Genomic DNA, 43,401 nt, shown 5'->3' with positions numbered 1-43,401 from the left:
CCGCAGACTTGCGCCCGCGACCAGCCCGAGTATCCCCACCCAACCGCACGCCAGAGCCTCCGACCAGGCATGTTCGAAGATGGCGATGACTCAAGGAAGCATTCCGTTCTGCATTCAGCCAGGGGTGCAGAAGGGAAAGGCGTATGACGGCATGGCGACGCGACCCCTCCCCGTGAGCGACGGCGTTCCCCCGGTCGCTGACTGATGTGCGCCTACGGAGTGGTCAGGCTCCGCCGATGCGCGGCATCACTGTAGACATACACAGAAGTGTTCGTACAGGTGATTCTTTGTGGTTTCTGTGTGCGGACGGCTGACCGGCTTCCGCCCCGGTGCGGCCAGCTCGCACCAGATCGTCTTGCGGTCCCTTCCCTGGTCAACGCCCCAACACCGGGCGAGTATGTCGACCAGGGCCAGGCCGCGGCCCGACTCGGCCGTGCCGGTGGCGGACAGGAGGACGGGCAGGGCGCGCGGGTCGGGGTCGGTGACCTCGATGCGGGTGTGGCCGCCGGGTGTGCCGGTGACGCGGGTCGTCACCGGGGTGCCCTCGCCGAGGTGGTCGATCACGTTCGTCAGCAACTCCGTTGCGCACAGGCGGACTTCGAAGTCGTGGGTACGGAGGTGGTGGCGCAACTCCGGTACGGCCTTCGGGGTGGCGAGCAGGCTGAGTTCGAACGTCACTGCTCGGCTGCCGTCTTCCGGAGAGCGGTGGCCAGCGCCTGGGCCGTTGCGGTGTTGCAGTTCCCGAGTGCGATGAGGCCGGCGGGCGGTGTGTGCGTACCGGCGAAGCTCGGGAGGTCAACGCGCAGGGAGGGCAACGTGATGCCGTGCAGGGCGAGTGCGGCGCGGAGTTCCTCCACGCAGAGGGTCACGTCGTAGGCCGAGGCCGTGGGGGAGTGGTCGGGCATGGGGGGCCTTCCTCTTCCTGTGCGTTGTGTGACGAACTCCTCACAGGTTGTCGTTGGGATCGCTACCGTGAAAGGGGTTTCGCGTTCGCGAGCGGGACGGCGGAAGGTGAACGATGGCACGGCGCAAGGACATTGACGGCTCGATGAGCGTCCCGACGTTCTACGGGAAGGAATTGAGGTGGAAGAGGGAGGCGGCGGGGCTGTCGTTGGAGGCGCTGCTGGAGGGCAGCTTCTACGGCAAGACGTTCCTCAGCGACATTGAGCGCGGGGAGCGGAGGATGCCGATCGATCTGGCCCGGCATGCGGATCGGGTGCTGGGAACTGACGGGTTTTTCGAGCGGCATTGCGAGGATGTGCGGAAGGCGCGGAGAGGGCCGCATGCCGCGTACTTCGAGAAGGTCCTGGAGGCGGAGAAGTACGCGGAGTTCATCGAGGAGTGGTGCCCCATCACCTTCCCCGGGCTGCTCCAGACCGCGCCGTACGCCCGGACGCTGGTCCGGTCGGCCCACCCGGCAGCCTCCGATGACTGGGTCGAGGAGAAGGTGACGGCCCGACTCGCCCGCGCCCGCCTCTTCGAGGAGGACCACTCCACCCCGGAGTACTGGGCGGTCCTGCACGAGTCGCTGATCGCGGACCCGATCCTTCCGCCGCTGGAGATGGCCGAACAGCTCGACCGGATCGTGGGGTTGGCCGAGCGGCGCCGGATCACTCCGCAGATCGTTCCGCGGACGTGCGGGGCGTATCCCTTGATGGCCGCCTCCATCAAGGTCATGACCTTCCCGGACGCGCCGCCGCTGATCTACACCGAGGCGTCGTACAGCGGTGACACCATCGACGATCCGGCCCTCGTGAAGCAATACCGCAAGGCATACGATCGGCTCAGGGCCGTCGCGCTGTCACCAGACACGTCCCTCGCCATGATCAAGGCAGCGGCAGAGGATTACCGAAATGGCAAGCAACCGGATCGACTTGAGTGACGCTCTCTGGTTCAAGAGCAGCTACAGCAACGGTGACGGCGGGGATTGCGTCGAAGTGGCAAGCGACTTCCCCGGCGCCGCCCTCTGGCGCAAGTCGAGCTACAGCAACGGCGACGGCGGCAACTGCGTCGAAGTCGCCGACAACATCCCCGGCCTCGTCCCCGTCCGGGACTCCAAGGCCCCCCAAGGCCCCGCCCTCATCCTCACCGCCGCAGCCTGGGCGCCCTTCGTCGCCTCACTCAAGGGGTGAACTGGGCCCGGTCGGCAACACACAGCCCGTCCGGCGTTTGAGGACGAGGCCCCTCGGGCCGATGGGGGTCTGGGGGCGCAGCCCCCAGGGCCGCGTACCCCCACCCACCCGCACCGGGATACCACCCGCACCGGGATACCACCCGCACCGGACTAGTCGAACCGCGAAAGATCCCGCAGCCAAACCGTCGCCGAACTGTCCGACGGCGCCCGCCAGTCACCCCGCGGCGACAGCGAACCCCCCGCCGAAACCTTCGGCCCATTGGGCATCGCCGAGCGCTTGAACTGCGCGAACGCGAAGAACCGCCGACAGAAGACCTCCAGCCAGCGCCGGATCTCCGGCAGGTCGTACGCCACCCGCTTGGCGTCGGGGAAGCCCGGTGGCCAGCCGCCCGCGTCCGAGTCGTGCCAGGCGTGCCACGCCAGGAAGGCGATCTTCGACGGCCGGAAGCCGTACCGCAGCACATGGAAGAGTGTGAAGTCGTGCAGCGCGTACGGCCCGATCTTCGACTCCGTCGACTGCATCTCCTCACCCGGCACCAGCTCCGGGCTGATCTCGGTGTCGAGGATCGCGGCGAGGATCTTCCCCGTCTCCTCGTCGAACTGCCGGCTGCTGATGACCCAGCGGATGAGGTGCTGGATCAGGGTTTTCGGCACTCCACCGTTGACGTTGTAGTGGCTCATCTGGTCGCCCACGCCGTACGTGGACCAGCCGAGCGCCAGCTCCGACAGGTCACCGGTGCCGAGCACGATCCCGCCCCGCTGGTTGGCCAGCCGGAAGAGATAGTCCGTGCGCAGGCCCGCCTGCACGTTCTCGAAGGTGACGTCGTACACCGGCTCACCCGAGGCGAACGGATGCCCCATCTCCTGCAGCATCAGCCGCGCCGTCGGAGTGATGTCCAACTCCGCCGCAGTGACACCCAGAGACCGCATCAACGCGTGCGCGTTGTCCTTGGTGTGGTCGCTGGTGGCGAAGCCGGGCAGCGTCCACGCGAGGATGTCGCTGCGCGGCCGCCCCGCACGGTCCATGGCCCGCGCGGCGACGATCAGTGCATGCGTGGAGTCCAGGCCGCCGGACACCCCGATGACCACCTTCGGGCCACCGATCGAGGCGAGGCGCTGCTGGAGCCCCGCCACCTGGATGTTGTACGCCTCGTAGCAGTCCTGCGCGAGCCGCTCGGCGTCGGCCGGCACGAACGGGAAGCGCTCCAGGCGGCGGCGCAGCCCGAGATCGGTCAGCGGCGGATCGAGCTCGAAGGCGACCGTCCGGAAGTCGGCGGTCCGCGCCCGGTGCGTACGGCGGTTGTCGTCGAACGTGCCCATCCGCTGCCGCTCCTGCCGCAGCAGGTCGAGGTCGACGTCGGCGATCGCGTACTCGTCGCCCAGCGGGAAGCGTTCGGTCTCGGCCAGCAACGCGCCGTTCTCGTAGACCATGGCCTGGCCGTCCCAGGACAGGTCGGTGGTCGACTCGCCGAGCCCGGCGGCCGCGTAGACGTACGCGGCGAGGCAGCGGGAGGACGCCGAGCGGCACAGCAGCTTGCGGTCCTCGGCCCGCCCGACCGTGATCGGGCTGCCCGACAGATTCACCAAAAGAGTCGCGCCTGCCAGCGCCGCCTCCGCGCTCGGCGGCACCGGCACCCACATGTCCTCGCAGATCTCCGCGTGCAGCACCAGACCGGGGACGTCTTCGGCGGCGAACAGCAGGTCCACGCCGAACGGTACGTCCGAGCCGCCGACGCGGATCGAGCCACCCCGCTCGTCCGCGCCGTCGCCGATCTGCCGGCGCTCGTAGAACTCCCGGTAGTTCGGCGGATACGACTTCGGTACCACACCCAGCACCCGGCCGCGGTGCACGATCACCGCGCAGTTGTAGACCCGGTTGCGGTGGCGCAGCGGGGCCCCGAGGACCAGGACCGGCAGCAGGCCCGCCGAGCCGGCCACCACCTCCCCGAGGGCCTGCTCGACCTGGTCGAGCAGTGCGTCCTGCAGCAGCAGGTCCTCGATGGAGTAGCCGCACAGCACCATCTCGGGGAAGACGGCGACGGCCACCCCCTCCTCGGCGCACCGGCGCGCGTGACGCAGAACCGCTTCGGCGTTGGCATGCGGCTCGGCGATGACGGTGTGGCCCGTACACGCCGCGACGCGGGCGAAGCCGTGCTGATAGATCGACCAGAAGTTCAATTCAGGCACGGGCCCAGTGTAATCGTCAGAGCGACGCGATCGCTGGGCGAGGGGTGTGCGTCGCCCCACGCACGCCGAAGGGGCGCGGGATGAACAACATCCCGCGCCCCTCAGGTGCCGTTACCGGCGGTGCGCTGCCTCAGTGGCCCTTGTACGACTCCACGTAGCCGTTCGCGGGCGAGCCCACGCCGGTGACGTCGTCGTAGCCCTTGACCGCGGACAGCGAGCTGTCCTTGCCGAGGCTGCGGACCGAGGTGACGAGACCGCCGGTGGCGTCGTAGCCGTTGGCGAAGTCCACGCGGGCCTCAGCCAGGTCGGAGCCCGTCGGGTTGTCGGTCACGTCGTGGAACACGCCCTTGCCGTACCGGGCGTAGATCTCCGGGTTGGCGAAGCCGATGACCTTGCCCCGTGCCTCCTGGGCCAGCGCCTGGACGGCCGCGATGACCGGAGCGGCGAGCGAGGTGCCGCCGATGCGGTACTCGTCGTACGCCTGGGTCTTCCCGTCCGGCAGGGTCTGGGTCTGGCCGACCAGGAAGCCGGTGTTCGGGTCGGCGATCGCCGCGATGTCCGGGACGACACGGTTGCCGTCGGCGCTGTTGGCCGTGGCGAGCGCGTCGGGGACGATGCCCTTCTGGTAGTACGGCTCGGCGACCGTCTTGCTGGTGCCGCCGCCCGCACCCGAGGTGAACGCGCCGGGGAAGTTGGTCCAGCTCTTGCCGTCCGCGGACAGCAGGGCCTTCTTGGTGCCCCAGCCGGTTTCCCACTGGTAGTTGTTGCTCTTGCCGACCGCCAGCGAGGTACCGCCGACCGCCGTCACCCAGGCCGAGTTGGCGGGGGTGTCGACCTGCTTCGTACCGGTGTTGGCGACCTCGTCGCCGTTGTCACCGGAGGAGAAGTAGAAGCCGATGCCCTCGACCGCGCCGAACTGGAACACCTGGTCGTAGGCGGCCGCGAGGTCCGGCGTCTGGTTGGCCTCGATGTCGCCCCACGAGTTGGAGACGATGTCGGCGAGGTGGTTGTCGACCACCTTGCTCAGCGAGTCCAGCAGGTCGTTGTCCAGGCAGGAGGCCGAGCCGACGTAGGTGACGTCCGCGGCCGGCGCGACCGCGTGCACGGCCTCGACGTCCAGGGTCTCCTCGCCGTACCAGCCGGCCGCCTTGCAGTCCTTGGTGTTCGTGTACTTCTTCGGCAGGACCTGGTGCAGCTGCCCGGTCGTCCACTTGGCGTCACCGTGCTTGCCCGCGTACGTCTGCGCGTCGAAGGCGATGTACGGCGAGGCGTACGCGTCCGTGATGGCGACCTTGACGCCCTTGCCCGTGTAGCTGCCCGCACCGTAGGCGGCGCGCAGCTGCTTGCCGGTGTAGCCCTGGATCGCGTACGGGATCTTCGAGCCGTACGCGTCCGGCAGCGTGCTCGCGATGTTCGAGCCGAAGTACGAGGAGAACGGCCCGGAGTTGCGGAACACGGTCTCCGGCTGCGGCAGCTGGTCGTCGTGGGTCGCCTTGTGCGGCGCGTTGTCCAGGCCGGTGACGGTCAGGACGGCGCCCTTGAGACTGTCCGGGACGGTGGCGGCCTTGGCCGGCGCCCGGTAGGTCTTCGAACCCTTGGTGTAGTCGTGCAGCGAGGTGCCGAACGCCTTCTCGGCGGCGGCCACGTCACCGGTGACGGAGACGTAGTGCTGCGTGACGCCCGTGACCTTCAGGCCCGCGGACTTCAGCCACGACTTGACCGCGGCCACCTGGGCCTTGGTCGCGCCGAAGTGGGCCTGCGCCTGCTTGGCGCTCAGGTACTTGCCGTACGAGGCCGAGCTCGGGTCGGACACGGCCTTCGCGTAGCGCGCGAGGCCGGCGGCGTCCTTGCCTGCGAAATACACCCGGGCGGAGACCTGGGCGCTGTCCGAGGTGGCGCCCTTGTCCGCCTTGGCCGTCGCCCACGCGGGCTTGGTGCCCGCGAGTGCGTCCCGGCCGGGATTGTCCGCGGCGTGCGCCGCGGGTATGCCGAGCGCCAGCGCACCGGCGATCATGGGCAGAGTTGCTGCCATGCTCACGGTGCGCAGACTGGCGCGGTTGGATCTCATAGAACCCCCTGCGATGCGGTTCTTCGCATGTGTGGTCGGTCGTCGTCGTGATCCGCGTAGACAACCCGCTCCGCGGCGGAGGCGCGGGCAGTGGATCAAGCGATGGGGGCCACTCTTTCGATGAACCGTTCATGCCAGGGGAATGCGTAAGCCAAGAGAACCCCAAGGAACCGTCATCCGGGGCGATTTGAGGCTTTCGTTCCCGCTGGAGGGTTATGAACGCGCTTTCGCCCCACGCTCCTTGAGCATGCCCGCCATCAGCTCGATCTCCGACTGCTGAGCGTCGACCATGCCCTGCGCGAGACTCTTCTCCACCCCGACCCTGCACTTGGCGACACAGCCCTCGGCCATGTGGATACCGCCCTTGTGATGGTCCGTCATGAGCTGCAGATAGAAGACCTCGGCCTGCTTGCCGTTGAGCTGGCCGAGCTTCTTCATCTCCGTGTCCGTCGCCATGCCGGGCATCAGCGAGCCGTCGCCGCGCTCGGGCATGTCGCCCATGCCCATCCACGACATCGGCGGCTTCGCCGACACCTTCGGCAGCCCCCACAGATCCAGCCAGCCCAGCAGCATGCCGCGCTGGTTGGCCTGGGTCTGCGCGATGTCGTAGGCGAGCCGCCGCACCTCCGCGTTCTGCGTACGGTCGCGCACGATGTACGACATCTCGACGGCCTGCTGGTGATGCACCGCCATGTCCCGCGCGAACCCCGCGTCCGCGGAGTCGGCGGTGGGCGTGCTCGCGGCCGTGTCCGGCCCGCCGTCCTCGGCGACCGCGTAGGTGATCGCGCCCGCGGCGACCAGCGCGGCCGCCGCCGCCCCCGCGATCCAGCCGATGTGCTTCTTCATCTCACATCGTCCCGCCGGTGCAGGAGGCACCCGGCTCGGGGGTCTGCTTGCCCTGCACATACGTCTCGAAGAACTTGGCGACCTTCGGGTCGTCGGCGCTGGTCACGCTCAGCTGGTGCCCCCACGCCGACAGCTCGATCGGGGAGCTCTGGTTCGTGTACGGGCTCATCAGCGAGTACGGCGTCTGCTTCACCTTCGCCGCCAGCTTGTCCACGTCGGACTTCGTCGCCTTGTCGGTGTACGTCACCCAGACCGCGCCGTGCTCCAGGGCGTGCACCGCGTTCTCGTCGTGCACGGGCTTGGTGTAGACGTCGCCGTTGCAGTTGAGCCACACCTGGTTGTGGTTGCCGCCGACCGGCGGGTGCATCGGGTAGTTGACGGTCCCGGCGACATGGGTGCGGGCCAGCTTGCCCGTCCAGGTCCGCACCCCGTCCGCGCCGGTGACGAAGTGCCCCTTGCCGTCGCCCGAGGACGTCGTATCGCTCGCCGTGTCGTTCTTCTTGCCGTCCTGCGACTTCACGATGAGGACACCGCCGACCACCAGAGCGGCGACGACCAGCACGCTCGCGCCGATCGTCAGGATCCGGTTGCGCCGCTCGCGGGCCTGCTCGGCACGCCGCATCTCCTCTATTCGCGCCTTGCGTGCCGCGCTGCTGCTCTTCTTGGCGGTGGCCATCGCAGTGTCCTTCTGGGGGAATCGGGTGGGGAGTGCAAAAAAATGTCGGTCGGGTCGCCTGATCGTAGTGGGAGACCGGTGATGTTTTGCAGACGGGGCAAGGGAAAGCCGGGTCCTGCAGAGGCGCTCGTTACCTTCTGCCGGGCCTCCCATTACGGATGTCGGTCCGAGCAGGCAAGATGGGCGGTGAGCAGTACACCCGCCGTTGGTGAGGCGTTCAGTCCGCGGCCAGCCGGCCGATCATGGTCGGCAACGCGCACGAAATGCTGTTGTGGTGTGATGCTCAGGTGCCCGACCGCCTCCTGCGGGACAGGGAGACAGGCGGCCTGACCAGCAAGGATGGGGAAGCGGAAGATGGACAAGCAGCAGGAGTTCGTGCTCCGGACACTGGAGGAGCGCGACATCCGGTTCGTACGGCTGTGGTTCACGGACGTGCTGGGCTTCCTCAAGTCCGTCGCCGTGGCCCCGGCCGAGCTGGAACAGGCCTTCGACGAGGGCATCGGCTTCGACGGGTCGGCCATCGAGGGCTTCGCCCGGGTCTACGAGTCCGACATGATCGCCAAGCCGGACCCGTCGACCTTCCAGATCCTGCCCTGGCGCGCCGAGGCCCCCGGCACCGCCCGTATGTTCTGCGACATCCTCATGCCGGACGGCTCCCCGTCCTTCGCCGACCCGCGCTACGTCCTCAAGCGCGCCCTCACGCGCGGCTCCGACCTGGGCTTCACCTTCTACACCCACCCGGAGATCGAGTTCTTCCTGCTGAAGGACCGCCCGCTGGACGGCACGCGCCCGACGCCCGCCGACAACTCCGGCTACTTCGACCACACCCCGCAGAACATCGGCATGGACTTCCGCCGCCAGGCGATCACCATGCTGGAGTCGATGGGCATCTCGGTCGAGTTCTCCCACCACGAGGGCGCCCCCGGCCAGCAGGAGATCGACCTCCGCTACGCCGACGCGCTCTCCACGGCGGACAACATCATGACGTTCCGCCTGGTCATGAAGCAGGTGGCGCTGGAGCAGGGCGTCCAGGCGACCTTCATGCCCAAGCCGTTCTCGGAGCACCCGGGCTCCGGCATGCACACGCACCTGTCCCTGTTCGAGGGCGACCGCAACGCGTTCTACGAGTCGGGTTCGGAGTACCAGCTCTCCAAGGTCGGCCGTTCCTTCATCGCGGGCCTGCTCAAGCACGCGGCGGAGATCTCCGCGGTCACCAACCAGTGGGTGAACTCGTACAAGCGCATCTGGGGCGGCTCGGAGCGCACCGCCGGCGCAGGCGGCGAGGCCCCCTCCTACATCTGCTGGGGTCACAACAACCGCTCGGCCCTGGTCCGCGTCCCGATGTACAAGCCCGGCAAGACGGGCTCCGCGCGCGTGGAGGTCCGCTCCCTCGACTCCGGTGCCAACCCGTACCTGGCGTACGCGGTCCTCCTGGCGGCCGGCCTGAAGGGCATCGAGGAGGGCTACGAGCTCCCGCCGGGCGCCGAGGACGACGTCTGGGCCCTCTCGGACGCCGAGCGCCGCGCGATGGGCATCGAACCGCTGCCCCAGAACCTGGGCGAGGCCCTGACCCTCATGGAGCGCAGCGACCTGGTCGCCGAGACCCTGGGCGAGCACGTCTTCGACTTCTTCCTGCGCAACAAGCGGCAGGAGTGGGAGGAGTACCGCTCGGAGGTCACCGCGTTCGAGCTGCGGAAGAACCTGCCGGTGCTGTAGGCGCAGATCGGAGCGGGTCTCCCGCTGATTCGGCGAGTGGGGCCGACGGTCACGGACCGTCGGCCCCATCCGTCGATCAGCGGCCTGCGTCTCAGGAGGCCCAGATCCCCGTGATGTCCGACGCGGAGGCCGCGTTGCCCGCGTGGCTCGTCAGGCCCTGCGAGTCCTCCAGGGTGCGGAGCAGGTCGTAGTGGTTGTACTTGGTGGAGCTGGTGGAGCCCGCCGTGACCGGCTGGCCGTACAGGACCGTCGGGATGCGGTTGCCGGACAGTCGGTTGTCCTCGTCGAAGGTGATCACGAGGAGGCTGTTGTGGGTGGACGCCCAGGTGGCGTAGGCGCCGAGGTTGTCCTTGATCCAGGTGTCACCGGTCGACACCGAGCAGTCGTGCATGTCGCTGCACAGGTTCGGGGTGACGAAGGAGACGGCGGGGAGGGTCGAGTAGTCGCTCGGGAAGTCGTCGAAGGTCTTCGCGGACGACGTCGGTACGTTGCTGAAGCCGAACCACGGGTTGTGCTTCTGGGCGTAGTCGCCGTCGCTGCAGGTGGTGTCGCCCTCGCTGGGCAGCGACTCGTTGTAGCTGGCCCAGGTCCGGCCGGCGTCGATCAGCTCGGAGGCGAGGTTGCCGGCCGAGGAGAAGCCCGGGGTGACACAGCTGTCGTCGGTGACGCCCTGGGTGGAGCCCGAGAACAGCGCGTAGTAGTTGGGCTGGCTCGGGTGGGTCTCGGCGTAGGACTGGGTGAGGCTCGCGCCGCCGGACCTGAGCGAGTTGATGTACGGGGCGCTCGACGAGCCGATCACCTGGCTGTACGCGTGGTTCTCCATGACCACGACGACCACGTGGTCCGGGGACGGCACGCCCGACGCGGCGGACGAGGAGCCGCCGAGGCCGGTCCAGAGACCGACGGCCGCGGCCGTGAAGGCGAGCGCGGACGCCAAGGCCGTACCGCTGCGGCGAAACGGCGAAGGGACGGAACGAACGGCGCGGGCGGAACTGCTGCCGGGCACATCAACCTCCGGTGGGGGAAGGACGGGGGCGGCGGTGCGAATAGAGCATGCTCACGTCAAAATGCCCGCGTCCCACCGTGCCCAACCCGGAGGATGAAGATCGGGTGAACTACTGCCCGGCGGCCAGGTCGGCGAGCACCTTGTGCAGCGGCTCCGTGGCCCGGCGCCGGTACTCCTGGATCGCCCAGCCGTTTCCGTCCGGGTCCTTGAAGTACATGAAGGTGGCGCCGTCCTGCGGTGCGAACTGCTGCGGCTCGGTGACTTCCAGTCCGCGTGCGGTCAGCTCCTCGTAGGCCGCCTTCGCGTCCGTCACGCACAGCTGCATCCCGTGGTAGGTCCCCGGCTGTGGCGTCCCCGTGGGCACCTGCAGGCCGTCGATCAGCGCGATCGAACACCCCGATCCGGGCGGGGTGAGCTGCACGATCCGCACCCCCTCCATCACCTCGCCGTCCAGGTCCACGTGAAAGCCGACCTTGTCGCGGTAGAACTCCTTGGCCCGGTCCACGTCCGAGACCGGCAGCAGGATCACTTCGAGGCTCATGTCCATGGAACGACTCCTTTGTCGTACGTCAGCCATGTTCGTCATACGTCGGTCGTGCGTCAGCCCTGGCTCAGTCATACGGCACGAGGACGTCGCAGGGCCACGGCTTCGGGAGAACGGACCGGAGTTTCTGTCGGTGTCTCCGGTTAGGCTCGGCCGAGTACGACCTTGATCCGACAGGAGGACGGGGATGACGGTGCCCGGGCGCAGGAGCAGTACCTTCACGCGGCTGCTGCGGCACGGGTTCACCGATCCCTCCGCCGCCGAGCGGCTGCTGGACAGCGTGGAGCTCATGCCCGTGCGGGACGACCCGGTGCTGCTCGACGCGCTGGGTGCCACCGCCGACCCGGACCTGGCGCTGCTCGGTCTCGTACGGCTCCTGGAGGCCCAGCCGGGCCCCACCGCGCGCCGCGAGCTGCTCGACACGCTGATAGCGGCCAAGCCGCTGCGCGACCGGCTGCTCGGCGTGCTCGGGGCCTCCGCCGCGCTCGCCGACCATCTGGCCCGGCACCCGCGCGACTGGGAGGCGCTGGTCACCTACGAGCCGCGGGACCTGCACCCGGGGGTGGAGGAGTTCGAGCGGGGCCTCGCGGAGGCCACCGACCCCGTCTCCCTGCGCGTCGCCTACCGCCGCTGCCTGCTGTCCATCGCCGCCCGCGACGTGTGCGGCACCACCGACCTCGCCGAGACCGCCGCCGAACTCGCCGACCTCGCCACCGCCACCCTGCGTGCCGCCCTCGCCATCGCCCGCGCCGCAGCCCCCGAGGACGCCGCCCTGTGCCGGCTCGCGGTCATCGCGATGGGCAAGTGCGGCGGCCATGAGCTCAACTACGTCTCCGACGTCGACGTGATCTTCGTGGGCGAGGCCGTGGACGGGGCCGACGAGGGCAAGGCCCTGCGCTCCGCCACCAAGCTCGCCTCGCACATGATGCGGATCTGCTCGGAGACGACCGTGGAAGGGTCGATCTGGCCCGTCGACGCCAATCTGCGGCCCGAGGGCCGGAACGGCCCGCTGGTCCGCACCCTCTCCAGCCACCTCGCCTACTACCAGCGCTGGGCCAAGACCTGGGAGTTCCAGGCCCTGCTCAAGGCCCGCCCGGTGGCCGGCGACATCGAGCTCGGCGAGGAGTACGTCGCCGCCCTCGAACCCCTGGTCTGGCAGGCCGCCGAGCGGGAGAACTTCGTCGTCGACGTCCAGAAGATGCGCCGCCGGGTCGTCGAGAACATCCCCGCCGCCGAGATCGACCGCGAGCTGAAGCTCGGCCCCGGAGGCCTGAGGGACGTCGAATTCGCCGTACAGCTGCTGCAGTTGGTGCACGGCCGGGCGGACGCGGCGCTGCGCAGCGGCACCACCCTGGACGCGCTGCAGGCGCTGGCGGCGGGCGGGTACGTGGGGCGCGCCGACGCCGTGCAGCTCGATGAGGCCTATCGGTTCCTGCGATCCATGGAGCACCGGATCCAGCTGTACCGGCTGCGACGCACCCACCTCGTCCCCGAGGACGAGGCCGACCAGCGGCGCATCGGGCGCTCGCTCGGCCTGCGCGTCGACCCGGTCGCCGAGCTCAACCGTGAATGGCGGCGGCACGCGGCCGTCGTACGCAGGCTGCACGAGAAGCTCTTCTACCGCCCACTGCTCGACGCGGTCGCCCAACTCGCCCCCGGGGAAGCCAGGTTGAGCCCGGAGGCGGCCCGGGAGCGGCTGGTCGCGCTCGGGTACGGCGACCCGGCCGCCGCCCTGCGCCACCTGGAGGCGCTGGCCTCCGGGGTGACCAGAAAGGCCGCCATCCAGCGGACCCTGCTGCCCGTGCTCCTCGGCTGGTTCGCGGACTCCGCCGATCCGGACGCGGGTCTGCTCAACTTCCGCAAGGTCTCCGACGCGCTCGGCAAGACCCCCTGGTATCTCCGGCTGCTGCGGGACGAGGGCGCGGCGGCCGAGAACCTCGCACGCGTACTGTCCGCCGGGCGCCTCGCTCCCGACCTGCTGATGCGCGCCCCGGAGGCGGTGGCCCTGCTCGGCGACGGCGACGGCGGGGGACTGGAGCCGCGCGAGCGGGCCCACCTGGAGCCGGAGGTCCTCGCCGCCGTCGGCCGCGCGGAGAACGCGCAGCAGGCGGTCACCGCGGCCCGTGGCGTCCGCCGCCGCGAGCTGTTCCGTACGGCCGCCGCCGACATCGTCGGCTCCTACGGCACCGAGACCCAGCCGGCCGAGGCCGACCAGGGCGCGCTGGTGGACCTGGTCGGCGGCGCGGTGTCCGACCTGACGGCGGCGACGCTCGCCGGGACCCTGCGTGCGGTGGTGCGTGACAGCTGGGGCGACACCCTGCCCACCCGGTTCGCCGTGATCGGCATGGGCCGCTTCGGGGGCCACGAGCTGGGCTACGGCTCCGACGCGGACGTGATCTTCGTACACGAGCCGTGCGAGGGCGTGCCCGAGCAGGAGGCCTCGCAGGCTGCCAACCGGGTCGTCTCGGAGATGCGGCGACTGCTGCAGATCCCGAGCGCGGACCCGCCGCTGCTGATCGACGCGGACCTGCGGCCCGAGGGCAAGTCCGGCCCGCTGGTACGGACACTGAAGTCCTACGAGGCCTACTACCGCCGCTGGTCCCTGGTCTGGGAGTCGCAGGCGCTGCTGCGGGCCGAGCCGGTCGCCGGGGACGAGGAGCTGGGGCGGTCCTTCATCGAGCTGATCGATCCGCTGCGGTATCCGGCGGAAGGGCTCGGGGACGACGCCATACGGGAGATCCGCCGCCTGAAGGCCCGCATGGAGTCCGAGCGGCTGCCCCGCGGCGCCGACCCCAAACTGCACACCAAGCTGGGGCCCGGCGGCCTGTCCGACGTCGAATGGACCGTACAGCTGCTGCAGCTGCAGCACGGCTGGAGCGAGCCGGGCCTGCGCACCACCCGTACCCGTGAGGCGCTGGCGGCGGCGGCCGCGGCCGAGCTGATCTCCGCGGAGGACGCGTCGATACTGGACGAGGCATGGGTCCTGGCCACCCGCGTCCGCAACGCCGTGATGCTGGTGCGCGGGCGTGCGGGGGACACCTTCCCTTCGGACGGGCGTGAACTTGCTGCCGTGGGGCGGTACTTGGGGTACGGGGACGGGCATGTGGGGGACATGCTGGACGCGTATCGCCGCACGGCGCGGCGGGCTCGGGCCGTGGTGGAGGTGCTGTTCTACGGGGCGTAGGGACGGTTTTTCGGCTGCGGGTGCGCCGTGGTTGCTCGCGCGGTTCCCCGCCCCCCTTCAGAGCGCGGGGCCGCGTCCGACATGCGGCCACCGCCGCGCTGCAGACGATTGAGTCGCGGGCCCGGCACTTCCGGCAAGGCATACGGCAGCGCTCCGTACCAGACCCGAGCCACCGCGAACCCGAACGCCAGGCACAGCAGACCGCCCACCGCATCCAGCCAGAAGTGATTGGCGGTAGCCACGATCACCGTCAGCGTCATCACCGGATACAAAAGACCAAGAACCCGCACCCACGGCACCCTGGCCAGCGCGAAGATCGTCAACCCGCACCACATCGACCACCCGATGTGCATGGACGGCATCGCCGCGTACTGGTTCGACATGTGCTTCAGGTCCCCGGAGGCCATCGACCCCCAGGTCTGATGGACCATGACCGTGTCGATGAAGGTGCTGCCGTTCATGAGCCGCGGCGGCGCCAGCGGATACAGGTAGTAACCGACCAGCGCCACACCCGTCGTCGCGAACAGCACCAGACGGGTCGCGGCGTATCGGCCCGGGTGACTACGGTAGAGCCACACCAGCACACTCAGAGTCACCACGAAGTGCAGCGTCGCGTAATAGTAGTTCATGCCGACGATCAGCCAAGTCACCGAGTTCACGGCGTGGTTGACCGACTTCTCGACGGCGATGCCGAGATGGTGCTCCATCCCCCACACCCAGTCGGCATTGCGCAGCGCCTGGCCGCGCTGTTCCGGAACCGCATTACGGATCAGTGAGTACGTCCAGTAACTCACCGCGATCAGAACGATCTCGAACCAGAGGCGGGGGTGGCGCGGGGCGCGCAGCCGGCGCAGGAATCCCCGGCCGTTCGCGGCCGTGAGGGAATCGGGAGCGGCCGTCAGTTCACGGTCGTTCAGACTGGTCACGGTCGAGTCACCCATGGGCACAAAGTCTGCCAGAAACGCCTTCTGCGACCGATCATCCCGCGGTCGGGTTCAGGCCGCATGTTCTACAACGGACGGACGTGCGCGCCTACTCCCGACGCACTGCACGAACTCGAAGACTCTCCGCCTTAGGGACGAGTCCGGTCCCCAGGCGCCGAAGCAGTCGAACCACGCACCACCAGTTCCGGCATGAACACGAACTCACTGTGGGGTGCAGGCGTCCCGCCGATCTCCTCCAGCAACGTACGCACCGCCGCCTGCCCCATGGCCGGGACCGGCTTGCGGATCGTGGTCAGCGGTGGGTCCGTGAAGGCGATCAAAGGGGAGTCGTCGAAGCCCACCACCGAGACGCCCCGCGGGACTTCGAGGCCGAGCTGCCGCGCCGCCCGTATCGCGCCGAGCGCCATCATGTCGCTCGCGCACACCACCGCCGTGCAGTCACGGCCGATCAGCGCGGTGGCGGCGGCCTGACCGCCCTCCAGCGTGTACAGCGAGTGCTGGACGAGCTCCGTCTCGATCGTCTGCGCGCTCAGACCGGTCTGGTCCTGCATCGAACGCACAAAGCCCTCGATCTTGCGCTGCACCGGCACGAAGCGCTTGGGGCCGAGGGCGAGACCGATCCGCACATGTCCCAGCGACACCAGGTGCGTGACCGCCAGGGTCATCGCCGCGCGGTCGTCGGGAGAGATGAACGGCGCCTGCACCTTTGGCGAGAACCCGTCCACCAGCACATACGGCACGCCCTGCGCTCGCAGCCGCTCGTAGCGCTCCATGTCGGCGGTGGTGTCGGCGTGCAGTCCGGAGACGTAGATGATGCCGGCGACCCCGCGGTCGACGAGCATCTCCGTCAGCTCGTCCTCGGTGGATCCGCCGGGGGTCTGGGTGGCGAGCACCGGGGTGTAGCCCTGCCGGGTCAGGGCCTGGCCGATCACCTGGGCCAGCGCCGGGAAGATCGGGTTCTCCAGCTCCGGGGTTATCAGGCCCACCAGGCCCTCGCTGCGCTGCCGCAGCCGCACCGGGCGCTCGTAGCCGAGCACGTCGAGTGCGGCGAGCACGGACTGGCGGGTGGTGGCGGCGACGCCCGGCTTGCCGTTGAGGACGCGGCTGACGGTCGCTTCGCTCACCCCCGCCTGAGCAGCGATGTCGGCAAGCCGTGTGGTCACAGGGGTGGACTGTACCGGCCGACCGTCACTTTGCACACCAATCGGACGCCGGGCGCGAGCTGTTGCACGGCCCCGAGCGGGTTGCTGCGTCATCGCGGTCCCTCGTGTTCTGGTGGGCGCCTGGTTCGGCAAGGGCTTGCAGAGTCTTGCACAACACTCCCACGGGCCGCTCAACGGCTTCAATACCCGGTTGCGCGGGGGTCGAGAAGAGGTCACGGGCCGGTAACCTTCGCACCTCCTTGCAATTTTTTGCTGCAAGACCTTTCGCGCAGCTTTCAACGCTGTTACGTTCACGTCGCCCGGCGGCGGCAACGGCGCAGTCGGCACGACAGCAGGAACGGCAGACGGGGCCGCACCTGCATCACACGGGCTTTCACCCTCAAGGAGAACTCATGCGGCGTGGCATAGCGGCCACCGCGCTGGTGGCGTCCCTCGCCCTGGCGGCGACGGCGTGCGGCGGAAGTGGCAGCGGCAGCGACAAGAGCAGCGGCCCGGTCACCATCACCTGGTGGGACACCTCCAACGCCACCAATGAGGCGCCGACGTACAAGGCCCTGGTCAGCCAGTTCGAGGCCGCCAACAAGGACATCAAGGTCAACTACGTCAACGTCCCCTTCGACCAGGCGCAGAACAAGTTCGACACCGCCGCCGGCTCCAAGGGCGCCCCGGACGTGCTGCGATCCGAGGTCGGCTGGACCCCCGCCTTCGCCAAGAAGGGCTACTTCCTGCCGCTGGACGGCACCGAGGCCCTGACGGACCAGAGCAAGTTCCGCTCGAACCTGATCGAGCAGGCCAAGTACGACGGCAAGGTCTACGGCGTCCCGCTGGTCACCGACACCCTCGCCCTCGTCTACAACAAGGCCCTGTTCAAGAAGGCCGGCATCACCGAGGCCCCCAAGACCTGGGACGAGCTGAAGGCCGACGCCGCGAAGGTCGACTCCAAGGCCAAGGTCTACGGCTACTGGGGCTCCACCCAGTCCTACTACGCGCAGACCTTCCTCTACGGCGAGGGCACCGACACCGTCGACGCCGGCGCCAAGAAGATCACCGTGAACTCGGCCCCCGCGAAGAAGGCGTACGGCACCTGGCTGAGCCTCTTCAAGGGACAGGGCCTGCACAAGGCCGACACCACCGCCGACGCCTACGCCCACATCCAGGACGCGTTCGTCAACGGCAAGGTCGCCTCGATCATCCAGGGCCCCTGGGAGATCACGAACTTCTACAAGGGCTCCGCCTTCAAGGACAAGTCCAACCTCGGCATCGCCACCGTCCCGGCCGGTTCCACCGGCAAGGCGGGCGCCCCGACCGGCGGCCACAACCTGTCCGTCTACGCCGGCTCGGACTCCGCCCACCAGAAGGCCGCACTGAAGTTCGTCAACTTCATGACCTCCGCGAAGTCCCAGACGGAGATCGCCCTGAAGAACTCCACGCTGCCGACCCGCGACGACGCCTACACCGCCGAGGTCAAGGCCGACCCGGGCATCGCCGGCTTCCAGACGGTCCTGCCCGCCGCCCAGCCGCGCCCCGCGCTGCCCGAGTACAGCTCCCTGTGGACCCCGCTGGACACCGAGCTGACCGCGATCGCCGGCGGCAAGGAGTCCCTCGACAAGGGCCTGAGCAATGCCGAGCTCGCCATGGCCAAGCTGGTGCCGGACTTCAGCAAGTGAGCCCCGAGTGACCGTCGGGTCCGCCATTCCCAGGGGGGACGGACCCGGCGGTCACCGGCCTGCGCCCAGCGCGCCCGCCGCTTTGACTGCCGTAGAACTTCCCAGGCCGTAGAACTCCCCAGAAGGTGTCGAACATGACAGTCGCCATCGACCGCGCCACCGGCAAACGCCACGGTGACCGCGCGCCGCGGCCCGGGTTGGGCGGGCGCCTCAAGCGCAGCTACCAGAAGTACTGGTACGCGTACGCGATGATCGCCCCGGTGATCGTCGTGCTCGGTGCCCTCGTTCTGTACCCGCTGGTGTACGGCCTGTATCTGACGCTCACGGACGCCAACAGCCTCAACACGGCGCGCACGATCGGCGTCAACCACATCGACGCCACCTACAAGTTCATCGGGCTCGACAACTACAAGGACATCCTGTTCGGCCCGACGGCCTACGACCGCTTCTGGTCGCACTTCATCTGGACGATCGTCTGGACGGCGCTCTGTGTCGCCCTGCACTACACGATCGGTCTCGGCCTGGCGCTGCTGCTCAACCAGAAGCTGCGCGGCCGCACCTTCTACCGGCTGATCCTCATCCTGCCGTGGGCCGTGCCGACCTTCGTCACCGTCTTCGGCTGGCGCTTCATGCTTGCCGACGGCGGCATCATCAACACCGTGCTGCACGCCCTCCATCTGCCCCAGCCCTCGTGGCTGGAGGACACCTTCTGGCAGCGGTTCGCCGCGATCATGGTCAACACCTGGTGCGGTGTGCCGTTCATGATGGTCTCCCTGCTCGGCGGACTGCAGTCCATCGACGCCTCCCTGTACGAGGCCGCCGAGATGGACGGCGCCACCGCCTGGCAGCAGTTCCGCTACGTCACCCTGCCGGGCCTGCGGTCCGTCAGCTCCACCGTCGTCCTGCTCGGCATCATCTGGACCTTCAACCAGTTCGCCGTGATCTTCCTGCTGTTCGGCAACACGGCGCCCGACGCCCAGATCCTGGTCACCTGGGCGTATTACCTCGGCTTCGGACAGCAACCGCGTGACTTCGCACAGTCCGCCGCCTACGGCATGCTGCTGCTGGCCATCCTGATCGTCTTCACCTCCTTCTACCGCCGCTGGCTGAACCGCAATGAGCAGCAGCTCGCGATCTGAGGCAGGAGTCACCATGAGCACCGAAACACCCCCCGAGATCAAGACCGACCGTCCGGTGACCCCGCAGGTCCTCGCCGCCTCGCAGCTCCGCCCGGTCCACCGCCGCGGCGAACGCGGCCGCGCAGCGTCCCTCGCCTCGCACGGCATCCTGACCGTCGCGAGCCTGATCGCCTTCCTCCCGGTCGCCTGGCTGGTCTATCTGTCCCTCGGCCCGGACAAGGACGACTATCTGCACCCCGGCGGCATCTGGGCCAAGATGTCGTTCTCCAACTACTCGTTCGTGCTCCAGCACACCGAGTTCTTCGACTGGCTGAAGAGCTCGCTGATCGTCTCGCTGGGTACGACGGTCATCGGTGTCCTCATCGCGGCCACCACCGGCTACGCCGTCTCCCGCATGCGCTTCCCCGGCTACAGGAAGTTCATGTGGGTGCTCCTGGTCACCCAGATGTTCCCGGTGGCGGTCCTCATGGTGCCGATGTACCAGATCCTGTCGGACCTGCAGCTCATCGACAGCTATCTCGGTCTCATCCTCGTCTACTGCTCGACCGCGGTGCCTTACTGCGCATGGCTGCTGAAGGGCTACTTCGACACGATCCCGTTCGAGATCGACGAGGCCGGGCGCGTCGACGGGCTGACGCCCTTCGGCACGTTCGCGCGACTGATCCTGCCGCTCGCCAAGCCGGGCCTGGCGGTCGCCGCCTTCTACAGCTTCCTCACCGCCTTCGGCGAGGTCGCGTTCGCGTCGACGTTCATGCTGTCCGACACGAAGTACACCTTCGCCGTCGGTCTGCAGACCTTCGTCAGCGAGCACGACGCTCAGCGCAACCTGATGGCCGCGACGGCGGTGCTGATTGCGATACCCGTGTCCGCGTTCTTCTATCTCGTGCAGAAGAACCTGGTGACGGGACTTACCGCCGGCGGCACGAAGGGCTGACCGCCGGTTGCGCCGTGATGGGCCGTCGTTTGTCTCCGGCTTCGTCGTGGCTGGTCGCGCAGTTCCCCGCGCCCCTTCGAGGCACGGGTGGCGGCCGCGGTCTTCATCCGACCCCGCTTTGACCGCGGCCGCCTCGTCACCCGCCGCCGTATCCACCTCCGACCCGATGACTCCGTTACGTATAGGACGCCATGAGCCAGCAGCACTCCACCATCGACCCGGCACCGAACCCCGCCAAAGCCCAGCGCAGCGACTGGTGGCGGGACGCGGTGATCTACCAGGTCTATCCGCGCAGCTTCGCCGACAGCAACGGTGACGGCATGGGCGATCTGGAAGGCGTACGCTCCCGACTCCCGTATCTGCGCGACCTCGGCGTGGACGCCGTGTGGCTCAGCCCCTTCTACGCCTCCCCGCAGGCCGACGCCGGCTACGACGTCGCCGACTACCGGGCCGTGGACGCCATGTTCGGCAACCTCCTCGACGCCGACGCGCTGATCCGCGACGCCCACGAGCTGAGCCTGAGGGTCATCGTCGACCTCGTCCCCAACCACTCCTCGGACCAGCACGAGTGGTTCAAGCGGGCGCTGCGGGAGGGACCCGGATCGCCGCTCCGCGAGCGCTACCACTTCCGCCCCGGCAAGGGGAAGAACGGCGAACTCCCGCCCAACGACTGGGAGTCCATCTTCGGCGGCCCGGCCTGGACCCGCGTCACCGAGCCGGACGGCACACCGGGGGAGTGGTACCTGCACCTCTTCGCCCCCGAGCAGCCGGACTTCAACTGGGAGCACCCGGCGGTCGGCGACGAGTTCCGTTCGATCCTGCGCTTCTGGCTCGACATGGGCGTCGACGGCTTCCGCATCGACGTGGCCCACGGCCTGGTCAAGGCCGAGGGCCTGCCCGACCTCGGCTCCCACGAGCAGCTGAAGCTGCTGGGCAACGATGTCATGCCGTTCTTCGACCAGGACGGCGTGCACGAGATCTACCGCCAGTGGCGCACCATCCTCGACGAGTACTCCGGCGAGCGCATCTTCGTGGCGGAGGCCTGGACGCCGACCGTCGAGCGGACGGCGAACTACGTCCGCCCGGACGAGCTCCACCAGGCCTTCAACTTCCAGTACCTGTCGACCGATTGGGACGCCGACGAGCTCCGCAAGGTCGTCGACCGCACCCTGGAAGCGATGCGCCCGGTCGGCGCCCCCGCCACCTGGGTCCTCTCCAACCACGACGTCACCCGTCACGCCACCCGCTTCGCCAACGCGCCCGGCCTCGGCACCCAGATCCGCCTGGCCGGTGACCGCGCGCTGGGGCTCAGGCGCGCCAGGGCCGCCACCCTGCTGATGCTGGCGCTGCCCGGATCGGCGTACGTCTACCAGGGCGAGGAGCTCGGCCTCCCGGACGTCGTCGACCTCCCGGACGAGGTGCGCCAGGACCCGGCGTACTTCCGCGGCGCCGGCCAGGACGGCTTCCGCGACGGCTGCCGGGTGCCGATCCCGTGGACGCGCTCCGGATCCTCGTACGGCTTCGGTGACGGCGGCAGCTGGCTTCCGCAGCCCGAGGGCTGGGGCGAGCTGAGCGTCGAGGCGCAGACCGGCGTCCCCGGCTCGACCCTCGAGCTGTACCGCTCAGCCCTCGCCGTCCGCCGTGAACAGCCCGACCTGGGTGCGGGCGACACGGTGGAGTGGCTGCGCGCCCCCGAGGGCGTACTCGCCTTCCGGCGCGGTGAGTTCGTGTGCATCGCCAACACCAGCGGTGAATCGGTGACGACTCCGGCGTACGGGCGCGTCCTGCTCACCAGCGGCGAGGTCACCGAGGCGGACGGCGAGACGAAGGTTCCGGCGGACACGACGGTGTGGTTCACCACCGCCTGACCGATCCCGTCGACTGCACCCGGCCCGCTGCCTTTCCCGGGGAAGGCCAGCGGGCCGGGAACGGGGCCGCCCAGCCTTCCTCCTCCCGGAGGAGTCCAAGTGGACGCGCAGGGCGTCCCATGCAGGCTGCGAGAGCTGCGCCCTGTCGTGCAGCTCCTCCACCGCGTCGAGCAGTGCCGTGTGGCGCGGCTGCCACCCGAAGCCGGCCGTATCGATCTCGGTGGTGGCCCGGAGCTGCTCCAGGCTGAGTCCCGCCTGCCGGGCGAGGGTCGCGGCATGTACGCCCCATTCGTAGGAGCAGCCCGGCGCCCAGGGCGAACATGCGTGAGGCACGCCGTTGCGAGCGCATGTCCTCCAGCGTGCTCAGCACCCGGCTGGGCGAACTGACCGACGCCCGCGTCCTCGCCCAGCGTGGCGATGGGCAAAGGAAACGGCAAGCGTCCCGGCAAAGGGGCCGGAGGCCTGACTCACCCGGGAATCTCCACCGGCGGAACCGAGTTACTTGCGATCACAACCATGACAACGCGGGCCGCGGTCCAGCGCAGGGAAGGGACGGGAGCCGATGAGCCTTCGCCAGTTCGAGTACGCGCTGGCCGTCGCCGAGGAGGGCTCGGTGACGGCGGCGGCGGAGCTGCTGCACGTCGCTCAACCGTCGGTGTCCCAGCAGATCCGCGGCCTGGAGCGGGAACTCGGCGTGGAACTGTTCGCCCGCACGCCGGCCGGGCTGGTGCCCACCGTCGTAGGCCGCGCGTTTCTGCGGGAGGCGGAGGTCGCGGTGAGCGCGGCGCGGCGGGCGAGGGCGACGGCGCGGGCCGGCGCCGACGATCTGGTGGGCGAGCTGGTGGTCGCGGTGCAGATGGGCTTCGGAACGCGGCAGCTGCCGGGCGCACTGAGCGCGCTGCGCCGCCGCTTCCCGCGGCTGGAGGTCACCGTCTTCGAGGAGCCGGGCTCCGCCGAACTGGAGCGGCTGTGCCGCCGGGGCGTGCTGAACCTCGCCCTGATGGCGGCGTGCGAGCGGAGCCCCGCCGACGCCCACCACCTCGGCGACGAGGAGTTCGTCGTGGTGCTGGGCGCCGGGCACCCGCAGCTCGCCGCGGACCGGGTCGAGCTGCGGGAACTGGAGGGGGAGCCGTGGGTGAGGTTCGACCGCGACAGCGCGCTCGACGGCGTACTGCTGAACGTGCTGCGGGAGAACGAGCTGACCCCGATGACGGCCGCCCGTGTGTCCCAGACGGCGACGGCCGTGCGCTGGGCCGCCCACGGACTGGGGGTGACGCTCGTCCCGGCCTCTGCGGTGCCCCAGGGTTACGAGCACCTCGTACGTCCGGTGTCCCCGGTCGTGTCCCAGCCCGTCATCGCCGTGCTCCGGCCCGGTGGGGGCCCGGCGGAGACGGCCCTGCTCGAATTCCTGCGTCAGGAGACCTGGTCCGAGTCCGTCCGATTCTCGCCGGTTTCCTGACGGCTTGGAAGGAAGCGAGCGCCGTGGAATTCTCTTGGTGAATTCCTTCCGCCGGAAATGACGTTCCGGGATGCCGTCGGTGTCAACCCCTGGGGAATTCGCCGCCGTCCACGACGAGATTGCTCCCGGTCAGCCAGCTCGCCCGGTCGGACACGAGGAACAGCACCGCGTGGGCGATGTCGTCGGGCTGACCGTCACGGCCCAGCGGGGTGGTGTCGTCGGCGTTGGTCTGACCCGGCGCCAGGTCCAGGCGCGCCCACTGCTGCCGCGTTGCCTCGCCGCCGGGCGTGGCGGTTCTGCCGGGAGTCACGGTGTTGACCCGGATCCCGTGCGGGGCCAGTTCCAAGGACAGTCCCCGGCTGTAGTTCTCCAGTGCCGCCTTCGCAGCCGTGTAGTGCAGGAAAGGCCCTGCGGGAGTGAGGACCGCGGCCGAGGAGACGTGCACGATCACCCCCGAACCCCGGTCCTGCATCCCCGGTACCAGCAGCGAGTCCAGCCGTACCGACGCCAGGTAGTTCAGGTCCAGCGCGTCCTGCCACTCCTCGTCGGGAATGGCCGACGCGCCCTTGTACGGTTGTGCCCCACCCGCGTTGTGGACCAGGATGTCCACCCCGCCGAACACCTCCTGCGCGGCCGCGGCGAGCGCCTCCGCTCCCGCACGGGTCCGCACGTCGGCCTCCACGAAGGCGGCGCCCTCCGGCACCGTGTTCGACGCCGACCTGGCGGTGGTGAGCACTTCGGCGCCCGCGTCCAGGAGTTGGCGCACGACGGCCGCTCCGATTCCGCGTGAGCCACCCGTGACGAGGGCTCGCTTTCCCGCGAGTTCTCGCTTTTCCGATCCGTTCTCGATCGTGGTCATTCCACTGGTCCTCTCGATCGCGTAATTGTCCGCTCGACAGAAACTACGTACGGCACAGAGTGAGAGGCAAAGACGAAATGTCAGCACACGGTATAGGGAGTTCCTATGGCATCCCGGGTCCTTCCGCCGTCGTCGGCGGTCGGCCTCCGGGGCGTCGACCAGCCGGGAGAAGGGGGTGATTGTGAAGGGCATGTCAAGAGCGATGTGAAAGTTCTTGCTCCGGCTTTCAACTCTCTTGCTGTAAAGCTTTCGTTAGCGGTACGTTCACGCCGGCGCCCGGCAACGGAGCCGCGCCGCGGCGCAGGGGGGACCCGACTGAGCCGCTTTCGCAAGGAGTTCGCCTGTGACATCGACCAGTTCGGCGCCCCCGAAGCGCCACAGGAAGCGACGCCGGACCGCCCTCGCGGCCACCCTGACCGTGCTCTCCGCCGCAGCAGCCGCAGCCCTGTGGGCCCCCGGCAGCATCGCATCCGCCTCCCCGCCCGGCACCAAGGACGTCACCGCCGTCCTCTTCGAGTGGAACTTCGCCTCCGTCGCCAAGGAGTGCACCAACACCCTCGGCCCCGCCGGCTATGGATACGTCCAGGTCAGCCCGCCCGCCGAGCACATACAGGGCCCGCAGTGGTGGACCTCGTACCAGCCGGTGAGCTACAAGATCGCGGGCCGGCTCGGAGACGCCACCGCCTTCAAGAACATGATCGACACCTGTCATGCGGCAGGGGTGAAGGTCGTCGTCGACACGGTCATCAACCACATGACGGCGGGCAGCGGCACCGGCACCGGCGGCTCCTCGTACACGAAGTACAACTACCCCGGCCTGTACTCCTCGGCGGACATGGACGACTGCACCTCCACGGTCAGCGACTACACCAACCGCGCCAACGTCCAGAACTGCGAACTCGTCGGCCTCGCCGACCTGGACACCGGCGAGGAGTACGTCCGCGCCACCATCGCCGGCTACATGAACAGCCTCCTCGGCTACGGCGCCGACGGCTTCCGCATCGACGCGGCCAAGCACATCCCGGCGGCCGACCTCGCGAACATCAAGTCCCGGCTGAGCAACCCGTCGGTGTACTGGAAGCAGGAGGTCATCTACGGCGCCGGAGAGGCCGTCCAGCCCACCGAGTACACGGGCAACGGCGACGTCCAGGAGTTCCGCTACGCCTACGACCTCAAGCGGGTCTTCAACAACGAGAAGCTGGCCTACCTCACCAACTACGGCGAGGGCTGGGGTTACATGAACAGCTCGGTGGCGGGTGTCTTCGTCGACAACCACGACACCGAGCGCAACGGCTCGACCCTGAACTACAAGGACGGGGCGAACTACACCCTCGCCAACGTCTTCATGCTGGCCTATCCGTACGGCGCCCCGGACATCAACTCCGGCTACGAATGGTCCGACAAGGACGCGGGACCGCCCAACAACGGACAGGTCAACGCCTGCTGGCAGGACGGCTGGAAGTGCCAGCACGCCTGGCCGGAGATCATCCGCATGGTCGCCTTCCGCAACGCCACCCGCGGCCAGTCGGTGACCAACTGGTGGGACAACGGCAACAACGCCATCGCCTTCGGCCGCGGCAGCAAGGGCTACGTCGCCATCAACCACGAGGCCGGCAGCCTGACCCGCACCTACCAGACGTCGCTGCCCACGGGGACGTACTGCAATGTTCAGAACAACACCAGCGTGACAGTCGACTCCAACGGCCGGTTCACCGCCACCCTCGGCTCCAACACCGCCCTCGCGATCTACGCGGGCAAGGCGAGCTGCTGAGCGGAGGGAAAGCAGAGGATCCACAGCAACCAAAGGGGAACGTGGGATTGACGCTCATCGAGTGTCGTCCTACGTTCCCTGATGTCTGTGGGAGCGCTCCCAGGCGGCGTTCCCGTGAAGGGAGCATCATGCAGCGCAGGCTCAGAAAGTGGGCGTTGACGTCCTTGGCGGCTCTGCTGACGGCCGCCGCCACCACCGCGGCCGCCCTGCCGCAGTCGGCGGCCACCGCCAGGGCGACCATCGACGGCTCGACCACGTACCAGCCGATCGACGGCTTCGGATTCTCCGAGCACTTCGGACGGGCCGCCATCATGAACGGCTCGCAGGGCTTATCCGCCCAGCACCAGAAGGAGATCCTCGACCTGCTGCTCGACCGCAGCACCGGCGCGGGGTTGAGCATCCTGCGCCTGGGCATCGACTCCGGCATCCAGCCCACCGATCCGGGCGGCCCCGACGCGACCCCCGAGTACGTGTGGGACGGCGTCGACAAAGGCCAGGTGTGGCTGGCCAAGCAGGCCAGGGCATACGGCGTGAACCGCTTCTACGCCGATGCCTGGACGGCCCCGGGTATATGAAGACCAACGGCACCGACGCCGACGGCGGCACCCTGTGCGGCCTGTCCGGCGCGACGTGTGCGAGCGGCGACTGGAAGAAGGCGTACGCGAACTTCCTGGTCCAGTACGCCAGGTTCTACCGCCAGGAGGGCATCGGCATCACCGACCTCGGGTTCACCAACGAGCCCGACTGGACGGCGACGTACGACTCCATGCGCCTGACCCCCGCCCAGGCCGTCGAGTTCATCAAGACCTTCGGCCCGATCGCGCGCGCCGCCGGGTACAAGGTCGCCTGCTGCGACTCCTTCGGCTGGGACGAGGAGAAGGCCTACAGCAGCGCGATCGAGGCGGACGCGGAGGCACGCGGTTACGTCGCCACCCACACCGGCCACACCTACGCCAGCAAGGTCGACGGCCCCCTGCCGACGCACAGGCGCAGCTGGATGTCGGAGTGGTCCCCCGACGGCACCACCTGGAACGAGAACTGGGACGACGGCAGCGGCTACGACGGCTTCACCGTCGCCTCCGCGATCCACGACGCCCTCACCAAGGGCAACACCAGCGGCTACGTCTACTGGTACGGCGCCTCGCTGGGCGCCACCCGAGGCCTGATCCAGATGGACGGGGACAGCTACCACGTCTCCAAGCGACTGTGGGCGATGGCCAACTACAGCCGCTTCATCCGCCCGGGAGCCATCCGCATCGGCGCCACGTCCTCCGACTCCGACCTCGAACTGTCGGCGTTCCGCAACACCGACGGCACGGTGACCGTCGTGGCGCTGAACACCTCCACCAGCGCCACTCCGGTGACCTTCGACCTCAGGAACACGAAAACCGCCAAGGGAACGGCGACCCCGTACCTGACCGACGCCACGCACAGCACGGCACAACAGCAGACCGTGGCGGTCAGCGGAAGTTCACTGACCACCACGGTTCCGGCCCGGGCGCTGGTCACCTACACCATCAGGCGATAGAACCCGCTCAGTTCCAGGTGTCGCTCGTGGTGTATCCGGACGAACTGCCCGTCGCGTACGAGCGGTTCGTCCCGGACTCCCAGGTCACGTTCCCGGCGCTGTCCTTCTTGATGTATTTGTACGTGAAGGCCGTGCTCTTGGGGACGATGACCAGCTTGCTCCAGGTCGGGTAGGAGACCGACGACAGCGGGATGGCATCGCTCGTGTTCCAGGTGCCGAGGGAGGCGACGGAGCCGACGACGTAGACATTGGTGCCGTAGTCGGTCGTCGCGTACTCGTTGAAGGTGACGTCGGTGGCGTCGGCATCCGCCACGTTCCAGGAGTTGTCCAGGTTGATCGCCGAAGTGCTTGCGGCAGACGATCTGTCGGCGTTCGACTCCCAGGTGACATTTCCGGACGAATCCTTCTTGAGGTACTTGTAGGTGAAGGACGTGCTGGTCGGCACGCTCACCGCGCCCGACCAGATCGGGTACCCGGACGAGGAGAGCTGGATCGCCTTCGCCGTGTCCCAGCTGCCCAGTGCCGGGATGGAGCCGACGACGTACACGTTCGTGCCCCTCGTCGTCGGCGCGTACTCCTTGAAGGTCGCGGTCACCGTGGAGCCGGAGGAGCCGCCGCCCGTGTCTTCGCAGCCGACCGTGCAGGTGTAGGACGCGTTGTAGAAGGCGACCGCGCTCTTCGCCGGGATGGTGATCGAGGCGCTGCCGCCCGAGACGGTCACCGTGCTCGCGCCGCCGTCGATCACGTTCTTGTACGTGCCGTCGGCCATGCCCGTGGTGAAGGTGTACGTGGCCGGCGAGGAACCGTTGTTGAGGGCGAAGAAGCCCGCGCCCGAGCGCCCGAATCCGATCACGTTCGACGACTTGGTCTGCCAGTCGGAGACGGCGGCGGTGTCGACGGCGTTGTGCCAGGCCACCATGCCGACGACCCCGGTGTCGCGGTCCAGGCAGTACCAGGCGCCGCTGGAGCAGTCGGTGTTCGTCACGAAACCGGACGAGTTCGGCGGGGCCTGGTCGCTCTGGGTCCACTCCCAGCTGGCGTACACCGTCGGGGTCGACCACTTGTAGGCGAGCTGGAAGAGGTTGGCGAGCTTGTAGGTGTCGCCGTCCTTGTAGCTCAAGTGCAGGCCGTTGCGTTCGGTGTCGTGGTTGGTCACGAAGGACACCGAGTCGGCGGCCGGGAGGATGCCGGAGGAGGGCAGGGAGGACAGGTCGCTCACGCTGCCCTGGAACGCCGACTTCAGCTTGCTCGCGTAGGTGAAGTCCAGGACGTCGCCCGAGGCGTAGTAGTCGCTGGGCTGCGGGGTGGAGCCGGGGTAGATCTCCTGGAAGACGTACGGCGCCGTCCCGGACGTCGTGTTCGTCAGCTTGGACTCGATCGCCGCGAGGTCGGCCTCGGGGATGTGCTTGGCCGCGTCGACGCGGAATCCGTCGACGCCGAGGGCGAGCTGGGAGTTGAGGTAGTCGGCGAGGCCCGTGCGGACGTGGTCGGAGCCGGTCCTCAGGTCGGGCAGGCCGAGGAGCTCGCAGTTCTGGACCTGGGTGAGGTTCGAGTAGTCCTGGATGGTCAGGTCGGAAGTGGGGCAGTCCGAGGAGTCGTGGTAGTCCGCGCGGTCCCACTCGGGTGTGTCGTACTTGTTGGTGATCGTCGTGCCGTTGTAGCCGGTGCCGGTCTGTGCGGCGGTGTGGTTGATCACCGCGTCCGTGTAGACCTTGACGCCGGCCTTGTGGCATGCGGTGATCATCGAGGCGAACTGGGCCTTCGTGCCGAAGCGGCTGTTGAGGTCGTAGGAGTAGGGCTGGTAGACGTCCCACCAGAAGTAGTCGGTCTGCTTCAGGGATTCGGCGGGCGGCGCGACCTGGACGGCGCCGTAGCCCGCCGGGCCCAGCACGTTGGTGCACTCGGAGGCAATGGAGTCCCAGTTCCATTCCCAGAGGTTCGCGATGACGTCGCCCTTGGCGGACGTGTCCGCGTGGGCGGTGGTGGCGGGCAGGGCTATCGCGCCGGCGAGTGCCAGCGCGCCGGCGGCCGCGGCACTGGCCGTGCGCCGGAAGACACCCGGGGGTCGGTGTCTGGTCATGTGCGGCTCCCATGAAGGGTGTTTGAGGTTCAACCAGTCGTGAGAGTGGGGGAGCTGAGAAGGACACGTCAAGGTTGGCGTTGAAAGTTCTTGCTATGAGTTTCAAGACTCTTGCTGTAACGCTTGCGTCAGCGGTACGGTCACGCGGGGTCGGACCCAAGAGAGCCGCTGTCGCTAGGAGTTCACACCGGTGATACAAGTCAGACGGGTCGCGGCCGTCGCCGTGGCCGCCCTCGCCGCAGCCCTGATCCAGCCACTCGCGGCACATGCGGACTCTCCGCCCCCGCCGCCCTCCGACGCGAAGCTCGCCGCCGCTCCCGCCCGGCACGACGACACCCGCGAGCAGTTCTACTTCGTCATGCCGGACCGTTTCGCCAACGGAGATGCCGGCAATGACAGAGGAGGGCTGACCGGTTCGCGGCTCAGCACCGGCTACGACCCCACCGACAAGGGCTTCTACCAGGGCGGCGACCTCAAGGGCCTGACCGGGAAGCTCGACTACATCAAGGGCCTCGGCACCACCGCCATCTGGATGGCCCCGATCTTCAAGAACCGTCCCGTGCAGGGGACGGGCAGCAACGCCTCCGCCGGCTACCACGGCTACTGGATCACCGACTTCACGCAGGTCGACCCGCACTTCGGGACCAACAAGGACCTGGAAACCCTCATCGCCAAGGCACACGCCAAGGGCATGAAGGTCTTCTTCGACGTCATCACCAACCACACCGCCGACGTCGTCGACTACAAGGAGAAGTCCTACGACTACCTCTCCAAGGGCGCCTTCCCGTACCTGACCAAGGACGGCCGCCCCTTCGACGACGCCGACTACGCGGACGGCAGCAGGAAGTTCCCCGCCGTCGACGCCGGCTCCTTTCCGCGCACGCCCACCGTCGCCGCCGCGGACAGGAACGCCAAGGTCCCGGCCTGGCTCAACGACCCGACGATGTACCACAACCGCGGTGACTCCACCTTCGCCGGGGAGAGCGCCACGTACGGGGACTTCGGCGGCCTCGACGACCTGTGGACCGAGCGTCCCGAGGTCGTACAGGGCATGGAGAAGATCTACGAGCGCTGGGTGCGCGACTTCGACATCGACGGCTTCCGGATCGACACGGTCAAGCACGTCGACATGGACTTCTGGACCCAGTGGGCGACCGCCCTCGACGCCTACGCGGCCAGGCAGGGGCGCAAGAACTTCTTCATGTTCGGCGAGGTCTACTCCGCCGACACCTCGATCACCTCGCCGTATGTCACCCAGGGCCGCCTCGACGCCACCCTCGACTTCCCCTTCCAGGACGCGGCCCGCAGCTACGCCTCCCAGGGCGGCAGTGCACAGAAGCTCGCCTCGCTCTTCGGCGACGACTACAAGTACACGACCGACAAGGCCAACGCGTACGAGCAGGTCACCTTCCTCGGCAACCACGACATGGGCCGTATCGGGTACTTCCTGAAGCAGGACAACCCGAAGGCCACCGATGCGGAGATCCTCAAGAAGGACGAGCTCGCCAACGAGGTGATGTTCCTCAGCCGCGGCAACCCGGTCGTCTACTACGGCGACGAGCAGGGCTTCACCGGCTCCGGCGGCGACAAGGACGCCCGCCAGACGATGTTCGCCTCCAAGGTCGCCGACTACCTCGACGACGACGAGATCGGCACCGACCGCACCCATGCGAGCGACTCGTACGACACCAGCGCGCCGCTCTACAAGCAGATCGCCGCGCTCGGCAAGCTGCGCAAGGACAACCCCGCCCTCACCGACGGCGTCCAGACGCAGCGGTACGCGGCCGACGGCTCCGGTGTCTACGCGTTCTCGCGTACGGACGCCAGGACCGGCCAGGAGTACGTCGTCGCCCTCAACAACGCCGACGAGACGAAGACGGCGACCTTCGCGACCGGCTCGGCAGCCATGAAGTTCCGTGGGATATACGGGACTTCGGACGACGCCACCTCCGACGCCGACAAGAAGATCACCGTCAGCGTCCCGGCCGGCTCGGCGATCGTCCTGAAGGCGGCGGGCAAGCTCGCCAAGCCCACCACCGCACCCACCCTCACCCTCAAGGCCCCCGACGCCGGCGCCACCGGCACCGTGGAACTCTCGGCCGACGTCGACGGCGGACAGCTCAACCGCGTCGTCTTCGCCGCCCAGGTCGGCGACGGCAAGTGGCGCACGCTCGGCTCCGCCGACCACGCCCCGTACAAGGTCACGCAGACCATCGGCAGGGACGTCCCGGCCGGAACCTCCCTGCGCTACAAGGCAGTTGTCATCGACTCCGCGGGGCACACGGCGAGCGCCACCGCCGCCTCCACCACCGGCACCCCGCCCGCCACGGAGACCCCCACAGCCTCCTCACGGGACTACGCGGTCGTCCACTACAAGCGCACCGACGGCGACTACGACAAGTGGGGTCTGTACGCGTGGGGCGACCTCGCCGACGGCGAGTCGACCACCTGGCCGGCCGGGCACCCCTTCGTCGGCCGGGACGCGTACGGCGCCTTTGCCTACGTCAAGCTGAAGCCGGGCGCCTCCAGTGTCGGATTCCTGGTCGTCGACAAGGACGGCAACAAGGACGTCTCCACCGACCGCACCATCGACGTCACCAAGACCGGCGAGGTCTGGGTCGAACAGGGCAAGGAGGCCGTACAGACGACCCGTCCTGACTACCCGGCGCAGGACAGGACCAAGGCGGTCATTCACTACCACCGCGCCGACGGGAACTACGACGGCTGGGGGCTGCACGTCTGGACCGGTGCCGCGAACCCGACGGACTGGTCGAGCCCGCTGAAGCCGGTGAGGACCGACGCCTATGGCGCGGTCTTCGAGGTGCCGCTCAGCGACGGTGCCACCAGCCTCAGTTACATCATCCACAAGGGTGACGAGAAGGACCTGCCGGCCGACCAGTCGCTCGATCTCAAGTCCAACGGCTACGAGGTGTGGCTGTTGAACGGCCAGGAGAAGTACCTGCTGCCGCAGCCCGCGGGTTCCGCCGCCGCGCTCGACCTGACCACCTCCAAGGCGATCTGGATCGACCGGAACACGGTCGCCTGGAACGGCTCCGACGCCGCCGCCTCCACCCAGCTGCTCTACTCCCGCGACGGCTCGATCGCAGTCAAGGACTCCGCGCTGACCAGCGACGACGAGCGTTGGCTGCGCCTTGCGAAGACCACCCTCACCGACGCCCAGAAGGCCAGGTTCCCGTATCTGAAGGACTACACGGCCTGGTCCGTGGACCCACGCGACCGCGACCGGGTGCGCGAGGCCCTCGACGGCCAGATCGTCGCCTCCCAGCGGGCCGCCAACGGCGCCGTGCTCGCGGCGACCGGCGTCCAGATCGCCGGCGTCCTCGACGACGTGTACGCGGACGCGACCAAGGCCGAGCTGGGGCCGACGTTCCACAAGGGCCGTCCCACGCTTGCCGTGTGGGCGCCGACCGCGCAGAGCGTGGCGCTGGAGCTCGACGGCTCGCTCAAGCAGATGAAGCGCGACGACTCCACCGGCGTCTGGTCCGTCAACGGCCCGCCGTCCTGGAAGAACAAGCCCTACCGGTACGTCGTGAAGGTGTGGGCGCCCAGCGTCCGCAAGGTCGTCACCAACAAGGTCACCGACCCGTACTCGGTCGCCCTCACCGCGAACTCCGAGCGCAGCCTCGTCGTCGACCTGGACGACAGGTCCCTCGCGCCGAGCGGCTGGTCGAGCCTCGCCAAGCCCAAGGCCGTACCGCTCAAGGACGCCCAGATCCAGGAGCTGCACATCAGGGACTTCTCCGTCGCGGACAAGACCGTACCGGCGAAGGACCAGGGCACCTATCTCGCCTTCACCGACCGGAACAGCGACGGCTCCAAGCACCTGCGGCAACTCGCGAAGTCGGGTACGTCGTACGTCCATCTGCTGCCGGCCTTCGACTTCGCGACCGTCCCGGAGAAGAAGGCGGACCAGGCGACGACGGACTGCGACCTCGCCTCCTACGCCGCCGACTCCGACAAGCAGCAGGAGTGCGTCGCGAAGACCGCCGCGAAGGACGCCTACAACTGGGGCTACGACCCGTTCCACTACACGGTCCCCGAGGGCTCGTACGCGACCGACCCGGACGGGACCGGCCGTACCGTCGAGTTCCGCAAGATGGTGAAGGGGCTCAACCAGGACGGGCTGCGGGTCGTCATGGACGTCGTCTACAACCACACGGCGGCCGCCGGTGAGGCCGACACCAGCGTCCTCGACAAGGTGGTGCCCGGCTACTACCAGCGCCTCCTCGCGGACGGCTCGGTCGCCAACAGCACGTGCTGTGCGAACACGGCCACCGAGAACTCCATGATGGGCAAGCTGGTCGTCGACTCGGTCGTCACCTGGGCCAAGGAGTACAAGGTCGACGGCTTCCGCTTCGACCTCATGGGGCACCAGCCGAAGGCCAACCTCCTCGCCGTGCGCAAGGCGCTCGACGCGCTGACCCTCGCGAAGGACGGCGTCGACGGCAAGAAGATCATCATGTACGGCGAGGGCTGGAACTTCGGCGAGGTCGCCGACGACGCCCGCTTCGTGCAGGCCACCCAGAAGAACATGGCCGGAACCGGCATCGCGACCTTCTCGGACCGCGCCCGTGACGCCGTGCGCGGCGGCAGCCCCTTCGACTCCGACCCCGGCGTCCAGGGCTTCGCCTCCGGCCTGTACACCGACCCCAACTCGTCCACCGCGAACGGCACTTCGGCCGAGCAGAAGGCCCGGCTCCTGCACTACCAGGACCTGATCAAGGTCGGTCTGTCCGGCAACCTCGCCGAGTACCGCTTCACCGACACCGACGGCAAGGAGGTCACCGGCGCTGAGGTGGACTACAACGGCCGGCCGGCCGGTTACGCGGACGCGCCCGGTGACGCCGTCGCCTACGCCGACGCACACGACAACGAGTCCCTCTTCGACGCCCTCACCTACAAGCTGCCCGCCTCGACGAGCGCAGCCGACCGGGCCAGGATGCAGGTCCTCGCGATGGCGACGGCCACCCTCTCGCAGGGCCCGTCCCTCTCGCAGGCGGGCTCCGACCTGCTGCGTTCCAAGTCCCTGGACCGCAACTCGTTCGACAGCGGCGACTGGTTCAACGCCATCCACTGGAACTGCACGGACGGCAACGGCTTCGGGCGGGGGCTGCCGATGGCGGCCGACAACCAGTCCAAGTGGCCGTATGCGAAGCCGCTGCTGAACTCGGTGCGGGTCGGCTGCCCGCAGATCGAGGGAGCCTCGGCCGCCTACCAGGACCTCTTGAAGATCCGTTCGACGGACGGCGTCTTCTCGCTCGACACGGCCGCGCAGGTGCAGTCGAAGCTGTCCTTCCCGCTGTCCGGGAAGGACGAGACACCCGGCGTGATCACCATGGTCCTCGGTGACCTGGTCGTCGTCTTCAACGCGACGCCGAGCAGGCAGGAGCAGCGCGTCGACTCCCTGGCCGGAACCGGCTACCGGCTGCACCCGGTGCAGGCGGCGGGCGCCGACCCTATCGTCAAGAGCTCTTCCTATGAGCGGAAATCGGGCACGTTCGCCGTTCCGGGGCGCAGTGTCGCAATATTCTCCCGGATCTCCTGATAGGAGCCTTACCTTTGGTGGGGCAGGCCGAATCCCGGTCTGCCCCACCGGCGTTGTCCCAAGGCTGGAAGATGGACCTCAACGGCAAGCTCACAGACACGACCGTGCTGGTCGTGGACGACGTCGCGGCCAGCCGGTACGCGATGGGTACGGTGCTGCGCCGGGCCGGACACCAGGTCGTACCGGTCGCCACCGGCCAGCAGGCGCTCGTCGAACTCGACGTACGGCTGCGCAAGGGCCTCCTGCCCGACGTGGCCCTCGTCGACATCAACCTGCCGGACATGAGCGGCTTCGAACTGTGCCGGCGGCTCAAGGACCGGCCGCACATGGCGGGCCTGCCCGTCGTGCACTTCTCGGCCGCCGCCGCGGCCCCGGCCAACCGCTGCCAGGGGCTGGACGCGGGCGCCGAGATCTATCTGACGGTGCCCGCCGAGCCCGAGGAGATCGAGGCGGTGGTCCGGTCCGCGGTGCGCACCGCCCGGCTGCGGGCCGACGACCAGGCGCTGGTACGACGGCTGACACTGCTGTCCCAGGCGATCGTCACCATCCAGGCCGCACGTTCCCTCCAGGAACTCGCCGACGCCGCCGCCGACGGCACCGCGCGGCTCATCGGCGGCCCCGCCGCCGTCTTCGTCCTGGGCCCGGACGACGAGCTGTACAGCGGCCTCTCCCGGGACCGCACCTCCCTCGCCCTGCCGGACGCGGGCGCCCACCGCACCGTGGCCGGTCTGCTGCGGCGGCTGACCCGCGGACAGGCCGGGGTGCAGATCACCACCGTGCCCGCGCCGCTGTGGCCCGCCGGGTTCTTCCGGCCCGGCATGCAGCACGACGCCCGGCTGGCCCTGGTCCTCACCCAGGACGGGCAGGCCCCCGTCTGCCTGGCCACGCCCACCCGCGGGGTGCGCAGGGTGAACCCGGAGGAGGAGGCCCTGGTGGCCCAGCTGGCGCAGGCCGTCGCGCTCGCCGCCGAGCCGCTGCTCATGTACCAGGTCGAGCGGCATGTCGCCCTCACCCTCCAGCACAGCTTCCTGCCCCAGCCGCACCGGCTGCCCGAACTGCCCGGCATCGACGTCGAGGTCCGCTACGTACCCGCGTCCCGGGAGACCGAGATCGGCGGCGACTTCTACGCGGCCCTGCGCACCGACGAGGGCGTGCTCACCGCGGTCGGCGACGTCGTCGGGCACTCGCTGGAGGCGGCCACCGTGATGGTCGAGATACGGCATGCGCTGCGCGCCTACTGCGTCGAGGAGAGCGACCCGGCATTGCTCGCCGAGCGGCTCGACCGGATGCTGCAGCACTACCACCCGGACGTCACCGCCACCGTCTGCCTCGTCCTGATCGACCCCGAGACCGGGCGGACCCGGATCGCCAACGCCGGTCACATCCCACCGCTGATCCTGCGGCACGAGGCAGACGCCGAGTACGCCAAGGCCGACGGCCCGCTGCTCGGCCTCGGCCTGCCGCATCCGCCGCCCACCGAGATGTTCCTGGAGCCGGGCGACCGGCTCCTCATGGTCACCGACGGCCTGATCGAGACCCGGGGCACGGACCTGAGCCTCTCGATGGAGCAGCTCCGCTCGGCTGCCGTCGGCGCGCTGCCCGGCCTGGACGCACTGTGTGAAACCCTCCTGGCCTGCTTCGGGCACGACCGCGAGGACGACATCGCGATGCTCGCGCTCCAGCTGAGGAATTAGGCTGATCCTGTCGCTGCCGTTCTCGATCAGGAGTGCCCATGCCGCAGATCACCGTCGACCACTCGAAGGCGATCCATTTCGACCGGGAGGGCTTCGCCCACGACCTGCACACCGCGCTCGTCGAGATCGCGGCCGCCAAGCCGGAGGCCTGCAAGACGCAGTTCCGCGCGTCCGAGGTCACCGCGTACGGCTACGAGGATCCCCTGGACCAGGGGCACGCCGTGGTGCACGTCATGATCGGACTGCTCGCGGGCCGCACCGAGGAGACGAAGGAGAAGCTCACCGAGACCGTCCTCGAGCTGCTGAAGAAGCATGTGGCGGACGACGGCCCAGCGGTCCTGCACGCCTCCGCCGAGGTCCGGGACCTCGACCCGTCGTACCGGAAGTTCGAGCGTCAGACAGTCCTACGACGCCAGTGAGAGCAACCGGGCGACCAGGTCCGCGAACGGGCCGTCCGGTGGCTCGTCCTTGACCATGCGGCGCAGCAGCGCGCCCATCTCGTCGTCGTAGGCCGCGCTCACCGCCGCCAGTGCTGCGAAGTCGTGGACCAGTTGGGCTTCCAGTTCGGCGCGGGGGATGCGGCGGCCGTCCAGCCAGATCAGGGCCGTCGACTCGGCCAGGGAGATCCAGGAGCGTACGACCAGTTCCAGGCGGGCGGGCGGGTCCTGGACGTCCAGGTGCGACAGGATCTGTTCGTACGCGGCCTGGCGCACGGAGTCGATGAGGGCGTTGGTGGCCGAGGAGCCTACTGCCGGGCCGCCGCGCATCAGTGCGGAGAAACCGGGGCCGTGGTCCTCCACGAAGTCGAAGAAGCGGCGCATCGCCCGCAGCAGCCGTGCGCCCAGCGGGCCCTCCTGCGGCTCTCTGAACCGGCCCGCCAGATCCTCCGCCGCGCGCTTCAACGCGGCCTCGTACAGGCTGAGTTTGCCCGGGAAGTAGTGGTACACCAGCGGGCGTGAGATGCCCGCGGCGGCGGCTATCTCGTCGATGGAGACGTCGTCGGGAGAGCGTTGGCTGAACAGTTCGAGGGCGACGCCGATCAACTGCTGCCGCCGCTCCTCGACTCCCATTCTGCGGCGTACCCCGGTAGTCATGCGAACACCTTACCGATCGGATCCGGCCCGGAACGGTCCGGTCCGGCCACCGGTGTTCACATATCCAGCACGAGTCGCTCACTTCGTGCCCGCGAAACGCAGATCAGCATCGAGTCGGCACGCTCGGCGTCCGTCAGCAGTTCGTCCCGGTGCTCCACCTCGCCCTCCAGGACCCGCTGCCCGCAGGTTCCGCAGAAGCCCTGCTCACAGGAGTAGGCGGTGTTCGGCAGCGCGGCGCGCACGGCGGCCAGCACGGTCGAGTCGGCCGGCACGGTCAACGTCCGTCCGCTGCGCCGGAGTTCGACCTCGAAGGCGCCGTTGCCGTCGGCCGACGTACGCGGTGTGAACCGTTCGAGGCGGACCTGCGGGAACTGCTCCTCCACCGCGGCGATGAGCCCCTCCGGGCCGCAGCAGTACACGGCGGCATCCTCGGCCGTACCCGCCAACAGACCGTCGAGATCGGGCAGTCCGTCCTCGTCCTCGGCGACTACGGTCACCCGGTCACCGCCCAGCTTCTCGAGCTCCTCCAGGAACGGCATCGACGCCCGCGTCCGCCCGCCGTACACCAGCCGCCAATCCGTGCCCTCCCCGAGCGCCCGAAGCATCGGCAGCACGGGAGTGATCCCGATGCCGCCGACGACGAAGACGTACGACGGGGCCTCGACGAGCGGGAAGCGGTTCCGCGGCCCGCGCACCTCCAGCTCCATCCCCTCCGCGACCTGCTCGTGCACCTCGCGCGAGCCGCCGCGCCCGTCCTCGACGAGCCGGGTGGCGACGGTGTACGACGAGATGTCCTGCGGGTCGCCGCACAGCGAGTACTGCCGCACAAGACCCGAAGGCAGTACGAGGTCGAGATGCGCGCCGGGCTCCCAGCTCGGCAAGTCCCTTCCTTCCAGGCGTAGTTGTACGACGCCGTCGGCGACCGTCTCGCGCGAGGCGACCAGCATCTTCAGTGCCCGCGACCGCGGCCGCCCGGAGGTCGGGGTCTCCAGGGCGGGCATCGGCCACAGCGGCGAGGTCCGGATGCGGCTCCGCATCGCCCGCCTGACCAGCATCGCGGCACCCGCTACGACCACGACCGTGCGCAGCTTCGGCATCACAGGGCTCCCTTCTCCGCCGCGAGTGCCGCGACCGCCGCCGGGGAGGAGGCGAGATAGGCGACGGCCTGCTCGGTGGAGCCCTCCTGGGAGGGGTGGTAGCCGCGGCTGAGGTACCGCGGGATGGACCTGAGCATGTCGCCGGTCGCGGGCAGCATGCCCCGCCTGCCGCGCACGTAGAGGTCCTTGAAGCTCGCGCGGCCGTCGATCAGCGTCGGATCGTTCTCCATGAAGAAGCGCGCCCCGCGCTGCCACAGGAAGACCAGTGCCGTGAACGCGGTGGCCCAGGTGCGCACGCGCCGCCGGTAGCCGCCGTCGACGTGCATGAACAAGTCGAAGGCGACGGACCGGTGCTCGACCTCCTCCGCGCCGTGCCAGCGCAGCAGATCCAGCATGGTCGGGTCGGCGCCCCGCCGGTCCAGCTCCCCGGCGTTGAGGACCCAGTTGCCGAGGAACGCGGTGTAGTGCTCGATCGCCGCGATGATCGCGACCCGCTCCATCAGCCACCACCTGCGCGCCCTGCCCGGTGGCAGCGTCCGGTCGCCGAGCAGCTTCTCGAAGAACCAGTCGACCTGCGCGGTGTACGGCGTCGGATCGAGCCCGAGCTCCTTCAGGTGCGGCAGGACCTCGTCGTGGGCCTGCGAGTGCATCGCCTCCTGCCCGATGAACCCGATGACGTCCTCGCGCAGCCGCTCGTCCCGGATGTACGGCAGCACCTGCTTGTAGACGTGCACGAACCACCGCTCACCGGCGGGCAGCAGCAGATGCAGCACATTGATGGTGTGCGTGGTGAAGGGATCCCCAGGCACCCAGTGCAGCGGGGTCTCCTCCCACGAGAAGGACACCTTCCGCGCCTTGAGAGCGCCCCGCTCCGAGGCCTGCGTGTTGGACATGGCGTCAATGTACTGACGGGTAAGTCGGAGGGGAACCCTTCGACGGGGACTTGTTGACGCCGGTGTCAGCAAGGGCTTCCGGGGAGGAGAGCCGCTAGTGCAGTCCGCTGACGGAGCGACCGTCCTCCAGGGTCCCCGCCAGCTCGGCCCGCACCCCCTGCTCGGCCCGTACGGCCAGCAGGCTGCCCGGGGTGGAGGCGCTGACCCCTCCCGTCGTACGGATCGACGAGGTTCCGGGGCTGCCGGCCGCGAGGAGGTACCAGTTCTTCGCCTCCGACTTCCACAGCACCCCGGCGAGCACATGCGGGTCCTTCGCCCCGCATGCCGGTACGTTCTCCGCCTTCGCGGCGACCGCCCCGTACGCGCCGCCCGGCGTGTGGAACTGCGCCAGCACCCGCGTCCCGCCGCCCCGCCAGGTGTCGGCCCGGGTGCACACCCAGTCCGCCGCACCGCTCGCGTCGGGCAGCGGCTGCCGGCTGTACGCCCAGGCGTTGACCGTGCGCACGCCCGCCGAGCGCATCGAGGCCAGCGAGCAGGCGTACGGCGCCCAGGTGCGCAGGGCCGGGGCGCCGGTGACCTCATGGGTGGCGTCGGGCCGTCCGGTGGTGAGATGGGCGGGCACCAGCTCGCCGAGGTCGGTGCTGAGGCGGGTGCCGGTGGCGTCGGTGAGCTGGAGCACCTTCCACGATGTGCAGTCGCCGGTCCCGGCGGCGGGGCCGGCCAGTGGTGCCGTGACACCGCCGGTCAGCGCGAGGGGCGTCGTGCCGGTGGCCGGCTTGAGGAGGTCCCGCTCTGCGGCCTGCTTCACCCAGGGGGCCGTCAGATAGCGGACATTGCCGTCCGCCCGGTCCAGGACCAGGGCGTTCGCCTCGGAGCGGTCGGCGCCGTCGACCCGTGCGAAGTCGAGGGCGGCGCCCTTCGTGCCGCTCTTCGGCTCGGCGTACCGGGCGATGCGCAGACCGTCGTAGAGCATCACCACCCGTGCGCTGTCGACGGTCCCGGCGTACAGCAGCTGGGGCGGGCCGGAGGGGCCGCCGGACGGGGTGCCGGGGGTCGCGGAGACCTGGACGGTCTCGCCGGGGCGGGCCCAGACGGCGAGGGCGCGGCGCAGCAGGGCCTTGTCGCCGGTGAGGTCGCCGCGGGCCGGCCAGACGGAGAAGTCGGTGCGCGCGGAGGTCGTCCAGGCGGTGGGGGCGACCCGCAGCAGCCTGGCCGGGTCGAGGGCGGCTTCGGCCGCCGGGTTCTGCGCGTACACGGGGGCGGCGGCGCCGTCGGGGCTCCAGCCGTCCCCGGGCAGACCGAGCAGGACCCCGCACACGGCGACGGCCGCCGCGGCGGCGAGCGCGGCCCTGGTGTGCTGTCTGCGCCGCATCAGGTCGGTGGGCCGGGCGTGCAGTGAGCAGGGGTCGAATTCGGGGGAGTCGAGCAGGGCGTACTGCTCCGGGACCTCGTCGGCCTGCCGGAGTGCGCCCTGCGGGTCCTCGCAGCCGGCGGCGGTCAGCACCTCGACCACGTCAGCGTCGGGGAGTTCCTCCAGGCCGCGCAGGACATAGGCGGCGCGGCCGGGGCCGGACAGGGCGGACAGGCGCTGGTCCAGGGCGAGTTCGTCGGCACCGCCCGAGCGCGGGAAGAGGCGCAGGCCCCACACCTGGGGGAGCAGCGGCGGCAGCTGGGACCGCTTGGGGAGCGCCGTGCGCTTCAGCGGCAGGCCCGCCTCCAGTGCCGTACGCAGCACCTGGAGGCGGACGAAGGCATACCCGGGGTCGCCGTTGCGCCCGGTCGAGCGGGCCGGGATGGCGGGCGCCTGTGCCCGGCCGCGGGGCAGGGCGCGCTGGGTGAGTGCGTGTGCGGTCACCACGCGCCGGTTGCGGCCGAGGCTCGGCGGCAGCACCAGGTAGGCGAGCCGGACCAGCCGCGGGTAGTGCTCGACGAGCGCGGCCTCGGCCTGTTCGACGTCGACGGCCAGGTCGGAAGGGGACGGTGCGGGGCGCGGGGCGACATCCTGTGACTGCACGTTCAGCAAAACGAGCGAATCGTGGGATAGTCACCGCCGCGCGGGTGACTCAGCCCTCGGGCTCGACCAGTGCCCGTGCGTAGTTACCCATCGAGCGCTGGTAGCGGGGGAGATGGGGCGCCAGGGCGCCGAGCACCAGGGAGAGCCCTTCGCGGTCCCGGCCGAGACTGGACAGGCACAGCGCCAGACACGCCCGTACCGCGTCGTCCAACTCGTCGGAGGGCGCGTCCAGTTCCGGCGTCAGCAGCTTGACGCCCTCCTCCGCATGCCCGGTGTTCCTGAGCGAACTGGACAACTGGATCTTGGCCCTGCGCCCCTTGTACTGGCTGACCTCGCTCAGCCCGCGCGCCAGCGCCTCCTGGTACAGCGGTACGGCCTTGTCCGAGTGCCCGGTGGAGTCCCAGGCACAGGCCTGCTCGAAGAGACCGAGCGGGCTGCCCTCGGGCACCTCGGCGGCGAGGGCGTCGATCAGATCCCTGAAGTCGGCGGCCCCCGCAGCGGAGCTGCTAATGGATGCAGCCTCCGGATAGTCGTCGAAAGTGGCCCAGGCGGCGGTCACGCGATCTTCCCAGTCTTGGTTCACCGGAGCACCTTCGCACACGCGTGCACGGCAGACACCCGTATTTTTGAGCGCGCCAGCCTTCACAGCCGTATCGAAGGGGACGGGCCCTTAGGGCCTGGCCGGCAAATTCCCGCCTGCCCAGCGACCCGCCCTCCGGGCGGACGACGGGAATTTGCCGGCCAGGCCCGGGCCAGCAGAGCGACCCGGAGGAACAGATGAGGTTGACCCGACCGATGCTCGCCGTGGCCACAACCGCAGGCGTCCTGGCGCTGGCGGGCTGTGGAACCGGAAACAGCGACGCGGCCGCCAAGGTCCCGACCGCCGCCACCGGCAGTCTGGAGAGCCTGGCGGCCAGGGCGAAGTGCAAGCCGGACATGCAGATCGACTCCGACGAGGTCCGCCAGGCGATCTGCACGACCTCCGACGGCAAGTACGTCTTCGCCACCTTCGCCACCGACCGCGGCCAGCGCGAGTGGATCAACGACGCGAAGGACTACGGCGGTTTCTACCTCGTCGGCCGCAAGTGGGTCGCCGTCGGCGAGGACAAGGTGGTCAAGGCGCTGCAGCACACGCTCGGCGGCGACGAGGAGATCGGCACCAACCACAGCGCGCACACCGGCCACAACGGCTGAGCTTCGCGGCACATACGAAAAGCGGGCGGTGGGGGTTTCCCACCCCCCGCGTTGCTAGGGCCTCGTCACTGGCCAC

The 43,401-nt window shown here is 69.1% G+C and carries 33 protein-coding genes; 16 read left to right on the top strand and 17 right to left on the bottom strand.

Features of this window, described 5'->3' with window-relative positions; translation table 11 throughout:
• Positions 1-246: 246 nt before the first annotated feature.
• Together AB0N07_RS34825 and AB0N07_RS34820 are read right to left on the bottom strand one after the other, a co-directional pair.
• Positions 247-678, bottom strand: a complete 432-nt coding sequence (locus tag AB0N07_RS34825) for an ATP-binding protein (protein WP_365842071.1) — start codon at positions 676-678, stop codon at positions 247-249.
• On the bottom strand, positions 675-905 hold the full coding sequence (locus AB0N07_RS34820; RefSeq protein WP_365842069.1) for a hypothetical protein: 231 nt from the start codon (positions 903-905) through the stop codon (positions 675-677). Before AB0N07_RS34820 ends, AB0N07_RS34825 begins: the two co-directional genes overlap by 4 nt.
• A gap of 113 nt (positions 906-1,018) precedes the next feature.
• Between AB0N07_RS34820 and AB0N07_RS34815 the strand changes: the two genes are divergently transcribed.
• Both AB0N07_RS34815 and AB0N07_RS34810 read left to right on the top strand, forming a co-directional pair.
• Positions 1,019-1,882 carry a helix-turn-helix transcriptional regulator gene (locus tag AB0N07_RS34815; protein WP_365842067.1) on the top strand — a complete coding sequence of 288 codons (864 nt, stop codon included), beginning with the start codon at positions 1,019-1,021 and terminating at the stop codon, positions 1,880-1,882.
• Complete coding sequence (locus AB0N07_RS34810) at positions 1,854-2,132, top strand: DUF397 domain-containing protein (RefSeq protein ID WP_365842065.1); 279 nt, start codon at positions 1,854-1,856, stop codon at positions 2,130-2,132. Before AB0N07_RS34815 ends, AB0N07_RS34810 begins: the two co-directional genes overlap by 29 nt.
• Before the next feature lie 152 nt (positions 2,133-2,284).
• On the opposite strand, the gene AB0N07_RS34805 is transcribed toward AB0N07_RS34810, so the two are convergent.
• The 4 genes from AB0N07_RS34805 to AB0N07_RS34790 form a co-directional block, all read right to left on the bottom strand.
• Positions 2,285-4,321, bottom strand: coding sequence for an NAD(+) synthase (locus AB0N07_RS34805; protein WP_365842063.1), 2,037 nt, complete (start codon positions 4,319-4,321; stop codon positions 2,285-2,287).
• A 130-nt stretch (positions 4,322-4,451) separates the two neighbouring features.
• The gene (locus AB0N07_RS34800) at positions 4,452-6,389 is read right to left on the bottom strand and encodes a S53 family peptidase (protein ID WP_365842061.1); all 1,938 of its coding nucleotides are present in this window, start codon (positions 6,387-6,389) and stop codon (positions 4,452-4,454) included.
• A gap of 213 nt (positions 6,390-6,602) precedes the next feature.
• Positions 6,603-7,235, bottom strand: a complete 633-nt coding sequence (locus AB0N07_RS34795) for a DUF305 domain-containing protein (protein ID WP_365842059.1) — start codon at positions 7,233-7,235, stop codon at positions 6,603-6,605.
• A gap of 1 nt (position 7,236) precedes the next feature.
• The gene (locus tag AB0N07_RS34790; RefSeq protein ID WP_365842057.1) at positions 7,237-7,911 is read right to left on the bottom strand and encodes a DUF3105 domain-containing protein; all 675 of its coding nucleotides are present in this window, start codon (positions 7,909-7,911) and stop codon (positions 7,237-7,239) included.
• A gap of 354 nt (positions 7,912-8,265) precedes the next feature.
• Here AB0N07_RS34790 and AB0N07_RS34785 point away from each other — a divergent pair, with 354 nt between their 5' ends.
• Positions 8,266-9,627 (top strand): glutamine synthetase family protein, encoded by a 1,362-nt coding sequence (locus AB0N07_RS34785; protein ID WP_099934097.1) that lies wholly within the window; start codon positions 8,266-8,268, stop codon positions 9,625-9,627.
• A gap of 91 nt (positions 9,628-9,718) precedes the next feature.
• Here the strand turns inward: AB0N07_RS34785 and AB0N07_RS34780 are convergent, their stop codons facing one another.
• Together AB0N07_RS34780 and AB0N07_RS34775 are read right to left on the bottom strand one after the other, a co-directional pair.
• On the bottom strand, positions 9,719-10,564 hold the full coding sequence (locus AB0N07_RS34780; RefSeq protein WP_365842054.1) for an alkaline phosphatase family protein: 846 nt from the start codon (positions 10,562-10,564) through the stop codon (positions 9,719-9,721).
• Positions 10,565-10,742: 178 nt separating this feature from the next.
• Positions 10,743-11,180, bottom strand: coding sequence for a VOC family protein (locus tag AB0N07_RS34775; RefSeq protein ID WP_365842052.1), 438 nt, complete (start codon positions 11,178-11,180; stop codon positions 10,743-10,745).
• 184 nt (positions 11,181-11,364) lie between these two features.
• Here AB0N07_RS34775 and AB0N07_RS34770 point away from each other — a divergent pair, with 184 nt between their 5' ends.
• Positions 11,365-14,361 carry a bifunctional [glutamine synthetase] adenylyltransferase/[glutamine synthetase]-adenylyl-L-tyrosine phosphorylase gene (locus AB0N07_RS34770; protein ID WP_365842050.1) on the top strand — a complete coding sequence of 999 codons (2,997 nt, stop codon included), beginning with the start codon at positions 11,365-11,367 and terminating at the stop codon, positions 14,359-14,361.
• On the opposite strand, the gene AB0N07_RS34765 is transcribed toward AB0N07_RS34770, so the two are convergent.
• Both AB0N07_RS34765 and AB0N07_RS34760 read right to left on the bottom strand, forming a co-directional pair.
• Positions 14,349-15,302, bottom strand: a complete 954-nt coding sequence (locus AB0N07_RS34765) for a phosphatase PAP2 family protein (protein WP_365842048.1) — start codon at positions 15,300-15,302, stop codon at positions 14,349-14,351. The two genes, AB0N07_RS34770 and AB0N07_RS34765, sit on opposite strands and share 13 nt — an antisense overlap.
• A gap of 131 nt (positions 15,303-15,433) precedes the next feature.
• Positions 15,434-16,468, bottom strand: a complete 1,035-nt coding sequence (locus tag AB0N07_RS34760; protein WP_365842046.1) for a LacI family DNA-binding transcriptional regulator — start codon at positions 16,466-16,468, stop codon at positions 15,434-15,436.
• Positions 16,469-16,860: 392 nt separating this feature from the next.
• On the opposite strand from AB0N07_RS34760, the gene AB0N07_RS34755 reads away from it, so the two are divergent.
• The 5 genes from AB0N07_RS34755 (at position 16,861) to AB0N07_RS34735 (ending at position 23,535) form a co-directional block, all read left to right on the top strand.
• Positions 16,861-18,135, top strand: coding sequence for an extracellular solute-binding protein (locus AB0N07_RS34755; RefSeq protein WP_365842044.1), 1,275 nt, complete (start codon positions 16,861-16,863; stop codon positions 18,133-18,135).
• Positions 18,136-18,269: 134 nt separating this feature from the next.
• On the top strand, positions 18,270-19,274 hold the full coding sequence (locus tag AB0N07_RS34750) for a sugar ABC transporter permease (RefSeq protein WP_365842042.1): 1,005 nt from the start codon (positions 18,270-18,272) through the stop codon (positions 19,272-19,274).
• A gap of 13 nt (positions 19,275-19,287) precedes the next feature.
• Positions 19,288-20,208 carry an ABC transporter permease subunit gene (locus tag AB0N07_RS34745; protein WP_365842040.1) on the top strand — a complete coding sequence of 307 codons (921 nt, stop codon included), beginning with the start codon at positions 19,288-19,290 and terminating at the stop codon, positions 20,206-20,208.
• A 191-nt stretch (positions 20,209-20,399) separates the two neighbouring features.
• Complete coding sequence (locus tag AB0N07_RS34740; protein WP_365842038.1) at positions 20,400-22,076, top strand: glycoside hydrolase family 13 protein; 1,677 nt, start codon at positions 20,400-20,402, stop codon at positions 22,074-22,076.
• Positions 22,077-22,638: 562 nt separating this feature from the next.
• Positions 22,639-23,535 carry a LysR family transcriptional regulator gene (locus AB0N07_RS34735; protein ID WP_365842036.1) on the top strand — a complete coding sequence of 299 codons (897 nt, stop codon included), beginning with the start codon at positions 22,639-22,641 and terminating at the stop codon, positions 23,533-23,535.
• Positions 23,536-23,617: 82 nt separating this feature from the next.
• Here the strand turns inward: AB0N07_RS34735 and AB0N07_RS34730 are convergent, their stop codons facing one another.
• Entirely contained in the window at positions 23,618-24,394 is a 777-nt protein-coding gene (locus AB0N07_RS34730) for an SDR family oxidoreductase (RefSeq protein WP_365842034.1), read from the bottom strand.
• Positions 24,395-24,806: 412 nt separating this feature from the next.
• On the opposite strand from AB0N07_RS34730, the gene AB0N07_RS34725 reads away from it, so the two are divergent.
• The 3 genes from AB0N07_RS34725 (at position 24,807) to AB0N07_RS34715 (ending at position 27,693) form a co-directional block, all read left to right on the top strand.
• The gene (locus AB0N07_RS34725) at positions 24,807-26,165 is read left to right on the top strand and encodes an alpha-amylase family protein (RefSeq protein ID WP_365842073.1); all 1,359 of its coding nucleotides are present in this window, start codon (positions 24,807-24,809) and stop codon (positions 26,163-26,165) included.
• Positions 26,166-26,293: 128 nt separating this feature from the next.
• Positions 26,294-26,740 carry a hypothetical protein gene (locus tag AB0N07_RS34720; protein ID WP_365842032.1) on the top strand — a complete coding sequence of 149 codons (447 nt, stop codon included), beginning with the start codon at positions 26,294-26,296 and terminating at the stop codon, positions 26,738-26,740.
• A complete protein-coding gene (locus tag AB0N07_RS34715; protein ID WP_365842030.1) occupies positions 26,737-27,693 on the top strand; it encodes a glycoside hydrolase family 30 beta sandwich domain-containing protein in 957 nt (318 codons plus the stop codon). Before AB0N07_RS34720 ends, AB0N07_RS34715 begins: the two co-directional genes overlap by 4 nt.
• 7 nt (positions 27,694-27,700) lie before the next feature.
• On the opposite strand, the gene AB0N07_RS34710 is transcribed toward AB0N07_RS34715, so the two are convergent.
• On the bottom strand, positions 27,701-29,773 hold the full coding sequence (locus AB0N07_RS34710; protein ID WP_365842028.1) for a carbohydrate-binding module family 20 domain-containing protein: 2,073 nt from the start codon (positions 29,771-29,773) through the stop codon (positions 27,701-27,703).
• 190 nt (positions 29,774-29,963) lie between these two features.
• Between AB0N07_RS34710 and pulA the strand changes: the two genes are divergently transcribed.
• From pulA to AB0N07_RS34695, 3 genes are all read left to right on the top strand, one after another.
• Entirely contained in the window at positions 29,964-35,339 is a 5,376-nt protein-coding gene (pulA, locus tag AB0N07_RS34705) for a pullulanase-type alpha-1,6-glucosidase (RefSeq protein ID WP_365842025.1), read from the top strand.
• Between the two features lie 71 nt (positions 35,340-35,410).
• Positions 35,411-37,033: a fused response regulator/phosphatase gene (locus AB0N07_RS34700; RefSeq protein WP_365842023.1), complete on the top strand. Its 1,623-nt coding sequence runs from the start codon at positions 35,411-35,413 to the stop codon at positions 37,031-37,033.
• Positions 37,034-37,071: 38 nt separating this feature from the next.
• On the top strand, positions 37,072-37,452 hold the full coding sequence (locus tag AB0N07_RS34695; RefSeq protein WP_365842021.1) for an isomerase: 381 nt from the start codon (positions 37,072-37,074) through the stop codon (positions 37,450-37,452).
• Here the strand turns inward: AB0N07_RS34695 and AB0N07_RS34690 are convergent.
• The 5 genes from AB0N07_RS34690 to AB0N07_RS34670 all read right to left on the bottom strand — a co-directional run bounded on the left by AB0N07_RS34690 (position 37,438) and on the right by AB0N07_RS34670 (position 42,732).
• Positions 37,438-38,127, bottom strand: a complete 690-nt coding sequence (locus AB0N07_RS34690) for a TetR/AcrR family transcriptional regulator (protein WP_365842019.1) — start codon at positions 38,125-38,127, stop codon at positions 37,438-37,440. The genes AB0N07_RS34695 and AB0N07_RS34690 overlap by 15 nt on opposite strands.
• Before the next feature lie 56 nt (positions 38,128-38,183).
• Positions 38,184-39,224, bottom strand: a complete 1,041-nt coding sequence (locus tag AB0N07_RS34685; protein WP_365842017.1) for a PDR/VanB family oxidoreductase — start codon at positions 39,222-39,224, stop codon at positions 38,184-38,186.
• Positions 39,224-40,117: a metal-dependent hydrolase gene (locus AB0N07_RS34680; protein ID WP_365842015.1), complete on the bottom strand. Its 894-nt coding sequence runs from the start codon at positions 40,115-40,117 to the stop codon at positions 39,224-39,226. The genes AB0N07_RS34685 and AB0N07_RS34680 overlap by 1 nt, the downstream gene beginning before the upstream one ends.
• Positions 40,118-40,211: 94 nt before the next feature.
• A complete protein-coding gene (locus AB0N07_RS34675) occupies positions 40,212-42,131 on the bottom strand; it encodes a hypothetical protein (protein ID WP_365842013.1) in 1,920 nt (639 codons plus the stop codon).
• A 49-nt stretch (positions 42,132-42,180) separates the two neighbouring features.
• A complete protein-coding gene (locus AB0N07_RS34670; RefSeq protein WP_365842011.1) occupies positions 42,181-42,732 on the bottom strand; it encodes a tetratricopeptide repeat protein in 552 nt (183 codons plus the stop codon).
• Between the two features lie 176 nt (positions 42,733-42,908).
• Between AB0N07_RS34670 and AB0N07_RS34665 the strand changes: the two genes are divergently transcribed.
• Positions 42,909-43,325, top strand: a complete 417-nt coding sequence (locus tag AB0N07_RS34665; protein WP_365842009.1) for a hypothetical protein — start codon at positions 42,909-42,911, stop codon at positions 43,323-43,325.
• The last annotated feature ends 76 nt before the right edge of the window (positions 43,326-43,401 follow it).

Origin of the sequence: Streptomyces sp. NPDC051172 (assembly GCF_040682555.1) — a bacterium.
Lineage (GTDB): Bacteria > Actinomycetota > Actinomycetes > Streptomycetales > Streptomycetaceae > Streptomyces.
This window is presented reverse-complemented; position numbering and strand designations above follow the sequence as displayed.

What these genes read in the sequence shown, in the direction of transcription:
- AB0N07_RS34820 (WP_365842069.1), bottom strand. Translation starts at nt 905, where the DNA reads ATGCCCGACCACTCCCCCACGGCCTCGGCCTACGACGTGACCCTCTGC.
- AB0N07_RS34815 (WP_365842067.1), top strand. Translation starts at nt 1,019, where the DNA reads ATGGCACGGCGCAAGGACATTGACGGCTCGATGAGCGTCCCGACGTTC.
- AB0N07_RS34810 (WP_365842065.1), top strand. Translation starts at nt 1,854, where the DNA reads ATGGCAAGCAACCGGATCGACTTGAGTGACGCTCTCTGGTTCAAGAGC.
- AB0N07_RS34800 (WP_365842061.1), bottom strand. Translation starts at nt 6,389, where the DNA reads ATGAGATCCAACCGCGCCAGTCTGCGCACCGTGAGCATGGCAGCAACT.
- AB0N07_RS34795 (WP_365842059.1), bottom strand. Translation starts at nt 7,235, where the DNA reads ATGAAGAAGCACATCGGCTGGATCGCGGGGGCGGCGGCGGCCGCGCTG.
- AB0N07_RS34790 (WP_365842057.1), bottom strand. Translation starts at nt 7,911, where the DNA reads ATGGCCACCGCCAAGAAGAGCAGCAGCGCGGCACGCAAGGCGCGAATA.
- AB0N07_RS34785 (WP_099934097.1), top strand. Translation starts at nt 8,266, where the DNA reads ATGGACAAGCAGCAGGAGTTCGTGCTCCGGACACTGGAGGAGCGCGAC.
- AB0N07_RS34775 (WP_365842052.1), bottom strand. Translation starts at nt 11,180, where the DNA reads ATGGACATGAGCCTCGAAGTGATCCTGCTGCCGGTCTCGGACGTGGAC.
- AB0N07_RS34770 (WP_365842050.1), top strand. Translation starts at nt 11,365, where the DNA reads ATGACGGTGCCCGGGCGCAGGAGCAGTACCTTCACGCGGCTGCTGCGG.
- AB0N07_RS34765 (WP_365842048.1), bottom strand. Translation starts at nt 15,302, where the DNA reads ATGGGTGACTCGACCGTGACCAGTCTGAACGACCGTGAACTGACGGCC.
- AB0N07_RS34755 (WP_365842044.1), top strand. Translation starts at nt 16,861, where the DNA reads ATGCGGCGTGGCATAGCGGCCACCGCGCTGGTGGCGTCCCTCGCCCTG.
- AB0N07_RS34750 (WP_365842042.1), top strand. Translation starts at nt 18,270, where the DNA reads ATGACAGTCGCCATCGACCGCGCCACCGGCAAACGCCACGGTGACCGC.
- AB0N07_RS34745 (WP_365842040.1), top strand. Translation starts at nt 19,288, where the DNA reads ATGAGCACCGAAACACCCCCCGAGATCAAGACCGACCGTCCGGTGACC.
- AB0N07_RS34740 (WP_365842038.1), top strand. Translation starts at nt 20,400, where the DNA reads ATGAGCCAGCAGCACTCCACCATCGACCCGGCACCGAACCCCGCCAAA.
- AB0N07_RS34735 (WP_365842036.1), top strand. Translation starts at nt 22,639, where the DNA reads ATGAGCCTTCGCCAGTTCGAGTACGCGCTGGCCGTCGCCGAGGAGGGC.
- AB0N07_RS34730 (WP_365842034.1), bottom strand. Translation starts at nt 24,394, where the DNA reads ATGACCACGATCGAGAACGGATCGGAAAAGCGAGAACTCGCGGGAAAG.
- AB0N07_RS34720 (WP_365842032.1), top strand. Translation starts at nt 26,294, where the DNA reads ATGCAGCGCAGGCTCAGAAAGTGGGCGTTGACGTCCTTGGCGGCTCTG.
- AB0N07_RS34715 (WP_365842030.1), top strand. Translation starts at nt 26,737, where the DNA reads ATGAAGACCAACGGCACCGACGCCGACGGCGGCACCCTGTGCGGCCTG.
- AB0N07_RS34710 (WP_365842028.1), bottom strand. Translation starts at nt 29,773, where the DNA reads ATGACCAGACACCGACCCCCGGGTGTCTTCCGGCGCACGGCCAGTGCC.
- AB0N07_RS34700 (WP_365842023.1), top strand. Translation starts at nt 35,411, where the DNA reads ATGGACCTCAACGGCAAGCTCACAGACACGACCGTGCTGGTCGTGGAC.
- AB0N07_RS34695 (WP_365842021.1), top strand. Translation starts at nt 37,072, where the DNA reads ATGCCGCAGATCACCGTCGACCACTCGAAGGCGATCCATTTCGACCGG.
- AB0N07_RS34690 (WP_365842019.1), bottom strand. Translation starts at nt 38,127, where the DNA reads ATGACTACCGGGGTACGCCGCAGAATGGGAGTCGAGGAGCGGCGGCAG.
- AB0N07_RS34685 (WP_365842017.1), bottom strand. Translation starts at nt 39,224, where the DNA reads ATGCCGAAGCTGCGCACGGTCGTGGTCGTAGCGGGTGCCGCGATGCTG.
- AB0N07_RS34680 (WP_365842015.1), bottom strand. Translation starts at nt 40,117, where the DNA reads ATGTCCAACACGCAGGCCTCGGAGCGGGGCGCTCTCAAGGCGCGGAAG.
- AB0N07_RS34665 (WP_365842009.1), top strand. Translation starts at nt 42,909, where the DNA reads ATGAGGTTGACCCGACCGATGCTCGCCGTGGCCACAACCGCAGGCGTC.